Origin of the sequence: Amycolatopsis marina (genome assembly GCF_900111885.1) — a bacterium.
Classification (GTDB): domain Bacteria; phylum Actinomycetota; class Actinomycetes; order Mycobacteriales; family Pseudonocardiaceae; genus Amycolatopsis; species Amycolatopsis marina.
In genome coordinates this window covers 23,825-81,495 of record NZ_FOKG01000002.1, presented here as the reverse complement: position 1 = coordinate 81,495, position 57,671 = coordinate 23,825, and the positions used below count along the sequence as shown (strand labels likewise).

General features: G+C 68.7%; 45 protein-coding genes (1 of these 45 cut by a window edge). 32 read left to right on the top strand and 13 right to left on the bottom strand.

The genetic code is table 11. The annotated features are described in order from the left end of the window. Positions 1–562, bottom strand: partial view of a PadR family transcriptional regulator gene (locus BM199_RS04485; RefSeq protein ID WP_245788155.1) — the 5' portion only. The gene continues 50 nt to the left of window position 1, outside the view; only the first 562 of its 612 coding nucleotides appear in the window; its start codon is at positions 560–562; its stop codon lies beyond the left edge, outside the window. Positions 563–690: 128 nt separating this feature from the next. Here BM199_RS04485 and rlmN point away from each other — a divergent pair, with 128 nt between their 5' ends. From rlmN to BM199_RS04465, 5 genes are all read left to right on the top strand, one after another. Continuing rightward, positions 691–1,812 (top strand): dual-specificity RNA methyltransferase RlmN, encoded by a 1,122-nt coding sequence (rlmN, locus tag BM199_RS04480; RefSeq protein ID WP_091670005.1) that lies wholly within the window; start codon positions 691–693, stop codon positions 1,810–1,812. A gap of 144 nt (positions 1,813–1,956) precedes the next feature. Beyond that, the gene (locus BM199_RS33180; protein ID WP_143101764.1) at positions 1,957–2,304 is read left to right on the top strand and encodes a hypothetical protein; all 348 of its coding nucleotides are present in this window, start codon (positions 1,957–1,959) and stop codon (positions 2,302–2,304) included. Between the two features lie 266 nt (positions 2,305–2,570). Continuing rightward, positions 2,571–2,729 (top strand): hypothetical protein, encoded by a 159-nt coding sequence (locus BM199_RS33720; protein ID WP_177242468.1) that lies wholly within the window; start codon positions 2,571–2,573, stop codon positions 2,727–2,729. A 46-nt stretch (positions 2,730–2,775) separates the two neighbouring features. Then, on the top strand, positions 2,776–5,814 hold the full coding sequence (locus tag BM199_RS04470) for an AfsR/SARP family transcriptional regulator (RefSeq protein WP_091670000.1): 3,039 nt from the start codon (positions 2,776–2,778) through the stop codon (positions 5,812–5,814). 108 nt (positions 5,815–5,922) lie between these two features. Continuing rightward, on the top strand, positions 5,923–6,708 hold the full coding sequence (locus BM199_RS04465; protein ID WP_091669997.1) for a DeoR/GlpR family DNA-binding transcription regulator: 786 nt from the start codon (positions 5,923–5,925) through the stop codon (positions 6,706–6,708). Between the two features lie 18 nt (positions 6,709–6,726). Here the strand turns inward: BM199_RS04465 and BM199_RS04460 are convergent, their stop codons facing one another. Continuing rightward, positions 6,727–8,271: a beta-N-acetylhexosaminidase gene (locus tag BM199_RS04460; protein WP_245788154.1), complete on the bottom strand. Its 1,545-nt coding sequence runs from the start codon at positions 8,269–8,271 to the stop codon at positions 6,727–6,729. A 168-nt stretch (positions 8,272–8,439) separates the two neighbouring features. Here BM199_RS04460 and BM199_RS04455 point away from each other — a divergent pair, with 168 nt between their 5' ends. The 10 genes from BM199_RS04455 (at position 8,440) to metX (ending at position 22,115) form a co-directional block, all read left to right on the top strand. Then, complete coding sequence (locus BM199_RS04455) at positions 8,440–10,383, top strand: ABC transporter permease (protein ID WP_218160288.1); 1,944 nt, start codon at positions 8,440–8,442, stop codon at positions 10,381–10,383. Between the two features lie 46 nt (positions 10,384–10,429). Continuing rightward, on the top strand, positions 10,430–11,683 hold the full coding sequence (locus BM199_RS04450) for an extracellular solute-binding protein (protein ID WP_091669991.1): 1,254 nt from the start codon (positions 10,430–10,432) through the stop codon (positions 11,681–11,683). After that, positions 11,683–13,599, top strand: coding sequence for a discoidin domain-containing protein (locus BM199_RS04445; RefSeq protein ID WP_091669986.1), 1,917 nt, complete (start codon positions 11,683–11,685; stop codon positions 13,597–13,599). Before BM199_RS04450 ends, BM199_RS04445 begins: the two co-directional genes overlap by 1 nt. A 2-nt stretch (positions 13,600–13,601) precedes the next feature. Beyond that, complete coding sequence (locus tag BM199_RS04440; protein ID WP_091669982.1) at positions 13,602–15,860, top strand: FAD-dependent oxidoreductase; 2,259 nt, start codon at positions 13,602–13,604, stop codon at positions 15,858–15,860. Between the two features lie 23 nt (positions 15,861–15,883). Then, positions 15,884–16,789 carry an SIS domain-containing protein gene (locus BM199_RS04435; protein WP_245788153.1) on the top strand — a complete coding sequence of 302 codons (906 nt, stop codon included), beginning with the start codon at positions 15,884–15,886 and terminating at the stop codon, positions 16,787–16,789. Further along, positions 16,789–17,709, top strand: a complete 921-nt coding sequence (locus tag BM199_RS04430; RefSeq protein ID WP_091669972.1) for an ROK family protein — start codon at positions 16,789–16,791, stop codon at positions 17,707–17,709. Before BM199_RS04435 ends, BM199_RS04430 begins: the two co-directional genes overlap by 1 nt. Next, a complete protein-coding gene (locus BM199_RS04425; RefSeq protein ID WP_091669968.1) occupies positions 17,706–18,644 on the top strand; it encodes a 1-phosphofructokinase family hexose kinase in 939 nt (312 codons plus the stop codon). The genes BM199_RS04430 and BM199_RS04425 overlap by 4 nt, the downstream gene beginning before the upstream one ends. Further along, positions 18,641–19,507, top strand: coding sequence for a class II fructose-bisphosphate aldolase (locus BM199_RS04420; protein ID WP_091669963.1), 867 nt, complete (start codon positions 18,641–18,643; stop codon positions 19,505–19,507). The genes BM199_RS04425 and BM199_RS04420 overlap by 4 nt, the downstream gene beginning before the upstream one ends. A 158-nt stretch (positions 19,508–19,665) precedes the next feature. Continuing rightward, positions 19,666–20,976 (top strand): bifunctional o-acetylhomoserine/o-acetylserine sulfhydrylase, encoded by a 1,311-nt coding sequence (locus BM199_RS04415; protein WP_091669958.1) that lies wholly within the window; start codon positions 19,666–19,668, stop codon positions 20,974–20,976. 2 nt (positions 20,977–20,978) lie between these two features. Further along, positions 20,979–22,115 (top strand): homoserine O-acetyltransferase MetX, encoded by a 1,137-nt coding sequence (metX, locus tag BM199_RS04410; RefSeq protein ID WP_425425501.1) that lies wholly within the window; start codon positions 20,979–20,981, stop codon positions 22,113–22,115. 22 nt (positions 22,116–22,137) lie between these two features. Here the strand turns inward: metX and BM199_RS04405 are convergent, their stop codons facing one another. Beyond that, a complete protein-coding gene (locus tag BM199_RS04405) occupies positions 22,138–23,262 on the bottom strand; it encodes a hypothetical protein (RefSeq protein ID WP_143101763.1) in 1,125 nt (374 codons plus the stop codon). Between the two features lie 217 nt (positions 23,263–23,479). Between BM199_RS04405 and BM199_RS04400 the strand changes: the two genes are divergently transcribed. Next, on the top strand, positions 23,480–23,842 hold the full coding sequence (locus BM199_RS04400) for an arsenate reductase family protein (protein WP_091669943.1): 363 nt from the start codon (positions 23,480–23,482) through the stop codon (positions 23,840–23,842). A 37-nt stretch (positions 23,843–23,879) separates the two neighbouring features. Here the strand turns inward: BM199_RS04400 and BM199_RS04395 are convergent, their stop codons facing one another. Continuing rightward, positions 23,880–24,734: a class I SAM-dependent methyltransferase gene (locus BM199_RS04395; RefSeq protein WP_091669940.1), complete on the bottom strand. Its 855-nt coding sequence runs from the start codon at positions 24,732–24,734 to the stop codon at positions 23,880–23,882. Positions 24,735–24,949: 215 nt separating this feature from the next. Here BM199_RS04395 and BM199_RS04390 point away from each other — a divergent pair, with 215 nt between their 5' ends. Continuing rightward, the gene (locus BM199_RS04390; RefSeq protein ID WP_218160287.1) at positions 24,950–25,921 is read left to right on the top strand and encodes an LLM class flavin-dependent oxidoreductase; all 972 of its coding nucleotides are present in this window, start codon (positions 24,950–24,952) and stop codon (positions 25,919–25,921) included. A 275-nt stretch (positions 25,922–26,196) separates the two neighbouring features. Next, entirely contained in the window at positions 26,197–27,882 is a 1,686-nt protein-coding gene (locus tag BM199_RS04385) for an AMP-dependent synthetase/ligase (RefSeq protein ID WP_091669937.1), read from the top strand. Positions 27,883–28,216: 334 nt separating this feature from the next. Here the strand turns inward: BM199_RS04385 and BM199_RS04380 are convergent, their stop codons facing one another. Beyond that, positions 28,217–28,486 carry a DUF2631 domain-containing protein gene (locus BM199_RS04380; protein WP_091670821.1) on the bottom strand — a complete coding sequence of 90 codons (270 nt, stop codon included), beginning with the start codon at positions 28,484–28,486 and terminating at the stop codon, positions 28,217–28,219. A gap of 103 nt (positions 28,487–28,589) precedes the next feature. On the opposite strand from BM199_RS04380, the gene dxr reads away from it, so the two are divergent. From dxr to BM199_RS04335, 9 genes are all read left to right on the top strand, one after another. Then, a complete protein-coding gene (gene dxr, locus BM199_RS04375) occupies positions 28,590–29,822 on the top strand; it encodes a 1-deoxy-D-xylulose-5-phosphate reductoisomerase (RefSeq protein ID WP_091670818.1) in 1,233 nt (410 codons plus the stop codon). Between the two features lie 3 nt (positions 29,823–29,825). Continuing rightward, positions 29,826–31,052: a M50 family metallopeptidase gene (locus tag BM199_RS04370; protein WP_091669935.1), complete on the top strand. Its 1,227-nt coding sequence runs from the start codon at positions 29,826–29,828 to the stop codon at positions 31,050–31,052. A gap of 57 nt (positions 31,053–31,109) precedes the next feature. Further along, positions 31,110–32,258, top strand: coding sequence for a flavodoxin-dependent (E)-4-hydroxy-3-methylbut-2-enyl-diphosphate synthase (ispG, locus tag BM199_RS04365; RefSeq protein WP_091669932.1), 1,149 nt, complete (start codon positions 31,110–31,112; stop codon positions 32,256–32,258). A gap of 392 nt (positions 32,259–32,650) precedes the next feature. Next, on the top strand, positions 32,651–33,310 hold the full coding sequence (locus BM199_RS04360; protein ID WP_091669929.1) for an AraC family transcriptional regulator: 660 nt from the start codon (positions 32,651–32,653) through the stop codon (positions 33,308–33,310). A 99-nt stretch (positions 33,311–33,409) separates the two neighbouring features. Beyond that, positions 33,410–34,264 carry a GNAT family N-acetyltransferase gene (locus BM199_RS04355; protein WP_091669926.1) on the top strand — a complete coding sequence of 285 codons (855 nt, stop codon included), beginning with the start codon at positions 33,410–33,412 and terminating at the stop codon, positions 34,262–34,264. Between the two features lie 81 nt (positions 34,265–34,345). Continuing rightward, positions 34,346–35,203, top strand: coding sequence for a type I methionyl aminopeptidase (gene map / locus BM199_RS04350; RefSeq protein WP_091669923.1), 858 nt, complete (start codon positions 34,346–34,348; stop codon positions 35,201–35,203). Between the two features lie 86 nt (positions 35,204–35,289). Beyond that, positions 35,290–36,048: a 3-hydroxybutyrate dehydrogenase gene (locus tag BM199_RS04345; RefSeq protein ID WP_091669920.1), complete on the top strand. Its 759-nt coding sequence runs from the start codon at positions 35,290–35,292 to the stop codon at positions 36,046–36,048. A 101-nt stretch (positions 36,049–36,149) separates the two neighbouring features. Continuing rightward, entirely contained in the window at positions 36,150–37,451 is a 1,302-nt protein-coding gene (locus BM199_RS04340; protein ID WP_091670815.1) for an MFS transporter, read from the top strand. A gap of 4 nt (positions 37,452–37,455) precedes the next feature. Then, on the top strand, positions 37,456–39,306 hold the full coding sequence (locus BM199_RS04335) for a helix-turn-helix domain-containing protein (RefSeq protein ID WP_091669917.1): 1,851 nt from the start codon (positions 37,456–37,458) through the stop codon (positions 39,304–39,306). 189 nt (positions 39,307–39,495) lie between these two features. Here BM199_RS04335 and BM199_RS04330 read toward each other — a convergent pair whose 3' ends face one another. Continuing rightward, positions 39,496–40,257 (bottom strand): FadR/GntR family transcriptional regulator, encoded by a 762-nt coding sequence (locus tag BM199_RS04330; RefSeq protein WP_091669915.1) that lies wholly within the window; start codon positions 40,255–40,257, stop codon positions 39,496–39,498. Between the two features lie 68 nt (positions 40,258–40,325). On the opposite strand from BM199_RS04330, the gene BM199_RS04325 reads away from it, so the two are divergent. After that, positions 40,326–41,594: a CynX/NimT family MFS transporter gene (locus BM199_RS04325; protein ID WP_091669912.1), complete on the top strand. Its 1,269-nt coding sequence runs from the start codon at positions 40,326–40,328 to the stop codon at positions 41,592–41,594. Here BM199_RS04325 and BM199_RS04320 read toward each other — a convergent pair. The 3 genes from BM199_RS04320 to BM199_RS04310 are packed head-to-tail and all read right to left on the bottom strand — an operon-like array spanning position 41,585 to position 45,634. Next, a complete protein-coding gene (locus tag BM199_RS04320; protein WP_091669910.1) occupies positions 41,585–42,634 on the bottom strand; it encodes a zinc-dependent alcohol dehydrogenase family protein in 1,050 nt (349 codons plus the stop codon). The two genes, BM199_RS04325 and BM199_RS04320, sit on opposite strands and share 10 nt — an antisense overlap. Positions 42,635–42,647: 13 nt before the next feature. After that, positions 42,648–44,045 (bottom strand): mycothione reductase, encoded by a 1,398-nt coding sequence (locus BM199_RS04315; protein ID WP_091669907.1) that lies wholly within the window; start codon positions 44,043–44,045, stop codon positions 42,648–42,650. A gap of 38 nt (positions 44,046–44,083) precedes the next feature. Next, a complete protein-coding gene (locus tag BM199_RS04310; protein WP_091670812.1) occupies positions 44,084–45,634 on the bottom strand; it encodes a cobyric acid synthase in 1,551 nt (516 codons plus the stop codon). A 315-nt stretch (positions 45,635–45,949) separates the two neighbouring features. Here BM199_RS04310 and BM199_RS04305 point away from each other — a divergent pair, with 315 nt between their 5' ends. Continuing rightward, complete coding sequence (locus BM199_RS04305; RefSeq protein ID WP_091669904.1) at positions 45,950–46,744, top strand: S1 family peptidase; 795 nt, start codon at positions 45,950–45,952, stop codon at positions 46,742–46,744. Positions 46,745–46,787: 43 nt separating this feature from the next. Next, complete coding sequence (locus BM199_RS04300) at positions 46,788–47,234, top strand: GNAT family N-acetyltransferase (RefSeq protein WP_091669902.1); 447 nt, start codon at positions 46,788–46,790, stop codon at positions 47,232–47,234. A gap of 12 nt (positions 47,235–47,246) precedes the next feature. Here the strand turns inward: BM199_RS04300 and BM199_RS04295 are convergent, their stop codons facing one another. The 4 genes from BM199_RS04295 to BM199_RS04280 all read right to left on the bottom strand — a co-directional run bounded on the left by BM199_RS04295 (position 47,247) and on the right by BM199_RS04280 (position 54,263). Beyond that, positions 47,247–48,422 carry an 8-amino-7-oxononanoate synthase gene (locus BM199_RS04295; RefSeq protein WP_091669899.1) on the bottom strand — a complete coding sequence of 392 codons (1,176 nt, stop codon included), beginning with the start codon at positions 48,420–48,422 and terminating at the stop codon, positions 47,247–47,249. A 57-nt stretch (positions 48,423–48,479) separates the two neighbouring features. Continuing rightward, positions 48,480–49,931 (bottom strand): DEAD/DEAH box helicase, encoded by a 1,452-nt coding sequence (locus BM199_RS04290; protein WP_177242467.1) that lies wholly within the window; start codon positions 49,929–49,931, stop codon positions 48,480–48,482. A 238-nt stretch (positions 49,932–50,169) separates the two neighbouring features. Next, complete coding sequence (locus BM199_RS04285; RefSeq protein ID WP_245788152.1) at positions 50,170–51,150, bottom strand: serine protein kinase RIO; 981 nt, start codon at positions 51,148–51,150, stop codon at positions 50,170–50,172. Between the two features lie 209 nt (positions 51,151–51,359). Continuing rightward, positions 51,360–54,263 (bottom strand): ATP-binding protein, encoded by a 2,904-nt coding sequence (locus BM199_RS04280; protein WP_091669892.1) that lies wholly within the window; start codon positions 54,261–54,263, stop codon positions 51,360–51,362. 287 nt (positions 54,264–54,550) lie between these two features. Between BM199_RS04280 and BM199_RS04275 the strand changes: the two genes are divergently transcribed. Continuing rightward, on the top strand, positions 54,551–56,155 hold the full coding sequence (locus BM199_RS04275; RefSeq protein WP_091670807.1) for a S8 family peptidase: 1,605 nt from the start codon (positions 54,551–54,553) through the stop codon (positions 56,153–56,155). A 32-nt stretch (positions 56,156–56,187) separates the two neighbouring features. After that, a partial coding sequence (locus tag BM199_RS04270; RefSeq protein WP_143101777.1) for a S8 family peptidase occupies positions 56,188–57,671 on the top strand: 1,484 nt, incomplete at its 3' end.

Genomic DNA, 57,671 nt, shown 5'->3' with positions numbered 1-57,671 from the left:
CCCTGCGCGCCTCGTTGATCACGCTGACGGCCTTCGCCTTCTGTGCCGCCGATGCTGCCGTCGACACCTGGTGCATCGCACCCATGAGTGCGCCTGCCGCCTTGCGAAGTTCGACGTCGATCGGGTCGGCGTCCTGCGTCATGTGCTCCCACGGCGGCTTGCTCTCCTGCTTCGCGACGGCGGTCCTGCCCTCGTCGGTCAGTTCGAACAGGCGCTTGCCGCCCGCTTCGTTGCTGACGACGAGACCCTCGTCGGCCAATAGCTGCAGTGTCGGGTAGATCGAGCCTGGGCTCGGGCGCCAGAGCCCGTTGCTGCGCTCACCGATCTCGCTGATGATCTCGTACCCGTGCCGAGGCTGCTCGGCCAGCAGGGTCAGGATCGCCAGCCTGACGTCCCCGCGCCTGCCGCGCCGTCCGCCGGGGCCCCTGCCCCGGCCGCCATGCGGCCCACCCCAGCCGGGGGGAACCGGTGGCATCGGACCGAAGCCGCCGTGACGGTGTGGTGCATGGCGGTCGAATCCGTGGCCCGCGAACGGCGGGCGCATCCTTCTCTGTCCTCGCATGGTGCTGCTTCCTTTCGGTATTGCCGAGAGTATCTCGACATGTCAACGATATGTCGTTAACTATCGGATGTCAAGGAGGATGGTCGGGCCGCAGGTCATCGGCGGGGGCATGGGACAATGGAACGGTTATGACTGCCCTCCCCCTTGTTTTCGAAGCCCCCCGGCGCGGCATGCCGCCTCGGCACCTCGCGGACCTCACCGCCGCCGAGCGGGCCGAGGCTGTGGTCGCGCTCGGCGAGAAGCCGTTTCGCGCGAAGCAGCTGTCCAATCACTACTTCTCGCGGCTGACGGTCGATCCGGCCGAGATGACCGACATCCCGGCCGCGTCAAGGGAGCGGCTGGTCGGCGACCTGATGCCGCCGCTGCTCTCCGAGATCCGGGCGCTGGCCTGTGACGACGGCAGCACCCGGAAGATGCTCTGGCGCGCACACGACGGCACGCTGCTGGAGAGCGTCCTGATGCGCTATCCCGACCGCGCGACGCTGTGCATCTCCAGCCAGGCCGGCTGCGGCATGGCCTGTCCGTTCTGTGCTACCGGCCAGGGTGGACTCGAACGCAACCTCTCCACCGCCGAGATCGTCGACCAGGTTCGTTCGGCAGCTGCCGTGATGCGCGACGGCCTGATGCCGGGAGCGGACGGCAAGCCCAGTCCCGGCAGGTTGTCGAACATCGTCTTCATGGGCATGGGTGAGCCGCTGGCGAACTACAAGCGGGTGGTAGCGGCGGTGCGCCGGATCACCGAGCCCGCACCGGAGGGGCTGGGGATTTCGCAGCGGTCGGTGACGGTGTCGACGGTGGGCCTGGCTCCGGCGATCCGGAAGCTGGCTGACGAGAAGATGCAGGTGCGCCTGGCGTTGTCGCTGCATGCGCCGGATGACGAGTTGCGCGACGAGTTGGTGCCGGTGAACAACCGGTGGTCGATCGACGAGGTGCTGCAGGCGGCGCGCTACTACCTGGACGTGAGCGGGCGACGGGTCTCCATCGAGTACGCGCTGATCCGGGACATGAACGACCATCCCTGGCGGGCGGATCTGCTGGCGAAGGTGCTGCGGCAGCACCTGGGCCATCTGGTGCACGTGAACGTGATCCCGCTGAACCCGACGCCGGGCAGCAAGTGGGACGCCTCGCCGAAGCCCGTGGAGCGGGAGTTCGTGCGCAGGGTGAACGCCGGAGGAGTGGCGTGCACGGTGCGCGACACCCGCGGTCAGGAGATCGCCGCGGCCTGCGGCCAGCTCGCCGCCGAGGGTTGAGTTCTCGCTTCAGCGACGGAGATTTGCCCCCGCTGACCGTATTCTGTTCGTGTACCAGGCGTGTACTCACCGTGATTAGCCTCCAGTGCGAAATGCTGGCCTGATTGGCCGGAAACCGTTCGCGAAGAAAGGCTGGAGGATCACTTGATCAAAAAGAAGGCAGCCAGCGGTGTGCTGGCGTCAGTCATGATCGCCGGGTCAATTGCCACCGCCACTCCGGCGCAGGCGGCTCCGGTGCCTGCTCCGGCGCCCAGCGGGTGTTCAACCGGCATCGACGCCGGCACCAAAGGCTCCTATGTTCGAGCGAGATGCCTCTACGGCAAGGGCTGGTACTGGGTCAAGGCGAGTTGCCTTCGGCCAGATGGCTCCGGACTGCGCCACACGGTAACGGGCGATACGCAAGCCGTCGGGGGCGGCCTTATCTGGTCGACGTACTACCCCTGCCGCTACCCGCGTAACGTCTCGGTGCAAACGCTTTCGTTTGACAGTTGAGGTAATTCCCGAGGTCTCCTGGGGGCGTGCGTGCACGAGGACCAGGGACACGAGGCGCCCCCGCCAGCCGAGTACAGGCTGGCGGGGGCGCCTTTTTGCATGCGCGGGCGACATCCGGCGTGGCAGATCACGGGAAGCCGCCAAAGGACCTCATCTCGGTGCCTCCGACTAATTCTCCGGGCGTTATTGAACTGCCGGTGCGATTAGAGTTTGACCATATGCGTTTCGCGAACCTGTGCGATTCCAGGCACAATCTCCTCCAGAGAATGCCTGAGGCCGCGAACATATTCCGGCGAGCCCGGCACGACCTACCGAGCGCTGGTCCCGAGCGGCCCGCCGTCGTCACCGGCGGCGAGAACGGCGGCGAGAACGGCGGCACCTTCAGCGGGGGCATGAAACCGCCAGCTGGTGCGGTGGTGCGATAGCGCCTTCGCCGTCGACGTCTACAGTACTTCCAGCCGAGGGAGCACGATGAGGTTTGGCATACTGGGTCCGCTGACGGTGTGGCGAGAGGGCGAGCAGGTCGATCTCGGCACGCCCAAGGCGCGGGTGTTGGTGGCGGTGCTGCTGTGCCGAGCCGGTCACCCCGTTTCGGAAGATCAACTGGCCGTCGCGCTGTGGGGGAACACCCCGCCGAAGAGCGCCACAAAGAACGTGCAGACCTACGTCCACCGGCTTCGGCGGCAGCTGGGCGACCCGGCTCGCGTCGTGCGGCAGGGCGGCGGCTACCTGGTCCCGGTCGACCGGGACGAGCTCGACGCGGCGAGGTTCGAGCACCTGGCCGAGGCGGGGCGGGCGGCGGAGGCCGCCGGTCTGGTGGACGAGGCGTCCCGCCGCCTGCACGAGGCGCTGCGGCTCTGGCGCGGGCCGGCGTTCGCCGGGATGACCGATGTCCCGATGCTGGCCGCGGAGGCCATGCGGCTGGACGAGGTCCGCCTGTCGGTCCTGCAGTCGCGGATCGCCGTGGACCTGACGCTGGGACGCCACACCGAGCTGCTGGGCGAGCTGACCGCGCTCACCCGCGCGCACCCCCTGCGAGAGCGGCTTCGCGCACAGCTGATGCTGGCGTTGTACCGCTGTGGTCGCCGGGCGGACGCGCTCGCCGAGTACACGCGTGCCCGCACGACCCTGATCGAGGAGACCGGCCTGGACCCGGCCGACGAGCTGCACGACCTGCAGCAGCGAATCCTCGCCCAGGACCCTTCCCTCGACCTCGCTCCCCGCGTCGCGGCCACGCTCACGGGAGCGCCTGCGACTCCCGCCCCCGCCGAGTTGCCGCCGGGCATCGCCGACTTCACCGGCAGGGACGATGAGGTGGCCGGCCTCACCGAGGTCCTCACCGCGCCACGGCCGGGCACCGTCGCCATGGCCGGCATCGCGGGTCTGGGGGGCTTGGGTAAGACCACGCTTGCCGTGCACGTCGCGCACCGGATCGCGAGCCGTTTCCCCGACGGCCAGCTCTACGCGGACCTGCGCGGCGCCTCCGCCGACCCTGTCCGCCCGGCGGACGTGCTCAGCCGATTCCTGTTCGCCCTGGGCATCAGCAGTACCGGCATACCTGAATCCCTGGACGAACGCGTGGCGTTGTTCCGGAGCTGTCTGGCCGGCCGCAGAGTCCTCGTCCTGCTCGACAACGTGGCCGGAGAGGAGCAGGTGCGGCCGCTCCTGCCAGGGGGTTCCGGCACGGCCGTACTGCTCACCGGACGTGTGCGGTTGGTCGGCCTCGAGGGCGCCAGCATGCTGGAACTCGACGTCCTGCCGTCGGCCCAGGCCATGGGCCTGCTGAGCAACATCGTCGGTTACGAGCGCGTCCAGGACGAGCCGGAAGCTGCTCGGGAGATCGTCCGGCTGTGCGGCCGCGTCCCGCTGGCGGTGCGCATCTCGGCGGCCAGGCTCCTCAGCAGGAGGCAGTGGACTCTGTCCCACCTCGCCGACGTCCTCGTTGAGGAACGACATCGGCTGGACGAGCTCGTCGCGGGGGACCTCGACATCCGCGCGGGATTCGAGATGAGCTACCGGATGCTGCCCGCGGGTGCCCAGCGGGCCTTCCGGCTGGCCGGGCTGCTCGACGCGCCCGACTTCGCCTCCTGGGCGGTGGCGGCCCTCCTCGACGTGCCGGTGCGGCAGGCCGAACGCGAGATCGAGACGCTGGTCGACGCTCATCTGCTGAACCTCACCCGGACCGACGAGACGGGCAGCCTCAGGTATCGGTTCCACGATCTGATCCGGTTGTACGCGCGGGAGCGGGCGCGGCGCGAGGACGCCGAACCCGAGCGCAAGGCCGCCTTCGCACGGGCCCTGGGTGCGTGGCTGGCGCTGGCGGAGGCCGCGGCGGAGCATGTCCCGGGCCCCTGCTACGCACGTATTCACAGCGTCGCGCCGCGCTGGCGGCTGCCCGCGGAGGTCTCGGGACCGCTGCTGGCCTACCCGATGGCCTGGTTCGGCGCGGAGTACGCCGCGTTGATGGCCGGGGTCGCCCAGGCCTGCGAGGCGGGTCTCACTCAGCTCGCCTGGGATCTCGCGGGGTCCACCGAGGTCTATCTCAACGTGCGCGGCTTGTACGACGGCTGGCAGCACATGCACGAGCAGACGATCGCGCTCTGCCGGGAGACCGGTGACAAGCTCGGCGAGGCCGTGCTGATGCGCGGCCTGCTGGAGGTCACCACGTGGAGCTCACCGGCGGGTCCCGGGCCGGCGATGACACGGATGCGGGCGGACGCTTCGCAGCTCCTCGACCTGTTCACCATGCTGGACCATCCGGTCGGCATCGCCGATTCCCTGGCGACCCTGGCCTGGAGCATGACGGCCGACGGAAACGATGCGGAAGGGCTCGCCCTGGCGGAGCGCGCTCTGCGGACGGCCGCCGAAGCGGACTACCTCGGTGGCCAGGCGCGGGCGTATCATGTTATGGCGATCATCCACGGCGAGGATGACCCGCATGGGGCGCTCACGGTCCTGGAGCATGCGGCGAAGATCGCCGAGGCGCTCGGCAACGCCCACTACACCACGACGATCACCCAGTTCCTCGGCGCGGCGAAGTCGTTCTGCGGTGACACCATCGGCGGCCAGGAACTGCTGGAGAGCTCCCTGGAAATGGCACGGCGGTTGAACTACCGCTATCTGGAGACATTCTCGCTGCTCTATCTCTCGAAGCTGTTCGCCGCGATCGGGGACGAGCGGGCCAGGGCGACCGCCGAACTGACGCTGGCACACAGCGAGGACGGTAACTTCGGCCACTATCTCGCCGACGCGCTCGGCGTGCTCGGGCAGTTGGACCTCGCCGAAGGAGACCTGCCCGCCGCCATCGCCACCCTTGAACGCGCGGTCCGGGTATGGCGAACCCGCGGCTCGATCCCCTACCTGGCGCGGACGCTCCACGCCCTCGGCGACGCCCACGGTGTGGCCGGCGACCAGCGCGCGGCCACGACCGCCTGGGAAGAGGCCCGCGAACTGTTCCGCAAGATCTCGCACGAGGACGGCATGAGAACCCTGGACGCCCGGCTCGCGTGAAGGGCGTGCGTCGCGCCGCCGTGTAGTTCAGCGAGTACAGTGCGCGGAGTTGATTGGAACATCGCCAAAAGTACCATCGAACGCCATCGATCCTTCCGAGGGGACTTCATGGATCGTCACGAACGGCTGACCGCTGTGCTCGACATGCTGTCCGACCAGGATTCGATCACCGTTGACGACGTTGTCGAGAAGCTCGGTGCGTCGCCGGCGACGGTGCGCCGGGACCTCGACCATCTGGCCAAGCAGCAGTTGTTGACGCGGACCCGCGGCGGGGCGGTGGCAGCGAGCGTTTCCTACGACCTGCCCCTCCGGTACAAGGCGAGCAGGCAGGCGCCGGAGAAGGAGCGCATCGCGCAGGTCGTCGCGGGGCTGATCCGACCTGGCTCCACGATCGGGCTCAACGGAGGCACGACGACAACCAACATCGCCAGGGCGATCGCACTGCATGAAGCCTTTCAGACCGACGGGTCCCAGCCGGGGGTCACGGTCGTCACCAACGCGCTCAACATCGCCAGCGAACTGGCGGTCCGCCCGCAGGTGAAGGTGGTGGTCGTCGGCGGCGTTGTACGCACCCACTCCTACGAGATCATCGGTCCACTGGCCGAACGCATGTTGGAGGGCCTCTCGGTCGGCATGGCCGTCATCGGGGTCGACGCGATCAGCCCCGAGTTCGGCGCGATGGCATTCGACGAACGCGAAGCGGCCACCAACGCGCTCCTGGCCGCACACGCGGAGCGGGTGGTGGTGGCAGCGGACAGCAGTAAGCTCGACCAGCGCGCCTTCGCTCGTATCGTGCCTGTTTCCGCGCTCGACGTTCTGGTGACCGATGTGGACGCCGATGCACGGGTAGTCGAACGGTTCCGCGAAACGGGTGTCGAGGTCTTCCAGGCCTGAGCGGCCTGACGGGCAGACTCAATCCGGCTTCGCGTCGAGCGGCCGGTACCGCACGCCGAGGGCGTCCAGCCGGGACAGGTGCGGTCGCAAGCGCTCAAGAAACCGTGCGAAATCCGGTGCATCCGGCGAGGTTCCCTGTCGCCAGACCGCCTCGGCGAAGGCGCACAGCCTGGGAAAGAGCATGTACTCGGCGAGTTCGGGGGAATCGATGTACTCGGTCCACAACTGTGCCTGTGCGCCCAGTACGCGATCCCCGAACCGTCCGGGTGTGTAGGCGTGAACCATGGACAACGGCACGAATCCGCCGATCGCGAGGGGTTCGGCGTGAACATCGGTGCTCTGGTTGTAGTTGAGGTAGAGGTGCTGCGCGGGCGTCATGACGACATCGACTCCCGCATTCAGCGCGTTCCGGACCGCCGTGTCGCCCCGCCACGGCATCACAACACAGTTGGCCGGCAAGGGGCGGGCGTCCAGGACTTCGTCCCAGCCGACAAGTCGGCGGCCGTGCTCGTCGAGGAAAGCCGCGATCTGACGGGTGAACCAGCCCTGCAAGGCGGTCTCATCAGGCAGTCCGAGATCCTTGATCCGCTGTTGGACCTGCGGGCTCATCCTCCATTCGTCCGTCGGCACCTCGTCGCCGCCGCAGTGGATGAACTCGCTGGGGAAGATCCTCGTCACCTCGGTGAGTACATCCCGGCAAAAACGCATCGCGGGCTCGTTCAGCGAGAGAATCTGCGTGCTTATGTTCCAGCGCCGCCGGACTTCCGGTTCCGCGATGCCGTTGCCGAGGTCCGGGTACGCGGCGATGGCGGCCTGCATGTGTCCCGGCATGTCGACCTCAGGGATGATGGTGACGTGCCGCTCTTCGGCGTAGGCGACGAGGTCGCTGAGCTCGGCGGTGCTGTAGAAGCCACCGTGTGACCGCCCGTCGTAGCGGAGGTCCCAGGTCGGCACGGCCGAGTCGTGCCCGATGACCGTCTCCGTCCGCCATGCGCTCACCTCGGTGAGTCGCGGGTACCCCGGCACCTCGATCCGCCAGCCCTGGTCGTCAGTCAGGTGCAGGTGCAGGACGTCCAGTTTGTGCAGTGACAGGACGTCGATGACTCGGCGGAGAAAGTCCACGGGCATGAAGTGCCGTGCCACGTCGAGCATGAGGCCACGCCAGGCGAACCGCGGGAAATCCTCGATCTGGACACAGGGCACGGTCAGCGTTCGACCTGGTCTTTCAGGGGCCTCGCTGTCCGGCGGCAGCAGCTGGCGCAGTGTCTGCACGCCGTAGAAGGCGCCGGTGGCATCGGTGCCGAGGATATCGATGCGGTCGGTGGAGATGTCCAGCCGGTAGCCGTTCGTGCCCTGGCCCTCCGGAACGATCGAGATGCGAATATCGGCGTCCTGTGCGTTGCCGGGCAGGGATGGCCCGATCGCGCGTTCCAGCGCCCGGCCTGCGGTTTCAGCTCCCGGGGCGATGAAAACCGTGGTTTCACCGGCGATTCGGAACGAGGCCGCGCGCGGGGTGAGATGTGTGGGTTCGGGAATGAGCGCATACCTGGCGGGGTCTGTCAACGGATGCTCCTGACGGTGAAAACGTTCGGCGGCTGCTTGCGGAACATGCAAATCACTGAGCATTTGATGATCGTTCATGCTCGTTATCTCGATCGAACGCTTGACTTCGATCATACGAAGTCGGACTATTGCTGCGCAAGGACAGCCAGTCGGTGAGAGGAGTGCAGGGTGCCCGAAGCGGTGAGGTCCGCGGAGCGACCGGTCGCAACCGCTCATGCTTCCGAGTCGGGCCCCACGCGCGGGCAGCCTGGCGGCCGTGCGCACGGGACTACCTGGTGGCAGCGCACAGTTCCGGCGCGCTGGCTGACGCCGAGTACCGCACTGATCATTCTGGTTGTCGTTTTCCCGGCCGTGTACATGGTGTGGACGTCGTTCCTGCGCATCGATCGGATCGGCCAGGTTCGCGGTTTCGCGGGGCTGGAGAACTACCGCAAACTTCTCGCGGAACCGGTGCTGGGGCAGATTGTCCTCAACACCCTGCTCTGGCTGGTCGTTGTCGTTGGTGTCACGGTCCTGCTGTCCCTTGGGCTCGCCCAGTTCCTGGCCAAGCCGTTCGTCGGCAGACGGTTCGTCCGGCTCGCGCTGATCGTGCCTTGGGCCACCTCGCTCGTGATGACCGCGACCGTGTGGCGGTTCATCTACGAAGGCGGCAATGGTCTGCTCAACCGCCTGCTCATGGATCTGTCGATCATTGGCGCGCCGGTTGAGTGGTACAAGGACCCGGCGTTCGCCTTCTACTCGATCATGGCGGTTGGTGTCGTCACCTCGATCCCGTTCACCACATACGTGCTGTTGTCGGGCCTGCAGACCATTCCGGACGACGTACTGGAGGCGGCCAGGATCGACGGCGCCGGGGGCTGGACCACCTGGCGGCACATCACGTTGCCGTTGCTCCGGCCGTCGCTGTTGGTGGCGCTCGTGCTCAACATGCTGCACGTTTTCAACGCGTTCACCGTGATCTGGGTCATCGCGGGCAAGACAGCGGGTTACCACGCGGACACCACCGTGACCTGGATGTACAAGATCGCTTTCGTGGCCCAGTTGGACCCCGGTGAGGCATCGGCGCTGGCGGTGCTGAACGTCGCCTTCCTGATCGTTCTCGTCCTGGCCTACGTCCGGGTGCTGCGTCCGGACCGGGAGGCCGCGGCACCGACGAAAACCTCCGCGACAGGGCGGCCGAGCGGTCTGCGGCACGGGTTCGATGCCCTCGCGCTGAGCGTATGGAAGACCTCCAGGTCGGTGGCCGCGGTCTGCGGGCCCCTGACCTCTGCCGTCGGTAGATCGTGGCGTCGCGTTCGCCCCGTGGGACTGTCGCTCGCCGGTTTGGGCGTGGCCCTGTTCTTCCTCGCTCCCTACGTGGTGATGTTGCTGGGCTCGCTGAAGACCGATGCGGAACTGTTCGCGGTTCCCGCGTCGTATCTTCCACAGGAATGGGCGTGGTCGAACTACGTCGACGTGTGGAAGCAGATTCCGCTGGCCGAGTACTTCGGAGTGAGCCTCACGGTGGCGTTGGTTTCCACCGCGGTGGTGCTCGTTCTTGCCGCACCGGCGGCCTACATCCTGGCGCGCACGCGATTCCGGGGCAAGGTCGCCTTCCTGGGTGTCATTCTCGTGACGCAGATGTTCCCCGCGGTGGCCCTGTTGATCGGTCTGTACCGGGAGGCGCTGTTCCTCGACGGCGTGCACTCGTACTGGTTCATCATCGCCGTGAACTCCGCGTTCAACCTGGCTTTCGCGATCTGGATCCTGCATGCCCACGTGGGGGCGGTGTCGGTCGAGATCGACGAGGCCGCGATGCTCGATGGGTTGGGCCGGTTCCGGATCATGCTCCGGATGATCCTCCCGTTGACGGCCCCCGGGCTGATCACCGTCACGATCTTCACGTTCATCCAGGTATGGAACGAGTTCGTCATCGCGCTGACGCTCTTCAACGATCCGACGGCCGGACGAGTGCCGCTCACGGTCGGGGTGCAGCAGTTCGTCGGGCTCTACGAAACCAACTACCAGTACCTGTTCGCCGCCGCGTTGATCGCGATCATCCCGGCGGTGCTGCTGTTCTCGTTCATCGAGAAGCGGCTCATCAGCGGTTTGAGCATGGGCAGTAGCCGGTGACCGACGCAGAGTTTACTCCGAAACAACTGAACGAGGTGTGCATGCCATGAGAGTACGGAGATCGAAGCGGGTAGTCCTGACGGCACTGTTCGCCGGCACCGCCCTCGCCGTCGCGGGTTGCGGGACCGCAGGCGGCGGTGAAGACGGCGGGCAGAACCTCAAACTGGTGGTAGCGCAGTACACAGAGGACACCAAGCCCTACTGGGACGGCCTGATCGAGAAGTTCGAGAACGAGCACCCCGGGGCCTCGATCGACCTACAGGTGATCGACTGGGGCAACCTGCAGAGTCAGGTCAACACGATGATCCAGACACAGCAGATTCCGGACATCCTCAACATCAACCTGTTCGCCGACTACGCCGAGTCTGATCTGCTCTATCGCGCCGACGAGCTGATGTCGCCCGAACAGCTCGAGGACTTCCTCCCGACTTTCGCCGAGAACGCCTCGTACAACGGGGAGCAGTACGCCTTTCCCTTCGTCGGCACGGTAAACGGGTTGTACTACAACAAAACGATCTTCGCCGAGGCCGGAATCGAGAAGCCGCCTGCGACCTGGGAGGAGTTCCTGACCGCGGCGGAGAAGATCAAGGCCCTGCCCGGTGACTACGTCCCGTACGCACTCGCACTTGGCACCGAGGGCGGCCACTACGAGTTCGGTACCTGGGCGCGCTCCAACGGGGGCGGATGGATGACCGGTGAGGACTGGACGATCAACGATCCTCGCAACGTCGAGACACTCGAGTTCCTCAAGACGCTCACCAATCGCGGATTCACCCAGGCCAATCCGGGGCAGACCAACCGCGCCGATGGCACCTGGCCGTTGTTCGCCCAGGGCAAGGCGGCCATGGTGTACGGCTCTTTCGGTACTCGGGCGTTCATGGAGCCCGTACGCAAAGCCGGCATTGACTTCGGGATCTCCACTCACCCCACCCAGCACGGCGCCGAGCCGGCGACCCACGGGGTTCAGGACTACCTGATGGCTTTCCGAAAGGATGGCAACCAGCAACTCGTGTCCGACTTCCTGGCCTACTTCTACCAACCCGGGAACTACGTCGAGTACCTCCGTACCGAAGGGCTTCTGCCGACCACGAGTTCGGCTGCCGAGCAGTTCGCCCAGGATCCCGAGACGGCCGAGTTCGTCGACCTCATTCCACAGGCTCGGTTCGATCCCACATCCGAACCGGTCTGGGCGCAGCTCAGCGGGACGATGGGCAGCCAGCTGGGCACCGGAGTCAACTCCGATGCCCAGCCGCGGAAATTGCTGACCAGCTTCCAGGATATCGCCGAGGCGGCGAACTGATGCGCCCGCTGGTCAGGACCACGCTCGCGGTGGGTGGCGCACTGGTGCTTACGGCACTCGGTGCGATCCCCGGGGAGACCACCGGAAGGCATCCCGGCACGGATGAGGTGACCTTCACCCTGAGCGCACCGCCGGATCTGGCGGTCAAGCACGGTCGGGTCGGCGTGAAACTCGTGTGCGGTGACCGCGTTGCCGCCCGTGCTGTGTTCCGAGCACCGCACGTCGCGGCCCGTACCGTGCCCCGGCGAGTTCTCGAGGCACCGTGTGTCGTCGAGGTCGAGTCGGCCGCGCGGTCGGGAAGGACCGACGAGGGCATCGTTACCGTCTCCGCGTCCGACGGTGTCGTGGAGCGCCATACGGCATACACCGAAAGCGGCCGGCTCGAGACACGTGCTTTCCCGGTGCGGCCGGGCGCGCTCACCGTCGACGTCGCGATCGGCTCCATGCCGGCGGACGAGGTGGGCACAGCACTGAAGGTGATGGCCTTCAACATCTGGCAGGGCGGCAGGCTCGAGGGCAGGCACGAGCACGGCTTCGAGGACGAGAACATCGCGGAACTTCTGGAATTCGTTCGCGCCGAGGACCCGGACGTGCTGTTCGCCGTCGAGACCTACGGAACCGGAAAACAGATCGAACGGGCACTCAACCGTCAGCAGCCCGCCGACCGGGAATTCACCGGCGTGCAGATCACTCGCGAGCCGGGACAGGAGCCGGATCGCGACAACCTGTGGCTGTTCACCCGGCTGCCGGTGGAGGAGATCTACCCCGTGGTCGAGGACGACGTACTGACGTCGTTCAACTTCGGTGGCGCCCGGCTGGGCCTCCCCGGCGGGGGGCACATGCACGCGTTCACCACGTGGCTCTACCACGTGGGCAACACCTGGTCGCCGACGAACCGTTCGGCGATGGAGGTCGCGCTGGGGCTGGACCGTACGTCGACGAACGAGGAACTCGCAGCCACAGATCACGTACGCCGAACGGAAATGGCTCGGACGCTGCTCCACGAGCGGCTCGAGCACTACGTCGGCGACGACACCGCGCCCGTGATTCTTGGTGGCGACTTCAATACCCAGTCGCATGTGGACTGGTCCGGCCGCTTCGCAGATGCGGCCGGCCACGAGGGAATGGTGATCGATTGGCCGGTTCTTCGTGCCTTCGACCTCGCGGGTTTCACCGACACCTATCGGTACGCCAATCCGGACGCGGCTCGGTACCCGGGTAGGACGTGGTCGGCGGCGAACGCGTTCATGTATGCGCCAGCCCGCATCGACTACGTCATGACCCGGGGCGAGCGGGTCCGGGTCCTCGGTTCGTCCACGCGCTCCGTTCGACTGCCGGAGCAGCGCGGCGACGCGCTGGATGACCTCTACCCTTTCTACTCCGACCATTCTGCCGTTGTCACCGAGCTACTGATCCGGGGACCGGGGACCGGGCCGGAAGGACCACCCACATCGGACAAGCCGGAGTCCGGTGAGCCGATCACGTGGCCGCAACCGCCACCGGGAGAGCCGATACCCGCTGCCGAGCTGACGGCGACCGCCAGTACCGAGACCCCTGGCTCGACGGGCCGCGCAGTGGACGGCGATCCGCGAACCCACTGGCATTCCCGGACCATCCCGGACCCGCCGGAGCCACACCCGCACGTCCTCACCGTCGACCTGGGACGTGACCGCGTGCTGACAGGGCTGCGATACCAGCCCCGGATAGACGGCTACAACGGAATCATCACCCGTTTCGTCGTTCAGGTCAGTGCCGACGGGGAGAACTTCCAGGACGTGACGTCTGGGGAATGGGCGCGTGACTCGCTGCCGAAGGACCTCACCTTTGCCGATACCGACGCGCGGTACCTGCGACTGGTCTCCGTGGCCGGAGTGGGTGGGTACACCACGGTCGCCGAGCTGACACCTTACGAGTAACCATGCGCACAGAAGAAGTCCATTGTGCTGTCACCGTGGTGGGCGGTGGTCTTGCCGGCGTGTGTGCCGCCATCGCGGCGGCTCGGGCGGGAGCCGAGGTGGCACTGATCCAGAACCGGCCCGTGCTCGGCGGTAACTCCTCGAGTGAGGTCCGGGTCTGGGTCTGCGGAGCCACCGCTGCGGGCAGGCAGCGCTACGCCAGGGAGACCGGGATCATCGGCGAGCTCTACCTGGAGAATCAGCACCGCAACCCGGAGGGCAATCCGCTCTACTGGGACATGGTCGTGCTCGACGCGGTGCGGGCCGAGCCGAACATCGCCCTGTTTCTGAACACCGACGTCCGGCTGGTCGACGCCATTGGTCCCGAGGACGAGCGGGTTGTCCGGTCGGTCACGGGATGGACGATGGGGTCGGAGCGAGAGACTCGTTTTGTCTCTCCCGTCTTCCTGGACTGCACGGGCGACGGTCTCGTCGGTCATCTGGCCGGTGCCCGTTACCGGGTCGGCCGCGAGGCGAAGACCGAGCACGACGAGAGCTGGGCACCGGAGAAGGCCGACAACCTGACGCTCGGAAGCACGATTCTTTTTTACACCAAGGATCTCGGCCGCCCGGTTCGCTACATACCGCCGGATATCGCCAAGGACATCACGACAACGTCCATCCCGGAACGAAGGATCATTCGTTCCGGGGACAACGGCGCCGCCTACTGGTGGATCGAATGGGGTGGCGAGCTCGACACCGTTCACGACAACGAACGCATCCGGGACGAGCTGTGGTCGGTGATCTACGGAATCTGGGACTACATCAAGAATTCGGGAAGATTCGACGCGGAAACCCTCACCCTCGAATGGGTCGGCACCGTGCCGGGAAAGCGGGAGTATCGGCGTTTCGTGGGTGACCACGTCCTCACTCAGAACGATATTCTGAATCAGCGAGACTTTCCCGATGTGGTGGGGTACGGCGGTTGGTCGATCGATCTGCACCCGCCAGGGGGTATGTACGCCGAGGACGGCGGTGCGGCCCAGTGGTACCCGAACGGTACCTACGGCATCCCGTTCCGCTGTCTGTACTCGGTGAACACCGCCAACCTGCTGTTCGCCGGCCGCAACATTTCCGCTTCGCACATCGCCTTCGGCAGCACCAGGGTGATGGCCACGTGTGCGGTGCTGGGCGAGGCAGCGGGCACGGCGGCGGCGATGTGCGCGGACCGTGCGATCGGACCCCGTGAACTCGGTGCCACGGCGATCGGGGACCTCAAGCGTGCGCTGCTGCGCCAGGATGCCGCGGTCATCGGTGTCACCTACGACGATCCGGCTGATCTGGCCCGTGCCGCGACCGTGTCGGCGTCGAGCACTCTGACCCGATTGGCTGTCGAGGATTCCTCGGGAGCGCAACCGCTGACCGCCGATGTGGGGCTGCTGGTCCCGGCAGACCCGGAACTGGACGGCATCGAGCTGTTGCTCGACGTGGACGAGTCGGCTGCCGGAACGTCCCTGACCGTTGAGGCGTGGAGCACGGGTCGTCCGCAGAACTACGTTCCGCACACTGTGGAGGCGAGCGCCGAGGTAACCCTGACCGCCGGAGACAAGCAGTGGGTGGCGGCGCCGCTGCGGTGGCGGCCGACGACCCCACAGAATGCGTTCGTCGTCATTCGCGCACATCCGCAAGTGCGTCTGCACCTGGCCGAACACATGCAGACCGGGTCGGTGAGTCTCGTCCGCAGGCAGGTGAAGGAGGTCGACGACGGCGGCGTCGACGTCCTGGAACACGCGCAGCCGGTGGTGGAGTGGGTGGCGAGATCACGTGGACGGAGCAGCTGGTGCTTCCGACTCGCGGCACCGACCGCCGCGTTCGCATCCGACCGCGCGGTGGGCGGTTACGCCCGTCCGTACGGGGGTCCGCAGTCGTGGTGCTCCCGGCGCCTGTCCGGCGAGCCGGAGCACATCGAACTGGCCTGGGAGTCGCCAGTGGATGTCGGTCGGGTGGAGCTCGTCTTCGACGACGACGTCAACGAGTACATGAACAACCTGCACTACCACCGCAGCCCGTTCGAGATCATGCCCGAGCTCGTGCGGGACTACCGGGTCGAGGTGGCGACGGACGGCCGCTGGGCCGCCGTGGTGGACGTCGCCGGAAACCGGCGACGGCACCGCGTACATCGTCTCGAGCGACCCGTCACGACCGATCGGCTCCGCGTCGTGGTGATCGCGACCAACGGAGCGCCGCACGCTGCTGTCCCAGCGTTGCGCGTCTACCGATGAACCACACTCTTCCGGAGGTCTTCTTGACCAGCACGTCGAAGTCGCACGTCCACAACGAGATCGCCAGCCAGCCACAGTGCTGGAGGCGCGCCGTCGAGCTTTCGCGCTCGGCCGACGCGCTGCCGCGGGCGGGCGCACGAGTCGCGGTCATCGGTTGCGGCACCTCGTGGTTCGTGGCACAGGCATACGCTGCCCTACGGGAACAGCAGGGACTCGGTGAGACCGATGCGTTCGCCGCTTCGGAATTCCCGGCCGCACGCAGCTATGACCGACTCGTGGCGATAACCCGCTCCGGCACCACCAGTGAGGTGCTCGACCTGCTCCGGCTGGTTCGGGGGCGCATTCCCACCGTCGCGCTCACGGCGGACCCGGCCACCCCCGTCGCCGATCTCGCTGATGACCTCGTCGTTCTCGACTTCGCCGAGGAGAAGTCGGTCGTGCAGACCAGATTCGCGACGAGCGCGCTCGCGTTGCTGCGCGCCCATGTCGGCGACGACGTGGAACCGGCGTGGCAGGAGGCGGAGCGGCTACTCACCGAACCGGTCGATCCGAAGGTGGCCGAACGGCATCAGTTCGTCTTCCTCGGCCAGGGCTGGACGGTCGGTCTCGCGCATGAGGCGGCACTGAAGATGCGCGAGGCGTCCTTGTCCTGGGCAGAGTCCTACCCTGCGATGGACTACCGGCACGGTCCCATCAGCCTGGCCGACGAGAACAGTGTCGTGTGGTTCCTCGGTGGCGGCTCGCCGCCCCGGCTCGTGCAGGAGGTCGAGCGGACCGGCGCGCTGGTGGTCGCCGACCGCCTCGACCCGTTGGCCGACCTGGTGCGTGCGCAGCGGCTCGCCGTCGCGCTGGGTTCGGCGAAGGGGCTCGACCCGGATCGGCCCCGCAACCTCGACCGATCTGTGGTGCTCGACCCGGCTCGGCCGTGATGCGGGGAGATGTGATCGCGCTGGACGTAGGCGGGACCCGGCTGAAGGGCGCGGTCCTCGACGAACGCGGGCACGCCCTGACCACGCTCGAACGGCCAACCCGTGCAACGCGCACTCCGGCTGCCGTCGTGGAGTCGATTCTCGGCGCGCTGGCCGACCTGCGTCGCCGGCCGCAGGCGGAGCAAGCGGTCGCGTGTGGACTGGTGGTGCCCGGCATCGTCGACAGCGTCGGTGGCCGGGCGGTCTGGTCGGAAAACCTCGGCTGGCGCGACGTGCCGTTGCGGGAGTTGGCCGCCCGGCGTATCGGCTTGCCCGTGGTACTCGGTCACGACGTACGTGCGGGCGCCCTCGCCGAGTCTCGGCACGGGGCGGCGGCCGGGTACCGCAACACGATGTTCGTGCCCATCGGTACCGGAATCGCCGCCGGGATGGTCGTCGACGGCCGGCTGCTGGACGGTGACGGACTGGCCGGAGAACTCGGACATGTGTCCGTCGGGCACGAGGAGTTGTGTGCCTGCGGGGCGAAAGGCTGTTTGGAGGCGGTGGCGTCGGCTGCGGCGATCCTGCGGCGCTACCGGTCCCGCTCGGGGGCCGAGCTCGGTGGGACCCAGGAGGTGGTGTCGCTGGCAGCAGCCGGAGACACCGTCGCAGGTGCGGTGTGGACAGAGGCGATCGATGCATTGGCGGCGGCGTTGGCGATGGCATCGTCACTGGTCGCCCCCGAGGTCGTGGTGATCGGTGGCGGCCTGTCCTTGGCCGGAGCCACGTTGCTCGAGCCGCTGCAGTCGCGGCTGGACTCTCGGCTGACCTTCCAGCGCAGCCCCCGGCTGCTGACCGCCGCGCTCGGTGACCGCGCCGGCTGCCTGGGGGCAGGTCTGCTCGCCCGGAGCGCGATGGCCGAGACGGTTGGTGTCCGGTGACGGCAGTCGTCACGGTGACGCCGAACCCGGCGATCGACGTCACCTACGCCGTCGATGAACTCACTCCGGGAACCGTGCACCGGGTGACGGAGGTGACGAGCAAACCCGGTGGCAAGGGACTCAACGTCGCGCGCGTGCTGGGCAGTCTGGATGTGCCCGTGATAGCCACTGGATTGGTCGGCGGAACCGAGGGTGCCGAGGTGGCGGCTCTACTGGCCGGTGAAGGCGGCATCGTCGACTGTCTGGTCACCTTCGACGGGGCCACACGCCGCACCGTGACCGTCGTTGACGGGCGGACCGGCGCAGCCACGCTGTTGAGCGAGCCCGGCCCCGTGGTCCGCGCCGCGGACTGGGCTGTGCTGCTCGACAGGGTGGGCGTGCTTCTCCGGCAAGCGGATGTACTGGTTTGCTCGGGGAGTCTCCCGCCGGGAGCTCCACCAGGCGCGCCTGGCGACATCGTCCGGTTGGCGAGGGCGGCCAAGGTGGCGGCGATCGTCGATACGAGTGGGCCGGGGCTTCTGGAGGCGGTTGCCGCCGGGGCTTCCGTGGTGAAACCCAACGCCGACGAGTTGCGCCAGGTGACTGGGGTCACCGATCCGCTGGCCGCGGCCGTGGCTCTGCGTTCCATGGCGGGAGCGCCCGATCTCGCGGTGGTGGCCTCACTGGGTGCAGACGGTCTGATCGCGGTGACCGAGCACGGCGCCTGGCGCGCTCGGCTGCCGAGCCCGGTGACCGGAAACGCGACCGGTGCCGGCGACTCGGTTGTCGCCGCGCTGGCCCGCGGGCTGCGGCGGCGCGAAGCCTGGCCGACGGTCCTGCGCTCTGCCTGCGCGCTGTCGGCCGCCACCGTACGGGCCCCTGTGGCCGGAGATTTCGACGCCGACTCCTACAACAGCCTGCTGTCGGCCGTGACGATCCGGGAGATGGACGAATGACACTGACCACCACTCGTGAGTTGCTGGACACCGCCGTGCGACAACGGCACGGTGTAGCGGCGTTCAACGTCGTGCTCCTGGAACATGCCGAGGCGTTCGTGGCCGCTGCGGAGACAACTGAGCTTCCGGTGATTCTGCAGATCAGCGAGAACTGCGTTCGCTACCACGGTTCGCTGGCACCGTTGGGTGGCGCCGTGCTGCGGCTGGCCCAGGACGCGTCGGTCCCGGTCGCGGTGCACCTCGATCATGCCGAGAGCCTTGATCTTGTGCTGGAGGCGGTGGACCTCGGGTTCACCGGGGTGATGTACGACGGTTCCGGCCTGGACTACCCGGAGAATGTCCGGCGAACCGCGCAGGTCGTCGCTACCTGCCACGTACACCAGGTGCCGGTTGAGGCCGAACTCGGCGAGATCGGCGGAAAGGACGGCGTCCACCGGCCCGGAGTACGAACCGACCCGGAGGACGCCCATAGCTTTGTGGAGGCCACCGGCGTCGATGCGCTGGCCGTCGCGGTTGGTAGCTCGCATGCCATGACGAGCCGCGAGGCCGTCCTCGATGAGGTGTTGATCTCGGCGCTGGCGAACGCGGTCGCTGTCCCGCTGGTTCTTCACGGCTCCAGCGGCGTGCCCGATGAAGGTCTGGTCAGCGCGGTGCGAGCCGGGATCACCAAGGTGAACATCGCTACTCACCTCAACACCGTGTTCACTCAGAGTGTGCGGGAGCGGCTGGATGTCCGGGGCGCCGTGGATCCCCGAGACTACGTCCGGCACGGCCGGGCAGCGGTGGCGGCGGAGGCCGCACGGTTGTTACGGGTGCTCAACGAGCCTTCGGGCAAACCCGAACAGACACTGCCGCCGACGTAGCCCCGCGACGGCCTTCCCCCGGAAGAGTCGTTTTGCTCCCACCGGCTGGGATCTGGTTGGGCAGTGTTGTCAGTCTGGCCTAGCGTCGTGGGAGGCGCAGCGTACTGCGCCACAGCAGTGGACAGCGCCGCGAAGCTCAGCCGCAGGGAGATTTGCTGATGACCGAAGGAACCGACCCAGCCTGGTCGTTCGACACCAAACAGATTCACTCCGGTGCGCAACCGGATCCGGCGACCGGAGCCAGGGCAACGCCCATCTACCAGACGACCTCGTATGTGTTCCGGGACAGCCAGCACGGAGCTGACCTGTTCAGCCTCGCCGAGCCCGGCAACATCTACACCCGGATCATGAATCCCACGCAGGACGTCCTGGAACAGCGCGTCGCCGCACTGGAGGGTGGGGTCGCGGGACTGGCCTTCGCCTCCGGCTCCGCGGCGACCACGGCCGCCGTCCTGAACATCGCCAATGCCGGTGACCACTTCGTCTCCAGCCCGGCTCTCTACGGCGGAACCTACAACCTGTTCCACTACACACTGCCGAAGCTCGGTATCGAGGTCACCTTCGTCGAGGACCAGGACGACCTGGAAGCCTGGCGCGCGGCCGTGCGCCCGAACACCAAGCTGTTCTTCGCCGAGACGCTGGCGAACCCCGGCAGCAACGTGCTCGACGTGCGTGCCGTGGCCGACGTCGCGCACGACGTCGGTGTGCCACTGGTCGTGGACAACACCATCCCCACCCCGTACCTGCTCCGCCCGATCGAGCACGGCGCCGACGTCGTCATTCACTCGGCGACCAAGTACCTGGGTGGACACGGCACCACCGTCGCCGGCGTGCTCGTGGACGCTGGCACCTTCGACTTCGGTGCTTATCCGGAACGCTTCCCCGGGTTCTCCGAGCCGGACCCCAGTTACAACGGACTGAAGTACTGGGAGGCGCTCGGTCCTGGCGCTTTCGCGGCCAAGGCCAGGGTTCAGCTGCTGCGGGACACCGGCGCCGCGATCGCTCCGCTGAACAGTTTCCTGATCCTGCAAGGCATCGAGACGTTGTCGCTGCGGATGGAGCGGCACGTCGACAACGCCCGACAGCTCGCCGAGTGGCTGGACGAACGCGACGAGGTGGAGCAGGTCTACTACGCCAGTCTGCCCACCAGCCCCTACTACGAGAACGCGAAGAAGTACCTCCCGCGCGGAGCGGGCGCTGTCCTCTCCTTCGACCTGCGCGGTGGCGTGGACGCGGGCAGGGCGTTCGTCGACGGGACCGAACTGCACAGTCAGCTGGTGAACATCGGGGACGTCCGAAGCCTGATAGTGCACCCGGCCAGTACGACCCACAGCCAGCTCAGTCCCGAGGAGCAGCGGGGCAGCGGGGTCACCCCTGGGCTCGTGCGACTCGCTGTCGGACTCGAGGGCATCGAGGACCTCAAGGCGGATCTGGAGGCGGGGTTCAGGGCGGCGAAGGCCGCACGGTGAGTGTGGACCCGTACTCGGGGCTCCCGGACGCCAGTTCCGCCTGGCGTCCGGGAGCCCCGCCAGGGCGCAGGCAGTGGATACGACACGACTCCACATTCGCTCTGGAAACCGGTAGCAGTCTCCCGGGGTTCGAGCTGGCGTACGAAACCTGGGGCAGCCTGAACTCCGACCGTTCGAACGCCGTGCTCGTCGAGCACGCCCTGACCGGCGACAGCCATGTGGCGGGGCCCGTGGAGCCGGGGCATCCCAGCCCCGGTTGGTGGGACCCGATCGTCGGCCCGGGTTGTGCGCTCGACACCGACGAGTTCTTCGTCGTGGCGCCGAACGTCCTCGGGGGGTGCCAGGGTTCGACCGGTCCCGCCTCGACCGCGCCCGACGGCAGGGCGTGGGGCAGCAGGTTTCCGCTGCTGACCGTCCGCGACCAGGTCGCCGCCGAGGTGATCCTCGCCGACGCGCTGGGAATCGAGAGGTGGGCCGCGGTGCTGGGTGGCTCGATGGGCGGGATGCGCGCGCTGGAATGGGCGGTGGGACTGCCGGACCGTGTCGCGGCACTGTCGGTCCTCGCCGCACCAGCGGCCGCTTCGGCGGACCAGATCGCGTGGTCGTCCCCGCAGCTGCATGCCATAACAGGTGACCCCGGCTGGCGCGGGGGTGACTACTACGAAGCGGCACCCGGCGAAGGGCCGCATCACGGACTCGGGGTCGCCCGGCGGATCGCGCAGATCACGTATCGCAGTGAGCAGGAGCTGTCCGGCCGGTTCGGCCGGGTACCCCAGGGAACGGAAGATCCGCTGCACGGCGGGAGGTTCGCCGTTGAATCCTATATGGACTACCACGCGGGCAAGCTGGTCAGCCGGTTCGACGCGGGCAGTTACGTCGTACTCACCCGGTCCATGAACACCCATGACGTCGGCAGGGACCGTGGGGGAATCGCCGCCGCACTGGCACGGGTGACGGCGCGCACGGTGATCGCGGGTGTGGACAGTGACCGGCTGTACCCGCTGCACCAGTCACACGAGCTCGCCGCCGGTATCCCCGGTGCCGGCGAAGCCGCGGTGATCGCCTCGCCCTACGGGCATGACTCCTTTCTGATCGAGACCGACCAGGTGGCGGCGCTGATCAAGGATCTTCTTGGCTGACCCGCGGCTCGCGGCAGGTGGGCTACTCGGGCGGGTAGAGCCCGAGCAGTTCGCGCTCGGGCAACCTTTGCTCCGCTGAGTAGGTAAAGCTGTCGAACAGTGGTTTCGGCTCGGCCTCCGCCTTGATGTCGGTGCCGTAGTAGCCCTCTCGCGTCCGCAGAATCAGCCGGCTCCTGGTGGTGTCCAGGTGCACACTGGTGATTTTCCGGTCGTTGCTGTGGAAGACCGTCCGCTCGTTCGACACCGTTCCGTCGGGGGTGAGTTCGAACGCGATGAGATATGTGCCGTTGCCTTGGGCCGAGCCGTTCTCCTCATCGCTCAGCCGGAGGTAGGTCTCTTCGGTGTAAGGGATGAAGTTGACCGGAAAGAGGCGCGATCCGTCGGTGTAGTAGTCGAGTTCCCGCTCATCGTCGCGAACAGACCGGTTCACGATCTGGAGTTCGTTGTCAGCCGAAACCGCGAACCCCGCCTTTCCCCTGGCCAATCGCAGGCCGCTATGACCGATGCCCACGTGGGAGTCCTTGGGCGGTTGGGACTCCGCGGGTACCTCACCCCGTGGCTGTGGCGGGGTGGCCGAGGGATCGGCGGCATCGACCGAGAGAACCTGCCAGGTCGCGTCGTCTCTCCGCCAGTCCGAACTACTGGTGGTTCGCGACACGAACCAGACCTGCGACCCGTCCGGTGAGAACTGCGGCAGTGCGTATTCCAGCTCGCCGTCGTCGAAGCTGTTCTCCGGTGCGGGCACGCTTCCTGTCTTGGTGAAGGCGCGCACATCGTCGTTCAACTCCGCCACCCCGAGTCCGTCGTCCGCTATCCACGCCATCCGCCGGAAGTCGGACGTGAACGCGAACTCGGAGACGTCAGGTGCGGTGCCCCTTTCCTCCCTGGCGACGGAGAGGTCCAGTCGCAACTCCTCGGCCCCGGTCTCGGGGTCGTGGAAGGTCAGGTGGACACCCACGGGTTGACCTATCTTGGTTACCGACTGGGTGAACTGGACGAATCCAGACAGTTCGGCGTCCGACAGTCCGGCCGGGGCAGGCTCCCGCTCCCCGCCCGCCGCGTCGGTCGGTGCGGCGCCCTCACTGCCACACGCCGTGCTCGACGCGATCGCAAGAACGGACAGGACGGCTGCCACTCGCGTTCGCATAAAACCCATCTCTGGTTGTGTTCCTTCCCCTCGATCCCCGTCGATCATTGCGGTCCGCGCTGGCAACGCGAGCATTCGGCGAAGAGGACTCGTCGTGGCGAGAACACCTGCTCGCCCGAACTCCCACGGGCCGGGGTGCGGATGCGGTACGGGCTGGTCCGCTCGGCCGCCACGTATCCTGTCGCTGCTCAGACGAGTCACCGAGAGGTCGAGGTGGATGGAGATCTGGATCAACCCGGCGTGTTCGAAGTGCCGGACGGCACAGTCGATGCTGGACGAGGCGGGCGCCGGCTACACGGTTCGCCGGTACCTGGAGGACCCGCCCACCGCCGCCGAACTCGACGAGGTGTTACGCAGGCTGGGGTTGCAACCGTGGGACATCGCCCGCACCGGCGAACCGGCCGCCACCGAACTGGGGCTGGCGTCCTGGCCGAGGACACCAGCCGAGTGGGACCGCTGGGTCGAGGCTCTGGTCGCCCAGCCGATTCTCATCCAGCGGCCGATCATCACCGCGGACGATGGCACCACCGTCGTGGGCCGGACACCGGAGTCCGTCCGCTCCGTGCTGCCACCCGCCTAGGCGGTGCCGCAGAGCAAGCGCGCGCTCGGCGACCCGGCTACCGCGCTGCGGCGTCAGGAACGCCACCCGTGATGCGGACGGTGACCTGGTTGTCGTTGTAGGTGTACGCCTCGTACTCGTACTCGACACCGGTGCGCTCGACGTACTCCATCCAAGCCCGGTACTCGTGTCGTTTCCAGCCGGGATAGTTGAAGAACTCGTCGAAGTGCACGATGCTGCCCGGCCGTAGCCGTGGTCCGACCAGATCGAGCACCGTCTTCGCCGAGCTGTACAGATCGCTGTCGACGTGCAGAAAGTCGACGTGGCCGGGGTGCCGTTCGAGGAAGTCCGGCAGACTGTCGGCGAACAGGCCGACGACGAGTTCCGCTCCGGGTACGTCCGGCAGGTCGCCGCGGGCGAAGGCGCCTGCCGGGAGGCCGTTGAGCCAGGCCTCCGGCAACCCCTCGAACGAGTCGAAGCCGTAGACCTCGCCACCACCCCTCGCCTTGGCGATCGCCCGGAGCGTGTTTCCGCTCGCCACCCCGAATTCCAGGGCCATGCCGCCGGTGGGAGCGAGCGACAACGCATGGGCAAGCGTGTCGGGAGGGCTGCCGAAGTGCCGTGCTCCGATGAGGTTTTCCCTGGCGAAGACGTTGCTCTCCAGCGCGGCGTCCTGATCACCCGCGTAGACGATGTCGCGACGGGTGCGGATCTCGAACTCGACGACCCGGTCGAGGAGCCGGTCACCCTGCCTGATGATCTCCGCGCGCAGTGTCTCCGTCATCTTGTGCATCTCGTCCACGCAGGGATCGTGCAGCCGGGCCGCCACCCGGTTGAGGGCGTGACTTGCCCGGCGTCGCAGGGCAAGGCCAACAGTGCTGACGATCGATCGATCCTGGTGGGGAGTGTCCATTGCGAGACGGTACCCAACGCACCTGTTCGTCGCAGCGCTCCCGCGGGGCGCGCGGGTATCCGATGAGGACAGTCAGAGTGACGCAGGACGGCTGCGCTCTTTCGCAACTTCCCTGCGCCCGGATGTAACCCTGGGCGCCCTGTCCGGATCTACGGTCAGTGTGAGCTGTATGACACAACTTCTGACCTGCGCGAATACGGACAAGGGAGAAACCCGTGGCACTGACGATGTCCTGTGCGCTGAACACAGCGCTGGACAGTCCGGAACACGCTCGCATCGCCGAGGAGCTGGGCTACGAGCGCGCCTGGTTCTACGATTCGGCCGCGATCTGCGCGGACCTGTGGATGCAACTGGGGCGGGCGGCCGACCGCACCGAGCGGATCGGTCTGGGCCCGGGAGTGCTGGTGCCGGCGCTGCGCCACCCGATGGTGACCGCCACTGCCATCGCGAACCTGGTCTCGCTCGCGGGACCGGACCGGGTCGTGGTCGGCTTCGGCTCCGGTTTCACCGGCAGGCTCACCCTCGGGCAGCGGCCCAGCAAGTGGTCCGACGTGTCCCACTACGTCGACACGGTCAAGGGACTGCTGCGCGGGGAAACCGTGGAGTGGGAAGGCGCCCCGATCCGGATGATGCACTATCCCGGATTCGCCGCTGATCGCCCCATCGAGGTGCCCTTCGCCGCCGCCGCGTTGGGTCCGAAGGGCCTGAAGGTGGCTCGGGACAACGCCGACGGTGTGGTCACCGTGCCCGAGCCGGTGCCGGGCTTCGACTGGTGCGTGAATCTCACGCTGGGGACCGTGCTCGACGAGGGTGAGGACCCGGGCACCGAGCGCGCCATCGCGGCGGCGGGACACGCCGCGAGTCTCTGGCTGCACTTCGCGATGGAGTTCGGCAAGCTCGACATGATTCCCGGCGGTGAACAGTGGGCGGCCGCGTACGACGACATCCCCGTCGAGACTCGGCACCTCGACCTGCACGAGGGTCACCTGTGGGCGGTCACCGAGCGCGACCGCCCGTTCGTCAACGGCGAGGTGCTCGCGGCCAGTGGTGCGGCGCTGGGGCCGGACGGGTGGCGGGAGAAGCTGGCCCAGCTCGAGGAGGGCGGCGCCACCGAGATCGCCTACCAGCCCGCGGGTCCCGACGTCCCGCGCGAACTGGAGGCCTTCGCCAAGGTCATGCAGAACTAGTGTCGTGTGATCCTGCTCGTCTTGCGTCTGCTGGGGCTCAGGCGGCGCCTCGCGGCGTTGTCGTCGGCCCGGGATACAACAGCGGTATCCGGGCCTCCTCCGCCTTGCGAAGCATCCACCTGATTCCCCAGCAGCCGGCAAGGAAGCAGGACCACACGACACTAGTGCCCACCGAATGAAGGGAGCGACATGCGCAGGGTTGCACTGGGGCACAACGAATCGGGCAAGGGCGTGGTGTTCCCGTTCGTTGACGGCCACGTCACCGGCGGCGCACGATGACGACCGCCCGGCATCCTCGAACGGACGAGCAGGTGCACGCGGCGGTCGCGGGGCAGACGCTCCCGATGCTGTTCGCCCGCACAGTGGCGAGGAGGAAGGACGAGGTCGCACTGCGGTGGCGTCACGAAGGGCGCTCCTCGGCCTGGACCTGGCAGGAGTATGCCGACCGGGCGACCAGGGTGGCCGCCCTGCTGGCGCGTCACGCCATCGGCAAAGGGGACACGGTCGCCCTGATGCTGCGCAACCAATCCGGATTCCATGCCTGGGACATGGGTGCGCAGCTGGCGGGGGCCACGCCGTTCTCGGTGTACAACACTTCCTCGCCCGAGCAGATCGCGTATCTGCTCGGGCACGCCGAGGCGCGCATCGTGGTCGCCGACGCGGACCTGGCTCCCCGGGTCCGCGACGTTCGGGACCAGCTGCCCGACCTGACCGAGGTCATCGCTGTGGGCGGGGAAAGCGATGCGGCGGCGGTGCCGCGTCTGGACGATCTCCTCGGCGACGTCGAACCCGTTGACCTGGCCCGGGCGTCCACGATCGTCCAACCCGGTGATCTGGCCACACTCATCTACACCTCGGGCACCACCGGTCCCCCCAAGGCCGTGATGCTCACCCAGCGCAATGTGTGCTGGGTGCTGGAGTCGTTCGCCGAGGTTGTGGGAGAGGCCCCGCCGGGCAGCCGGATGGTGTCGTACCTGCCCATGGCGCACCTGCTGGAGCGGTTGCTGACCCATTACCTGCCGTTGCGTAACGGCGCGCAGGTCCATCCGTGTCCGGACGCGAGCGAACTCGGGCGGTACCTGCTGTCGGTCCGCCCGGAGATCTTCGTCGCGCCACCGAGAATCTGGGAGAAGCTGCGCGCCACGCTTCGTGCCGGCGATATCGGCTCCGACCGGGCCGCGGCCGCGGTCGGCCTGGACGACTGTGCGGTGGCGCTGGTCGGTGCGGCACCCTCGCCTGCCGGGTTGATCGACTTCTTCCGCTCGGCCGGGCTGCCGCTGTCGGAGGCATACGGGTTGTCCGAGACGAGCGGCTTGCTCACCGCACAGACATCGCGTCCCCGCACGGGATCCGTGGGCCTGCCCGCGCCCGGGTGCGCCGTCAGAGTGCTCGACGACGGCGAGATCTGCTGTCGCGGTGGGAACGTGTTCGCCGGTTACTACAAGGACCCGGACGCGACGGCCGCGGTGCTCGACGAGCAAGGCTGGTTCCGGACCGGGGACGTCGGTGTCCTGGACGACGACGGCTACCTGACACTCGTCGACCGGAAGAAGGAACTGATCATCACGGCGGGCGGCAAGAACATCTCCCCGGCCAATCTCGAGGCGGCGCTGAAGGAGATTCCGCTCGTTGGGCAGGCCTGCGTGATCGGGGACAACCGTCCCTGCCTGGTTGCGCTCCTGGTGCTGGACGTCCCGGCGGCCGAGGCGTGGGCGCGCCGCAACGGGCTGGCCGAGCTGTCCCCGCAGGCCCTGGCCGAACATCCGGGTGTACTGGCCGAAGTGCGTGCCGGACTGGCCGAGGTCAACGGCCGTTTGTCCCAGGTGGAGCGGATCAAGGGATTCCGGCTGCTCGGCGAGGAGTGGCTACCGGACTCCGACTGCCTGACACCCACGATGAAGCTCAAACGCAGGGGAGTGCACGCCCGCTACGCCGACGAGATCGACGCCCTGTATCACTGACCGGTCGGAGCGGCACGGCCCGTAGCGCAGCAGTAGGCGGCGATCGCCTGCCCGAGCAACCGCGACTGACCAGCGGTTAACAGTGCGGGACCGGCCGATCGGTCGCACGTGGTCGGTCAACTCCGTCCGCCACACTGAGAATCCGGACGAGGCCGGGAAACCGGCAATGCGCTATGCGAACGCGGGTGTGGGGACCTGTCCCCTCGAACGCCTCGTCCGGCAGTGGTCATCCGGAACCGGCGCGCCCTGCGTCCGGGGGCCACTCAGGTGCTCCGTGTCCTCGGCGGCCCCCGGCTGACGGCACGGAGCACCGCCGCGCGTGCCGCCGCCGCGGCTACCTGCGCCAGGCGGTGCGCTGCTTGCGCATGTCCAGCAGCAGCGCGGCGATCAGGCCGACGCCGAGGCTGATCAGCCAGACGTTCTCGGTGTTGGTCTCGTGGTTGCCGATCAGCATGACGAACATGGCGAACGCGGTGAACCACCCCGCTGCCCGCGCCGCCTTCGGGAAGCCGCCGTGCCAGCCCCACTCGGCCGACGGCTCGTCGTGCGGGTCGACCTTGCTCACGCCCGCCTGCTGCCGCTTCTCGACCGCCTTGCCCGCCACGATCACTCCTCGCCACCACAGACACCGATATCGCGATGATGATTTCACACGACTTGGGTGGCTCGGCGACGGCCTGGCCATGTCGTTCGCGACAATGGACCGGATGAACTCACACAGCACCCCGGCCCGCAGCGTGCTCGTCCTTGGTTCCACCGGCTCGATCGGCACCCAGGCGCTGGATGTGGCCGCCCGCAACCCGGACCTGTTCCGGATCGCCGGAATCGCGGCCGGGGGCTCCGATCCCGGGGCGCTCGCCGCCCAGGCGATCGCCCACTCGGTGGACGCCGTGGCCGTGACCAGGCCCACGGTGGTGGAAGACCTGCAACTCGCGCTGTACGCCGAGGCGCAGCGGAGGGGGTACTCCCGCGGCGAGTTCCGCCTCCCGCGCATCTTCGCCGGGACCGATTCGGTCACCGAGCTGATCAACGCCGTGCCGGTGGACACCGTGCTCAACGCCCTGCCCGGCTCGCAGGGGCTCGCTCCGACACTGCAGGCGCTGGGCACCGGCGCCACGCTCGCGCTGGCCAACAAGGAGTCGCTGATCGCCGGGGGACCGCTCGTGCTGGCGGCGGCCGGACCGGGGCAGCTCGTGCCGGTGGACTCCGAACACTCGGCGATGGCGCAGGCGCTCCGCGGCGGTCGCGCCGAGGAGGTCGACCGCCTCGTGCTGACCGCCTCCGGCGGGCCGTTCCGCGGGCGCAGCCGCGAACAACTGGCCGGGGTGACGATCGCCGACGCGCTGGCCCACCCGACCTGGGCGATGGGCCGCTTGATCACCATCAACTCGGCCACGCTGGTGAACAAAGGTCTCGAACTGATCGAGGCCCGGTTGCTGTTCGACATCCCGTGCGACCGGATCGACGTGGTCGTGCACCCGCAGTCGATCGTGCACTCGATGGCGACCTTCGTCGACGGCTCCACCATCGCCCAGGCCAGCCCGCCGGACATGCGCCTGCCCATCGCCCTCGCGCTGAACTGGCCGGACCGGGTGCCCGGCGCCGCGGCTCCCTGCCGCTGGGACACACCGGCCGCCTGGACTTTCGAGCCGCTGGACGACGTGGCCTTCCCCGCTGTGGAGCTCGCCAGGCACGTCGGTACCGTCGGCGGATGCCTACCGGCTGTGTTCAATGCCGCGAACGAGGAGATGGTGGGGGCCTTCCTCGCACAGAACGCCAGCTTCACGTCCATCGTGGACACTATTTCCCAGGTGGTCGCAGCCGCGGACCAATGGCGTCACGAGCCACGTGACGTGGCGGACGTCTTCGCAGCGGAGCGGTGGGCGAGGGCGCACACGGCGGAGATCGCCGGTATCGAGATCGACACGGAGGGGAAGTAGCGGGTGGCCGCGTACATATTCGGAGTGGCGCTGTTCGCGCTGGGCATCTGCGTGTCGGTCGCGCTGCACGAGGCGGGCCACATGGTCACGGCGAAGATGTTCGGCATGAAGGTCCGCCGCTACTTCGTGGGCTTCGGGCCGACGGTCTTCTCCTTCCGTCGAGGCGAGACCGAGTACGGGCTGAAGTGGATCCCGCTCGGCGGCTTCTGCGACATCGCGGGCATGACGGCGCTGGACGAGGTCACGCCGGACGAGGCCCCCCGCGCGATGTGGCGGTTCAAGACCTGGAAGCGGACGGTGGTGCTGGCGGCGGGCTCGGCCACGCACTTCATCCTCGGCTTCATCGTGCTCTATCTGATGGCCACCACGATGGGGCTGCCGAACTTCCTCGCCACCCCGCAGATCGCCTCGGTCTCGCAGTGCGTGCAGGACTCGACGTCGAACCAGGACTACCAGAACCCCGACTGCGCACCGGGTGCTCCAGCGCCCGCCCTGGCCGCCGGAATGCAGCCGGGCGACGTGATCGTCTCGGTGAACGGCGCCGCCACCCCGACGTTCTCCGATGTGGTCGACAAGGTCCGGCCGCTGTCCGGTCCCACGGAGATCGAGGTGCGCCGGGACGGCGACGTCGTCCCGTTGCAGGTGGACGTGACCCAGGTCGAGCGCCCCGTGCGTGATCCGCAGAACCCGGACGCGCCGCCGCGGATCGTCGAGGTCGGTTCGATCGGGGTGACGTTCCCGAGCGTCTTCCAGTACGGGCCGGTCGAAGCGATCGGTGGCGCCGTCACCTTCACCGGCGACATGTTCGTCCAGACCTGGCAGCGCCTGCTGGAGTTCCCCGAGCGGATCCCGGCCGTCGTGGAGTCCATCTTCGGCGCGGAGCGGGACCCGAACACCCCGGTGAGCGTCGTCGGGGCCAGCCGGATCGGTGGTGAGGCCGTGGAGCAGGGCCTCTGGATCCTGTTCCTGTTCCTGCTGGCCAGCCTGAACTTCTTCGTGGGCGTGTTCAACCTGCTGCCGCTGCTGCCCCTCGACGGCGGACACATCGCCGTGACCTGGTACGAGCGGGTGCGCGATGCGCTGCGCAGGGTGCGGGGCAAGGCCGCGGGCGGCCCGGTGGACTACACGAAGCTCTCCGCCGTGACGATGGTGCTGGTGCTCGTCGGCGGGGCGGTGGTCCTGCTCACTGTGACCGCGGACATCGTCAACCCCATCAGGATCTCGCCATAGGCCGGTCGGCGGTATCGTGGGGTTGGACTCTTTCGCCCATCGGTTGCAGAGGACTCGATGACTGTCGGACTTGGTTTGCCCGCAATGCCTCCTCCGGTGCTGGCCCCGCGGCGTGCGACACGTCAGTTGCAGGTGGGTTCGGTCGGCGTGGGGAGTGACTCCCCGATCTCCGTGCAGTCCATGACCACGACGGTGACCTCGGACGTGAACGCCACGCTGCAGCAGATCGCCGAGCTGACGGCGGCTGGGTGCGACATCGTGCGGGTGGCCTGCCCGAGCGCGGACGACGCGGAGGCCCTGCCGGCCATCGCGCGGAAGTCGCAGATCCCGGTGATCGCGGACATCCACTTCCAGCCCAGGTACGTGTTCGCCGCGATCGAGGCCGGGTGCGCCGCGGTGCGGGTGAATCCGGGCAACATCCGCAAGTTCGACGACCAGGTCAAGGAGATCGCGCGGGCGGCCAAGGACCACGGCACCCCGATCCGGATCGGGGTCAACGCGGGCTCGCTGGACAAGCGGCTGATGGAGAAGTACGGCAAGGCGACACCGGAGGCGCTGGCCGAGTCCGCGCTGTGGGAGGCGAGCCTGTTCGCCGAGCACGACTTCTACGACGTGAAGATCTCGGTCAAGCACAACGACCCGGTCGTGATGGTGCGGGCGTACGAGCTGCTCGCCGAGCAGTGTGACTATCCGCTGCATCTCGGCGTGACCGAGGCAGGTCCGGCGTTCCAGGGCACGATCAAGTCGGCGGTCGCGTTCGGCGCGCTGCTGCGGCAGGGCATCGGGGACACGATCCGGGTTTCCCTGTCGGCGCCGCCGGTCGAGGAGGTCAAGGTCGGCACGCAGATCCTGCAGTCGCTGAACCTGCGGCCCCGCAAGCTGGAGATCGTCTCCTGCCCGTCCTGCGGCCGTGCGCAGGTGGACGTGTACAAGCTGGCCGACGAGGTCACCGCGGGGCTGGAGGGCATGGAGGTGCCGCTGCGGGTCGCGGTGATGGGCTGCGTGGTCAACGGACCGGGCGAGGCCCGTGAGGCCGACCTCGGCGTCGCCTCCGGCAACGGCAAGGGGCAGATCTTCGTCAAGGGCGAGGTTATCAAGACCGTTCCCGAGCACCAGATCGTGGAAACCCTCATCGAAGAGGCCATGCGCATCGCCGACGAGAGCGAGGACTCCGCGACGGGGGAACCACAGGTCACCGTCGGCTGATCCGCGGTCGACCGGCCGTCTACGCTGGAACGATGGCCGACGAGTGGGCCGTCCGGCAACCGCATCCGGCGCTGCGGCAGCTCATCACCCGATACATCGGATATCGTCAGCGAGACCTGTCGCTGCGCGTGCACCGAGGGCTGCCGTCGCGGCACGCGACGCTGATCATCAGTCTCGAGCAGCCGGTTCGAACGGCCTGGACGTCGGGGGAGAGCCTGTCGGGCTCTGCCTGTCATCTCCTGTCTGAGAACTCGGGTCCGCGATCGAGTCGCCAGGGCTTTGACTCCCAGCAGCTGTCCGGTTCCGTTGCTCGACGCCCTGCCGCCTCGACAGCGGGACTTCGTCGGCCGAGTTCCACAGCTCACGATGATCTCGAAAGCCACGATTCCCCCATGGCCTGTCAGGCGCTGGTCGGTGGCATGCACGTCGCCCCGGTGCTGATCGCCCAGGACAGGTCGCAGACCGGCCTGCATCTCGAACTGAACCCGTTCGGCATCCGCGCGCTGCTCGGGCTGCCCGCCGCGGAGCTGAGTGGGCGGGTGGTCGATCTCGCCGAGTTCGGGTCGCGGCGCCTGGTCTCCCTGCCGGACCGGCTGGCCGCGACCGGGAGCTGGGAGCGCCGGTTCGCCATCCTCGACGACGTGTTCCTGGCCCATCTCGCTGAGGTCGCGCCTGCTGCGGCACCGGCTCCCGAGATCGGCGAGGCTTGGCGCAGGCTGATCGTGGCCGGGGGCGGGATCAGGGTCGGCGCACTCGCCGGAGAGGTGGGTTGGAGCAGGCGGCACCTCGCCGACCGGTTCGGCCGGGAGCTGGGGCTCACGCCCAAACAGGTCGCCAGGGTGCTGCGGTTCGAGCGTGCGGGAGCTCTGCTGCGGCAGCACGGACCGATGGATCTGGCCGGAGTCGCCGTCGCCTGTGGCTATTACGACCAGGCACACCTGAGCAACGAGTGGCAGGCGATGGCAGGCTGCTCGCCGGGCACGTGGATCGCCGAGGAACTCCCGAATCTCCAGGATCTCGCCGGAGCGACGGAACCGGACTCGCCGGTATGAGCGAAACGAAGCCGGACAACGGCGGTGTAACCGGAAAGGACCCAGCGTGTCTGGCTGAAACTTTTCCGTTACCGCCGATTATCTGGCAGTCTTAGTGGCGTGTTGCGGCTAGCTGGTGCGCGGCTGCTCGATGAGCGGGACTACCCGGCGGTTCGTGCTGCGCTGGCGGCAGACCCGGTCGGTAGCTGCATGGTGTCCGCCCGGGTGGAGGTGGCCGGGCTCGATCCGTGGCGCCTCGGTGGCGAGGTGTGGGCCGCGGATTCCCGCGCGGGCCGTTCCGGGCGGCTGCACGGACTGTGCTTCTCCGGTCCGAACCTCATTCCGTTGCGCGGCAACGCCGCCGCCTTGCGGTCGTTCGCCGACCGGGCGTTGCGGCGCCAGCGCACGTGTTCCTCACTGGTCGGTCCTGCCGAGCAGGTACTCGGTCTCTGGGACGAGCTTGCGGGGGAGTGGGGGCCGGCGAGGGAGATCCGTCAGGATCAGCCGCTGATGGCGCTGGACGGCGTGCCCACGCTGCCTGCCGACCCACTGGTGCGCCCTGTCCGCCCCGACGAGCTCGACCGGTACCTGCCCGCCGCGATCGACATGTTCATCGAGGAGGTGGGGGTCGATCCGCGCAGTGGCGACGGCGGAGCCAGCTACCGCGCGAGGGTCGCGGAACTGATCGGGAGTGGCCGGGCGTTCGCCAGGTTCGAGGGTGGTGACGTCGTCTTCAAGGCCGAGATCGGGGCCCTGTCCAGCACCGTGGGACAGATCCAGGGTGTCTGGGTCCACCCGGACCGACGCGGGCACGGCATCGGCACCGCGGGCACGGCGGCCGTGGTCAACCGGCTGGTACGCGGGATGGGACGGACGGCGAGCCTGTACGTCAACTCCTTCAACGCCCCCGCGCTCGCGGCCTACCGCAGGATCGGCTTCCGGCAGGTCGGCCGCTACGCGACCGTGCTGTTCTGAGTGCACTCGACGCGCGTTCGCGAACAGATGCTGAGCACGGGCGGCGAGATGGGCCCACACGGATCGTCGTAGGGTGGAGGTATGCCCGTTCGTGCCCCGTTGAAGCCTGGTGTGCAGACGCCGCGCCGCGCCGTACCAGCCAGCATCACCCGCCCCGAGTACGTGGACCGGCCCGCGCCGAAGCCGGACACCGGCAACGGTGTCCGGGCCCCCGAGGTCATCGAGGCCATGCGGGTGGCGGGCCGGATCGCCGCGCAGGCGCTCGAGGAGGGCGGCAAGGCCGTCAAACCGGGCAACACCACCGATGATGTCGACAAGGTGATCCACGAGTTCCTGCTCGACCACAACGCCTACCCGTCGACGCTCGGCTACCGGCACTTTCCGAAGTCCTGCTGCACCTCGCTCAACGAGGTGATCTGCCATGGCATCCCGGACTCGACGGTGATCGAGGACGGCGACATCTGCAACATCGACGTCACGGCCTACGTCGGCGGGGTGCACGGCGACACCAATGCCACCTTCCTCGCCGGGGATGTGGACGAGGAGGCGCGGCTGCTCGTCGAGCGCACCCGCGAGGCGACGGCCCGTGCGATCAAGGCCGTGCGGCCCGGCCGTCAGCTCAACGTCATCGGCAGGGTCATCGAGTCCTACGCGAAACGGTTCGGCTACGGCGTCGTGCGGGACTTCACCGGCCACGGTGTCGGCCCTGCGTTCCACACCGCTCCCACCGTGCTGCACTACGAGGAGCCCTCGGTGACCACCCTCATCGAGGAGGGTATGACCTTCACGATCGAACCGATGATCACCCTCGGGACGATCGAATACGACGTCTGGGACGACGACTGGACCGTCACCACCAAGGACAAGAAGTGGACCGCGCAGTTCGAGCACACGCTGCTGGTCACCGACTCCGGCGCGGAGATTCTCACGCTGCCTTGAGTGGGTGAGCCACACACGGATCCACGCTGAGTTGTAGCCGTCGGCCACATGGTCGTGACGCCGCTGTACTTCTACCGTCGGCAGCCATGACCAGCAGTTCGCTTCATGGCCGCACCGCTCTCGTCACCGGGGGCGCGAGCGGGATCGGCAGGGCCTGCGTGGCCGCGCTCGCAACCGAGGGCGTCAAGGTGCATCTCGCCGACGTGGATCGCGCAGGGGCACACGCGGCCGCCCGGGAAACCGGCGCTGTCGCACATGTCGTCGATCTGGCGGATCCGGCGGACACCTGGCTCACCGAACTGCCCGACGACGTCGACATCCTGGTCAACAACGCGGGCGTGCAGCACGTCGCGGCACTGCACGAGTTCCCGCCGGAGCGGTTCGCGGTGATGCAGCGGCTGATGGTGCATGTCCCGTTCCTGCTCATGCGCCGGTGTCTGCCCGCGATGTACCGCAGAGGCTGGGGCAGGCTGATCAACATCTCCAGCGTGCACGGTGTGCGGGCGAGCCCGTTCAAGTCCGCCTATGTCGCCGCGAAGCACGGCTTGGAAGGGCTGAGCAAGGTCGCCGCGCTCGAAGGTGCCCCCCACGGCGTGACCAGCAACTGTGTCGATCCCGGGTATGTCCGTACGGCGTTGGTCGAAAGCCAGGTCCGGGCACAGGCGGACAGCAGGAGCATTTCCGAGAGCGAGGTGCTCGACGACGTGTTCCTCGCCCGCACGGCGGTGAAGCGCCTGATCGAGCCGGAGGAGGTCGCCGCCGTCGTGCACTGGCTGTGCGGCGACCAGACCGCGTACCTGACCGGCGCCTCGATCCCCCTCGACGGTGGCTGGACCGCCGCCTGATTTCCCGTTTTCGCCCCATCCGCACAACGAAGTGGTGATGAGCCTTGTCCGATATCGATTCCCCACCGCCCCGGTCGATCATCAAGGTCGTGGGTGCCAGCATGATCGGCACCACCATCGAGTGGTACGACTACTTCCTGTTCGGTCTCGCCGCGTCGCTGGTGTTCAACAAGCTGTTCTTCCCCGACTTCGATCCACTGGTCGGCACCATCCTGTCCCTTGGCACGTTCGCGATCGGCTTTCTCGCCCGACCGCTCGGCGGGCTCGTCTTCGGTCACTTCGGGGACAAGGTGGGCAGGAAGAAACTGCTCGTGCTGAGCCTGTTGATGATGGGCGGTGCCACCTTCGCGATGGGGCTGCTGCCCACCTACGGCGCCATCGGGGTCGCCGCGCCGTTGTTGCTGATTGTGCTTCGGCTGTTGCAGGGTTTCGCCCTCGGAGGCGAGTGGGGCGGCGCGGTGCTCATGGTCTCCGAGCACGGCGACGACCGGCGGCGCGGGTTCTGGGCGTCCTGGCCACAGGCAGGCGCCCCCGGCGGAAACCTGCTGGCCACGGGAGTGCTGGCGATCCTCGCCTCGGTGCAGTCGGACGCGGCGTTCGAGGCGTGGGGCTGGCGGATTCCGTTCCTGCTCTCCGGTCTGCTCGTGCTGATCGGTCTCTGGATCCGGCTCTCCGTCGCGGAGTCTCCGGTGTTCCTCGAGGCGGCCCGCAAGGCGCGGGAGCAGACCGCTCCGGAGAAGGCGCCGATCGTGCGGGTGCTGCGCGAGGGGTGGCGGCAGATTCTCATCGCCTCGGGCGCGAGGTTCGCCGAGAACGTGTCCTACTACGTCATCACCGCCTTCATTCTGGTCTACATCACCACCGAACTGGACCTGCCGCGGGCGGCCGGGCTCAATGCCGTGCTGATCGGCTCGGCGATTCATTTCGCCAGCATCCCGGTGTGGGGATGGCTTTCGGACGTACTGGGGCGCAGGACCGTCTACATCTTCGGGGCGAGCGGCATGCTGGTGTGGTCGTTCGTGCTCTTCGCGCTGCTGGACACCGCATCGCAGGGCGCGATGGTGCTCGCGGTGTCCGTCGGACTGGTGCTGCACGGCGCGATGTACGCACCACAGGCGGCGTTCTTCGCGGAACTGTTCGGCACGCGGGTGCGCTACACCGGTGCTTCCATCGGTTACCAGCTCGCGTCCATCGTCGCGGGCGGGCTCGCCCCGCTGGTCGCGACCGCATTGCTCGCCGCCACCGGCAGCAGCCTTGCCATCTCCTTCTACGTGGCCGCGACCTGCGTGCTGACCATCGTGGCCGTGTACCTGGCCAAGGAAACGCGCGGGAGCTCGCTGGGTGAGGACGACTCCGGATCGACGTCCGAGCAGGTCGCGGAGCAGCGGTCGATGACACCATAATCGGATGAGCGATCCCGGCCACCGGCTGTTGGACCTGCTGGCCGCGGGTGCGGGCGCAGAGGAACTGGCGCGCGTGCCCGCGGCCGACGGTCTCGTGCAACTCGCGATGCGGATTCGCCGGACCCTCGACGCGCACAGCAGGCGGGAGGCGGAGCTGGCCGCCCTGTTCGACACGGCCAGTGACCTGGCCCGGCTCCGGGACCTGGATGCGGTTCTCCGCTCGATCGTGCACCGGGCGCGCATGCTGCTCCGGGTCGACGTGTCCTATCTCAGCCTCAACGACGCGGCGGACGGCGGGACCTACATGCGGGTCACCGACGGGTCCGCGTCCGCGCGTTTCCAGCAACTACGCCTCGGCATGGGCGAGGGGCTGGGCGGGCTGGTGGCGCAGACCGCCCGGCCGTACGCGACCGCGGACTATCCGTCCGACGACCGCTTCGACCACACCGGCCCGATCGACCGCGCGGTCGGCGACGAGGGGCTGGTCGCGATCCTCGGGGTGCCGCTGGCGCTGGGGGAGACCGTGATCGGCGTGCTCTACGCCTCCGACCGTCGCACCCGCACGTTCTCGCCGGACGAGGTGGCTTTGCTGTCCTCCTTCGCCGACCACGCGGCGATCGCGATCGACAACGCCAGACTGCTGCAGGAGAGCGACGCGGCGCTGGCGGAGGTGGCGGCGGCCAACCGCACGATCAGTGCGCATCACGAGGCGATCGCCCGGGCTCAGGAAGCGCACGACAGGCTGACCGCATTGGTGCTGGGTGGTGGCGACGTGCCGGACGTGGCCGCCGCGGTGGCCGAGGTGCTCGGCGGCGGGATCGTCGTGCACGACGCGGACGGGACCGAACTCGGCCGTTCAGGCCCGGGCAGGGCCCAGCGGTCGGAGCGGGCGGTGAACGCCTCGCGTTCGTCGGGGCGCGCCGTGACCGACGGTGCGGGCTGGCTGTGCGCCGTGCTGGCCGGGCCGGAACTGCTGGGCAGCATCAGTCTCATCGGCCGCGCGGACCTCGACGATGCCGACCGCAGGCTGTTCGAGCGGGCGAGCGTCGTGACCGCACTGCTGCTGTTGCTGCGCCGTTCGGCCGCGGAGGCCGAGGACAGGGTGCGCGGTGAACTGGTGGCCGATCTGCTGACGTTGCCCGCACGCGATCCGGTGTCGCTGCTCGACAGGGGGCGCAGACTCGGTGTGGATCTCGGGAAGGCGCACGTCGTGCTGGCATTGCGGGCGGACGAGGTGCCCCGGGCCAGGCTGGCTTCGATGGCGGCGCGCTCGGCCACGCTCGCCGGCGTGCACGCCGAAGGAGTCGTCGCGCTCGTCGAGGTGGGCGGGGACGCCGATCCGGCGGTACGACCGGGCCAGGAGGCGGCCGCCATGGCGGCACGGCTCGGCACGCTGCTCGGGCTCAGGGTGACCGTCGGTGCCGCCGGTCCGGTGTCCGGTCCGGCCGCGATCGCCGCCGCCCACCGCGAGGCGCGGGACTGCCTGCGGGCTCTCGTCGCGTTGGGCCGCAGTGGCCAAGGGGCCGCCGCCGAGGACCTGGGCTTCGTCGGAGTCCTGCTCGGCGACCGTGCCGACGTCGCCGGATTCGTCCGGGCGACGCTGGGGCCGGTGCTCGACTACGACCACCGCAGAGGCACTCGGCTCGAGCACACCCTCCGGGTCTACTTCGCGAACGCGGGCAATCTGACCAGAGCCAAGGATGAGTTGCACGTCCACGTCAACACGGTGGCCCAGCGGTTGGAACGGATCGCGGCGCTGCTCGGGCCGAACTGGCAGGAACCGGACCGCGCACTCGAACTGCAACTGGCCCTCCGCCTCCACCACCTGGCTCGTCCCCCCGCACCTCCGGAGTAACCCGCACCTCGCCACCGCCCCGAGTTGGTGCGTCTGCAAGTACGCCCAAGCAAGATCGACACCGGCCTTTTCCGCAGCCAAGCAGCCAAGCCGAGCCGTCGAGCTGGTGCCTTGGGGGCAGTTACGGCACAAGTCGATCTTGCTTGGTGGTACTTGCAGACACTCCAAGCTGTGGAGGTGAGGGGTGGGTCAGGAGTGGTGGGGAGGGTTGGGGGTGACGTCCAGGTCGGCCAGGAGTTCGTCCAGGAAGCCTGCCGCCTCTGCGGCCGCGCGGTCGGAGTCCTGGTCCGCGATCGCGTGCAGCAGGCCGCGGTGGCCGATCTCGTTGCCTGCGTTCACCTTGGCCAGCACACCTCGCTCCGCTCCGCGGGCTTCGCCGTCGCGCGGTTCGTCCGGTGTGCGCGCCAGCCGCGCCGTGCTGGCCACGCTCTGCTCGACGACCTCCGTCAGTCCCCGGTAGAGCTCGCTGAGCAGCGAGTTGTGGCCGCACTGCACCACGGTCACATGGAACTCCGCGTCGGTGCGGGCGAAGCCGTTGAGGTTTCCGTCGGCCAGTGCCCTGTCGCGCTCGTCGAGCAGCGCGCCGAGTGCGGCCAGCTCCTCCTCGGTGCGGAAGACGGCGGCGAGCCGGGCCCCTTCGACCTCCAGCGTGCGGCGGACCTGGAGCACCTCACGCAGTTCGGAGCCGCACAGTCTGCGGATCGCCCCGGACACCTCGCTGGTGGCGAGCACGTACGTCCCGTCGCCCTGCCGGACCTCCAGCAGGCCGCTGTGTGCGAGCGCACGCACCGCTTCGCGAACGGTGTTGCGTCCCACACCCAACGCGGCGGCCAGCGCGGCTTCCGTGGGTACCCGTTGTCCGACCGGCCACTCGCCTCCGGCGACGAGTTCGCGCAGCTGGCCGATCACCTGCTCGACGAGTCCGGTGCGGCGGGTCGTGGCCAGAGGCACAGGCGTATCCCTTCGATCTGGGTGAGGTGGACCAGGATAGTGTGAAACGTCATTCATCCAGTCATCCCATGTCTTGTCATACTGGCCGGGTGCCCGTCGACTCCAGTACCTCGCGTCAGCAAGACCTTCCTGTCCACGACTCGACGGCGGGGCTGACCGGCGACAGGCAGGCCCGGGTCGTCGGCGGGGTACTGCTCGGCGCCGCGGTGGTACTCGTGGCCCTGAACCTGCGTCCCGCGATCACCAGCGTCGGCCCGCTGCTCGGCGAGGCCCGGACCGACCTCGGCGCGTCGGCCACCTGGGCGGGCGTACTCACCACGCTGCCCGGACTGAGTTTCGCCGCGGCTGGACTCGCCGCGCCGTGGCTCGCCAGGCGGGTCGGGATGGCCGCCGCGATCGGCCTCGCGCTCGTCGTCCTCGCGTGCGGGCTCGTGCTGCGAGTGCTGGACGGCCCGCTGGTCGTACTCGGCGGAACCCTGGTCGCGACCGCAGGCATCGCGTTCGCCAACGTGCTCATTCCGGTGGTCGTCAAGTCCTCTTTCCCGGCCCGGATCGGGCTGATGACCGGGGTTTACACCGCCTCGCTGCAGGCAGGCGGTGCGCTCGGGTCAGCGGCGACGCCGCCCCTGGACAGCGCGTTCGGCGGCTGGCGGCCCGCCCTCGCCGGCTGGGCGGCGCTGGCGCTGATCGCGCTGGTGGTCTGGGCGGTCGCGACCAGGGGCGGCGCGGTGCGCTCGGCAGGTGCTCCGCGGGCGGGCGACGGTCCCCGCCGCTCGTTGCTGCGCAGCCCGCTGGCCTGGACGGTCACGCTCTTCTTCGGCCTGCAGGCGTTTCTCGCCTATGTGGTGATGGGCTGGCTGCCCGAGGTGTTGATGGACGCCGGGGTGAGCAAGGGCAACGCGGGCCTGCTGCTCGGCCTGCTCTCACTCATCGCGGTGCCGATCAGCCTGACCGTCCCCGCGCTCGCCGCACGACAGGGCAGTCAGAGCGGCTGGATCGTCGGGCTCGGCGTGTTCGGCCTGGCCGGGTTGTTCGGCCTGTTGCTCGCCCCCGGCGCCGCGCCGCTGCTGTGGACACTGTTGCTCGGGCTCGGGATGAGCGTGTTCTCCCTCGCGCTGACCACGATCGCGCTACGGGCCAGGAACAGCGCGGAGACCGCGCAGTTGTCCGGTATGGCGCAGGGCTTCGGCTACCTGCTCGCCGCGCTCGGGCCGTTCCTGTTCGGCTTGCTGCACGACCTCACCGGTGGCTGGACGCTGCCCTTCGTGATGCTGATCGTGGCGCTGAGCATCCAGCTGGTCGCGGGCTGGATCGCGGGCCGGCCGCGTTACGTCTGACCCGGTTCCGCGACGGTGATACCGCCGTCCCCGGCAGGCCCGTTCATCGCCATGAGCGCCTCCGGTATGCCACTGAGCGAGATCGTGCCGCCGACGAGGCGGCCGAGATCGATCCCGGACCGCTCGATCAGCTCCAGCATGCGGGGGTACTCGTGGGCCGCCAGTCCGTGGCTGCCCACGATCCGCAGCTCGTCCGCGATCACCCGGTGCATCGGAATCGGCGGGACGCCCTGCTCCGGCGGCAGCAGGCCGACCTGGACGTGCGTGCCGCGCTTGCACAGGGACGCCACCGACGCCGCGCAGGTCGAAGGCAGACCCACGCAGTCCAGCGAGACATGCGCCCCGCCACCGGTGATCTCCCGGACCGCCCGCGCAGTGTCGGCGACCTTGCCGGCGTCGACGGTCGCGACGGCGCCGAAGGCCGTGGCGAGGTCCAGCGCGGACGCCGAGACGTCCACCGCCACCACACGGGCGCCCGCGGCCACGGCGAGCAGGACGGCCGACAGCCCGGCTCCGCCGCAGCCGTGCACGGCGACCCAGTCGCCGGGGCCGACCCCGCCCTGCCGGTACACCGCCCGGAACGCCGTCGCGAAGCGGCAGCCGAGCGCGGCCGCGGTACTCGAGAGCATGCCGTCCGGCACTCGGATCAGGTTGATGTCCGCACGGTCGATCGCGACGAACTCCGCGAACGAACCCCAGTGCGTCGCACCGGGCTGGAACTGCCGATCACAGATCTGTTGGTGTCCGGCAGCACATTGTGGACACCGGCCGCACGCGCAGACGAAGGGAGCGGTCACCCGGTCGCCGACCCGCCACTGGTGCACGTCCGAGCCCACCGCGGTCACGACTCCCGCGAACTCGTGGCCCGCCACGTGCGGCAGCGTCACGTCCGGGTCGTGGCCCAGCAGGGTGTGCCAGTCGCTGCGACAGATCCCGGTCGCCTCGACCTCGATCACCACCCCGTCCGGTGCTGGGTCCGGATCGGGCACGGTGCGCACGGTGGGGGTGGCGGCGAACTCCTCGATGACGACAGCGCGCACGGCCGGCTCCCGGTCAGTTGTCCAGTGGCAGGTTGAGCAGCGCGTTCTCGACCAGTTCCGGCATCGCAGGATGGATCCAGTACTGGCCGCGGGCCATCGTGTGCGCGTCGAGGCCGAAGCTCATCGCCTGGATGAGCGGCTGGATCACCGTCGGTGCCTGCGGACCGATGATGTGCGCACCGAGCAGCTGTCCCGTCGCCGGGTCGGCGAGCACCTTCGCGAAACCGGTGGTGTCCTCGAGTGCCCAGCCGTAGGCGATCCCGGCGTACTCCTGGGTGGCGGTGACGTATCGCACGCCCCTCTCCTCGGCCTCCCGTTCGGTCAGGCCGACCGACGCGACCTGCGGCGAACCGAACACCGCGTGCGGCACGAACCGGTGGTCAGCCGCCACCGGCTCGTCCGGATGCAACAGGTTGTGCTGCACCACCCGGGACTCGTGATTGGCCACGTGCTTGAGCTCATAGGTGGAACTGAGGTCTCCCAGTGCGTAGACACCGTCCACTTCGGTCTGCTGATACTCGTCCACCACCACATGGCCGCTGTCCGTGGTGGCGACTCCGGTGGCCGCGACGTCGAGCAGGTCCGAGTTCGGCCTGCGCCCGGTTGCCACCAGCAGCAGTCCGGCCTCGACCGTCTCCTCGCCGTCCGGCCCCCGGAGGTCGAGGGCGACACCGGACGCAGTTTTCCTGGCCCGCAGGGTGTCGCGGTGCAGCCGCACGTCGAACCGGTCGAGGGCGATCTCGGTGAACCGCGTGCTGATGTCCTCGTCCTCGGCGCGCAGCAGTGCGCCGGAACGCGCGACGACGGTAACGTGCACGCCGAGTGCGTCCAGGATGTGCGCGAACTCCGCGGCGATGAAACCACCGCCGAGAATAATGGCCCGCTCCGGCAGTTCGTCGACGCGCATCACGGTGTCCGACGTGTGATAGTCCACTTCGGAGAGTCCAGGGACATCGGGCAGCAGCGGCCGCCCGCCTGCCGCGAGGACGAACCGGTCGGCGGTGATCGTCTCCGCAGGACGTTCGTCGTCGAAGGTGACCTGCATCTCCTTCTTCCCGGTGAAGCGCCCTGCGCCCTCGTAGACCGTGACCGCCGCGTTGTCCTCATGCGACGTCCGGTAGTCCCGGCCACCGGCGGCGATCGGGTCGATCCGGCCGAAGATCCGGTCCCGGATGTCGCGCCAGCGCACCCCGCGCAGTTCCGCGTCCACTCCCAGCCGGACGGCTGCCGCCGGGCTCGCCGCCAGATCGGCGGTGTGCACGAACATCTTCGTCGGGATGCAGCCGACGTTGAGGCAGGTGCCGCCGAACACGCCCTTCTCCACGATGGCCGTCTTCCAGTCGGCGAACCGGTGGTCGAGGATGGAGTTCCCCGATCCGGTCCCGACGATCACCAGGTCGTAGTGCGGCACGGTGTCACCCTTCGCTGTTCTTGTCCGTCGACACTTGCTCAACCCGCGGGCGCCTGCCGTTGTTCCCGGTAAACGCGCTCCAGCCGGACCCACGGTAGCCCGGCAGGGGCGCCGGATTCGATCAGCTCCAGCAGCGCGGCGGTGTCGGCATGCTCATCGATGGCGTCGGCGATCCGGTCGAGCATGGCCTCCCGCCGCGCCCCGAACCCCGGCGTGGCCGAAGGCCGCCAGTCCACGCCCGCCTGCCCGGCGACCTCGCTCAGCCAGGCCCGCCGGAAGTCATCGTTCTCGAACACCCCGTGCCAGATGGTGCCCCACACCGCCGACCGGCGGATGCCGTCGAGGAACGGTTCGACGTCGTCCCGCGCCGCGCCGCTGGGGTGGACGACGCCGTGGTGGATCTCGTAGCCGCGTACCGGATGCTCGCGCCACGCACCGCTGGGTCGGCCCAGTGACTTGTCCTCCTCGAACCGCACCACCAGCGGCAGCAGGCCGAGTCCGGGAACCGAGCCCGCGCCCGACTCGACCGGATCGTCGATCGTCTCGGCCAGCATCTGGTAACCGCCGCAGATCCCGAGGACCGGCTTGCCGTCCGCGGCTCGCGCTCGCAGCGCCCGTTCGATGCCGCGTTCCCGTAACCAAGCGAGATCATCCACTGTGGACCTCGTGCCGGGGAGCACCGCGAGATCCGCCGCGGCGACCACGTCCGGGTCCGCGGTGACCTCCACGGACACGCCCGGCTCGGCCGCGAGCGGGTCGAGGTCGGTGGCGTTGGAGACCCGGGGAAAGCGCACCGCCGCGACCCGCAGCGTCGCACCGCTCCCCGGCTGGTGCCCGCGCCAGCCCGCCATCGCGAGCGCGTCCTCGGAATCCAGCCATGCCTCGGCCAGCCAGGGCAGCACACCCAGCACGGGCCTTCCGGTCACCTGTTCCAGCGAGTCCAGTCCGGGGCGCAGCAGCTCGGGGTCGCCGCGAAACTTGTTCACCAGGAAGCCGGACACGAGCGCCTGGTCGGCCGGTTCCAGCAGCGCGAGCGTGCCGGACATCGCGGCGAGCACTCCGCCGCGATCGATGTCGCCGATCACCAGAACCGGCAGGTCCGCGTGCCGGGCCAGCCCCATGTTGACGTAGTCGCCGGAGCGCAGGTTGATCTCGGCAGGGCTGCCTGCCCCCTCGCAGATCACCACGTCGAACCGGTCGCGCAGTTCGGCGAGCGCGGAGTAGGCCGCCTCCGCCAGCGCGGCTCGCCCGGTGGCCCAGTCGCCGGCGAGGAGCTCGCCCCACGGTTTGCCCCGGAGCACTACGTGACTTCGCCGGTCTCCGCCGGGTTTGAGCAGCACGGGGTTCATCGCCGACTCGGGTTCGGCACCGGCCGCGACCGCCTGCAGCCACTGAGCTCTGCCGATCTCGGCCCCGTCGGCGCACACCATCGAGTTGTTCGACATGTTCTGCGACTTGAACGGCGCCACCCGCACCCCCTGGCGGGCCAGCCAGCGGCACAGACCGGCGGTGACGGTCGACTTTCCCGCGTCGGAGGTGGTGCCGGCCACCACCAGCCCGCCCCTGCTGGGACCCCTTGCCGTTCGCACGGTGCCAGCTTCGCAGAGCCACGGTTGCGCCGGAGAGACCACCCGGTTCAGCGACACCGGATTGGGCTTCAGCCGATTAGGGTGTATCGCTGAAGCAGGTCCAGCCGGTATGGCGCTCCTGCTCAGAATGCCCGAGAGTCTGTTGGTGAAGTGAGTCGTGGCGATGGTGGACCCGCAGAACGCGCGCGGCGAAGCCCAGGAGCGACGAGGCGGGGCGTGCTACTCGTGGTGGTGAGCAGCGTGCATGAGTCTGAGCCCCGCCGAGTCGATCGTGGCGCGCGCTGGCCAGCAGACACCGACCGGAGGGATGAGTTCATGCCGCTGAGGTTCCGGCGCGCCGCGCTAGCGGGGGCACTGGCCCTGGTCGCCGGCGCGACCTTCGTCCCTTCCGCCGGCGCGGACGCCGCGACGCCGAGGGCGGCCGCCCAGCCGTTCATCGTCGGTGGCGAGGAGGCTTCCCTCGCGGACCACCCCTACGCCGTCTTCCTTGCCGACGGCGGGGGTAACCAGTACTGCGGCGGGGTGTTGGTCGGCTCCCGGTCGGTGGCCACAGCCGCGCACTGCGCACTGGCTGTGCGGCGAACCGACCTGAAGGTGGTCGCGGGTCGCGAGGACAAGCGATCCAGGGACGGCTGGGTAGTGGGTGTCCGGGACGTCTGGATCGCACCCGGGTACAAGGAGCCGTCGGGCGGGAACGACCTCGCTGTACTCACTTTGCGTGACCGAGTCCCGTACCGGTCCGCGAAGGTCGCCGACGCCGGCGACGCCGGGCTCTACGCGGCGGGGACGAAGGCGACCGTCATCGGCTGGGGCCGCACGTCGGCCGGGGGAGCGCGCTCGAACACTGTGCGGAGGGCTCAGGTGCCGGTCGTCAGCGACAGCGACTGTGGCAAGGCCTTCCGTAGCTACGACGCGAAGACCATGTTGTGCGCTGGTTATCCCGAGGGCGGTGTCGACGCGTGCCAGGGCGACTCCGGCGGCCCGCTGATGGTCGGCAACACGGTCATCGGCATTGTCTCCTGGGGCGAAGGCTGTGCCGAGGCAGGAAAGCCCGGGGTGTACACCAGGGTGTCCTCATACGCCGAGCAGATCCGGGAGCAGATCGGCTGACCAGCCGGAATGATGCTCATGCTTTCGTGGTAGACATGCCCGGATGAGCGATATCCAGGTGGCCAACGGGGACGAACTGAACACGGCTGACGCCTACGCCATTCTCCGGCTTCGTGTCGACGTCTTCGTGGTCGAACAGGAGTGCCCCTATTCCGAGCTCGACGGCCGCGACCTGCTGGTGAGCACCCGGCACTTCTGGGTCGCGGCCGAAGAAGCGGGAGAGCCGGTACTGGGCTGCCTGCGAGTGCTGGAGGAACCGGACGGCGGATACCGCATCGGACGCGTCTGCACATCCGTGAAGGCTCGCGGCACCGGGCTCGCCGCGCGGCTGATGCGCGCGGCACTGGAGTCCATCGGTGACGCCGAGAGCGTGCTCGATGCGCAGACCTACGCCACCGGGTTCTACGCGAAGTTCGGCTATCGGCCGGAAGGCGCGGAATACCTCGAGGACGGGATTCCGCACGTCGTCATGCGCAGGCCCGCGGGCTGAAGGGCCAGCCGGTCAGTTCGGGGCGTTGTCCACTATGACCTGGACCGCCCGGTCTACATCGGACTCGGTCAGATCCGCCCTCGCGGTGAGCCGTAGCCGGGAGACGCCATCTGGCACCGATGGCGGGCGGAAACAGCCGACCCTGATGCCGTGCTCGGCACAGCGGGCTGCCCACGCGACCGCGTCGTCGGGGCTCGGCGCGCGCACCGAAACGACAGCCGCCGCCGGTGTGCTCACGGACAGTCCGGCGGCGGTGAGACGGGTGGCGAGCTCCTGGGCCGTGGTGCGGACCCTGGTCGCGAGTTCTGGTTCGCCGCGCAGCACACCCAGCGCTGCCAGTGCCGCTGCCGCGCTGCCTGGTGCCAGCGCGGTGTCGAAGATGAAACTGCGCGCGGTGTCCACGAGATGGCGGATCACCCTGCGGGGTCCGAGAACGGCTCCGCCCTGTGCGCCGAGCGACTTGGAGAGCGTGATGGTGGTGACGACGTCCGGCTGACCGGCGAGACCCGCTTCATGGACGGCGCCACGGCCACCCTCGCCGAGTACACCGAGCCCGTGCGCGTCGTCCACCAGCAGTGCGGCGCCGTGTTCCCGGCAGACCGCCGAGAGCTCGGGCAGTGGTGCCAGGTCACCGTCCACGGAGAACACCGAGTCGGTGATGACCAGCGCGCGTTGTTTGCGGCGGGTCCGCAGTGCGTGCGCCACGGCGTCGGGGTCGCTGTGGGCGACGACGGCGACGTCCGCGCGGGAGAGCCTGCAGCCCTCGATCAGTGAGGCGTGGATGTACTTGTCCGTCACGATCGCGGATTCGGCGCCGGACAGCGCCGTGACCACGCCGAGGTTCGCGGCGAAGCCGGAGGAGAACACCAGCGCGGCCTGCGTGCCGCAGAACCGGGCGAGTTCGTGCTCCAGTTCGGCGTGCAGTTCCGTGGAACCGGTGACCAGGCGAGAGCCGGTGGAGCCCGCGCCCCACCGCAGGGACGCCGCTGCCGCGGCACCCGCGACCCGCTTCTCCCTGGCCAGGCCGAGGTAGTCGTTCCCGGCGAGATCGAGCTCACCGGTGTCCGGCGTGCGGGCCCGCAGACGACGCACAAGACCCGCCTCCGCACGTCGCTGCGCCTCGGTCTCGAGCCAGTCGAAGACCTGTTCGGGCGGAGCGGCGGCGATGGCGGGTCCTGGTGCGTTCACGTCAGGCAGTCTCGCATCGCCCGGGGAGCGGCAGGGCCGCACCCCAGGGTTCCGGTATCAGCCCTCGGTGCGGCGGCGGGCGGGCCCGCGGCCGCTCTGCGGCCTGCCGAACTGGGAGCGGCCACGGCCGCCACCGCTGCCACCCTGCTCGCGGCGACCGCCGAAGGGCGGCCTTCCGCGACCGGTGGGAGCACCGGTACGGCGCCCACCCGAGGAGGGCCGCGGCGCGCGGAACTTGGGCTCGGGGACCGGCTCGCCGCTCGGTGTGCGAGCGCCGGTGATCCGGGTCAGCTCGTGCTCGCCGGGGCGAACGACGGTCTGCTCGGCCTTGACCCCGGCCCGGTCGATCATCCTGCGGACCATCCTGCGCTGGTCGTTGGTGACCATCGTCACCACGACGCCCGAGGCGCCGGCCCGCGCCGTGCGACCCGCACGGTGCAGGTAGTCCTTGTGGTCGGCGGCCGGGTCCACGTGCACGACCAGGCTGATGTCGTCCACGTGGATGCCACGAGCCGCGACGTCGGTGGCGACCAGGACCGGGGTCCTGCCTTCCTTGAAGTCCGACAGCACGCGGTTGCGCTGGCCCTGGGTCTTGCCACCGTGCAGCGCGGCCGCATGCACGCCGCTGGCCCTGAGGCGCTCGGCGAGGCGGTCCACGTGGTGCTTGGTGCGGACGAACATGATCGTGCGGCCCTCGCGGGCGCCGATCTCGGTCAGCACGGCCTGCTTGTCCTGGTGCGACACCTGCAACAGGTGGTGCTCCATGGTGGTGACGCTGGCGGTCATCGGTGCGATCGAGTGCGTGACCGGGTCGGTCAGGTACGCCTTGACCAGCTTCTCCACGTCACCGTCGAGCGTGGCGGAGAACAGCAGTCGCTGTCCGCGAGCCGGGGTGAGGTCGAGGATCTCCCGCACCTGGGGCAGGAAGCCCATGTCGGCCATCTGGTCAGCCTCGTCGAGCGTGACGAAGTTGACGTCGGAGAGCACGCAGGTGCCCTGCCGGACGTGGTCCGAGAGCCGGCCGGGGGTGGCGATCAGCAGGTCGACGCCCCGGTTGAGTGCCTCGGCCTGCCGGTTGAAGGCCATCCCGCCGACGGCGGTGCGGCACCACATGTTCATCGACTTCGCCAGCGGGGTCAGCGCGTCGGCGACCTGCATGGCGAGTTCCCGGGTCGGGACCAGCACCAGCGCCCTGGGGCGCTTGGCGCGGGCCTTGCCGCCGTCGAGCCGCGCCAGCAGGGCGAGGCCGAAGGCGAGGGTCTTGCCCGAACCGGTCTGCGCCCTGCCGAGCACATCGCGGCCCGCGAGCGCGTCGGGCAGGGTTGCCGCCTGGATGGCGAAGGGGGTGTCCATTCCCGCCTCCTGCAGCGTGCGTAGCAGCGGAGCGGGCAGGTTCAATTCGGCGAACGACTTCACCGGAGCGCCGCTGGCGGTGCGCGAGAGCGCCTCCGCGCCGGCGTGCTGCCTCGGCTTACGGGTCGAACGGTCGGAATCGAGCGTGACTGTCACAGAAATGCCTCGTGCCTCTCGGACGTGGAACGTCGCAAGGAGGCCCGTTGCCCGCACGCAGGCGGGCCGACATGAAAATCAAGTGGGCGTTCACAGGGACGAACCCGGCGGCGATTCCGCGGAGGAACCACGACGCCGTTGGGGTGGAGCACCGCGCGCCTGTCTGCCGGCTTGACGGCGCGGAAGCGCGCCACCAGTTGCGGTGCGTCACCTACTGTACCCCAGCGCGCGGACGAACTCAGGTGAGCCCCATCGCCCTGTGGAGATCAACCGTGAGCGCCGTCACGTCCAGCACGTCATCGGGCAGACCCCGCGCGGCGAACCAGGCGGCGACGTTCCGCACGTCCCGGGCGAGGAAATCGGACCCGGACGGGTTGGCCACCACGTCCACCACCTGCGGCAGGTCGATCAGTACGATCTGTCCGTTGTGGACCAGTATGTTGTAGGCGGAGAGATCGCCGTGGGTAAGGCCGCGCACGGCGAGTGACTCGAGTGCCGTGGTGATCTGGTGCCACAGATCACGGAGGTCGGCGCCGCGAGGACGCAGTTCGGCCAACCGGGGAGCGGCGGTGCCGTCGGCTTCCCCGATGAACTCCAGCAGCAGTTCGGTCCCGTCCCGCTGCACCGGATACGGCACGGGAGCTCCGTCGGACCAGAGGGTGCCGAGCGTGGCGAACTCGGCCACCGCCCACTGCTCGGCCACCAGGTTCCGGCCGAAGGACGTGCGGTGCCGCATGGCCCGCATCTCCCTGGATCGGCGCATCCGCCTGCCCTCCAGATAGCCCGCGTCGCGACGGAACAGCCGGTGCTCGTCGCCGCGGTAGCGCTTCGCGGCGAGCAGGCAGCCCGGCTCCGCGCCGGGCAGGCCACGGCGGAGCAGGTGGACATCGGCTTCTTTGCCGGTCTTGAGCACACCCAGCTCGGTGTCGACGGCGCCGAGTTCGGTCACCACCCACGCGGGTGGCGGGTGTGGACCCTGGACGCAGTCGCCCCAGGTGGACCAGCGGTCACCGTCACCGGGCACCTCGGTTTCGGTGGCCGCATCAGCGCGCAGCGCGCTCAGGCGCTGCTTGGCGGCTTCGGTGAGCCGGCCGGAACGGGTTGGTTGTGCCTCGTCGTCGAACCGGGGCCTGCGCCGTCGGCGGGGGACGTCAGCGCCGAAGTCGGCGTCGTCGGCGAAGTCGTCGTGGGAATGGTGCTGGAAGTCGTGCTGTCGCACTGGTGGGACTCCTTGGCAGAAGTGGACGCCCCACCGGCACGGCGGACTACCGGGGCGGGACGTGCGGAAGGGCGCGGACGGCATCCGCTGCGAAGTCGGCCATCGGGCCACCTCCTCTCGTCCCACGCAGACCCGGCGACGTGCCGGACGAACTCACCATGCCGGTCGCAGGTGCGCGGCGCAACGGGTTTTCGGGCGTCCCGTCGCGCTCAGTGGGTCCGCAGCTCGGTGCGCGAGCTGAGCTTGAGCTTGCGCAGGATCCCGGCGACATGCTGCTCGACGGTTCTGCGGGACAGGAACAGCGCGTCCGCGATCTCCCTGTTCGTCCGTCCGTCGGCCACCAGCCGTGCCACGTCCCGTTCCCGGGGAGAGAGCTCGTCACCGTAGCCGCGGCGACCCCGCCGCGATGGCTGGCCCGCGCCTCCCGCGCGCAGCAGATGGCGGCATCTGGCGGCGTCGCGTGCCGCGCCGAGCGTGTCGAAGGTGGCGGCCAGCCGCGCGAGCGTCGCCTCGGTTCCGTCGTCGAGGCCGCGTTCGACGAGCAGGCGCATCCGCCGCTCGGTCGCCAGCGCGGCGAGATAGGGCGCGGGGAGTTCGCCGTACGCCTCCGCTGCCTCGCCCATGAGCTCGGCGGCGCGGTCGGGCCTGCCGTCCTCTGCCATCAGCAACCCCTGGCAGAGCAGGAGTGCGGCGTCCGCCACGGGTGCGTCGTGACCGGTGATGCCCGACTCCAGTTCCTCGACCAGCGCGCGGGCCTCGGACACCCGCCCCGACCGGAAGAGCGCCTCGACGGCGCAGGGAGCCAGCGGGCCCGCCCAGACCCACACCCCTTTTCGTCGCAGCAGCCGCAGTCCGCGGTCGGCCTGGTCCGAAGCGTCGGGCAGGTTTCCCTTGGCCAGTTGCAGCCGGATCATCTCCGCGTGAGCGGCGATGACCACCGGGGTGATGGCGTTCTCCGGATCGTCGATGCCCGTGTGCTCGAGATGACCGGCCGCGCGATCCCACTCGCCCGCCGCGACCGCCAGCGAGCCGAGCACGAGAGAGAGCTCGCCGGTCACCGGCAGTAGATCGTGATACTCGTCGATGAGCCGCTGCGCCCGTTCCCCGAGTCCGTCCCACGAGCCGGTGAGCCAGTCGACGTGCGCCTGCGTGGCGCGGGCCGTGCTCACGACGAAGGGTGCCCCGCAGTCGGCGGCGAGACGGATGCCGCTGCGGATGTAGTCGTTGGCGCTGCGGTGGTATCCGATCCAGGAGCACGAGTCCGCCACGTTGCAGTGTGCCCTGGCAAGGAATCGTTGCTCTTCGGCAGTCGCGACACGGGCGGGTAGCCGCTCGGCCGACCGCCACGCGGCGGGGTCGCCCAGCAGCAGCCGGGAAGCCACACTGTTCGCCAGCAGACTGGTCGACGTCGGACCGGAGCCGGTCTGGTCCACCACCCTGTCGACCTCGTCGAGCCAGCGCAGATGCTCCGCGACGGGCGTGCTGCCGATGTACGGCTGTGCGAGTACGGACATGGCCTTCGCCCGCAGTTCCGGCCGGTGCTGGAGTTCGTCGATCGCCTGTGCGATCTCGAACCTCCCCGCGGCCAGGCCGCCTGCCTGCCGGATGAGCAACAGCCCGAGGCTGAGCCGGACCTCTCCCCGTACCGCCGCGGAGAGCCGCGGATCGGTGAGCAGTCGCTCCAGGGCGGCGGTGACCTCGTACTGGGCGAGACCGTTGAAGGCCACCCCGCTGAGCTTCCCGGCCAGTCTGTCCACATCGGATGGTGCCATGTCCGGGCTGTCGAGCAGCGACCGCAGGCACGCGGTCGCGGTTCCCGCGTCGCCCGCCACCGCTGCGGTGTCGGCGGCGGATTCCGCGTACCGCATCCAGTCCTTTCGTGCGCCGCCTTTGCGGCAGTGCTCCGCGAGCTGCACCAGTGGCAGCGGGTCCCGCAGGCTCAGTGCTTCTGCGGCCCGCAGGTGCAGGCGTTCGCGGTCGGGCCCCGGCAGGGTGCGGTAGACGGCCTGCTGTGCCAGTGCGTGGCGGAAGCCGTAGCTGCAGTCCGCGCGTTCCAGCAGCACGTTGGCGTGCAGGGCCTGCGCCAGTGCGGCCCTCCCCCGCTCCGGTGTCAGTCCGGACACGGTGGTTATCAGTTCGGCGGGGGCGGGAACACTGAGCACGGAGGCGGCTTGCGTGACACGGCGTGCGGGCACCGAAAGGCCGGCGAGTCGCTCCAGCATCGCCTCGCGCAGTAGTGCGGGTACCTCGACATTGTCCAGCAGCCGGCGTGCGGCCGAGCCACTCGCGCGCACCGCCCCCTCGGGATTGCGCAGCGCGCGCAGGGTCTCCTCGACCACGAACGGGATACCGGCGGTGCGTTCGTGCAGCCGGGCCGCGAAACCGGCGGAGACCAGGTGGATTCCGAGAATCGCGGAGGTGAGCGTGCGGACGTCGTCGGCGTCGAGCGGCTGCAGATCCACGGTGGCGCTGACGCCGCCAGGAGCGGGCCGGTACGCGGTACCGAGCGCGATACCGCCGGGGATGTCCTCACGCCGGTAGGTCACCAGCTGGCTCAGCCGGGCAGGGGGCTTGGACATGAGAAACCGCAGCAGCTGGCGGGACCCGTCGTCGGCCCAGTGCAGGTCCTCGATCACCAGCAGCGCGGGGCCGAGTGCGTCGAGCAGTTCCCGCACGGCCCGGAACAGCCGGTGCCGCTCCGCCCGCGAGTCGCCCAGGGGTTCCGGCCGTTCCGGCAGGACGCAGGCCAGTTCCGGGAGGTAGGGATGCAGGGCGCCGGCGACGGGGCTCAGCGCCGACAGCGCGATGTGCCGCGCGTCGAGGCCCCGCAGTGCGTCGAGCACGACTCCGTAGGGGAATGGTTCGCGCAGTGGCTGGCAGTGGCCGAGCAGTACTCGCTGGGCGGCCATTTCGGGTCGCTCGAGCAGTTCGGTGACCAGCCGGGTCTTTCCGACTCCGGCCTCGCCCTCGACGAACACGACGGCGCCGGGGCGGGACGCGACGGAGACCAGCGTGCGCAGTTCCGCCGAACGGCCCACCAGAACCGGGGAACTCGTACGCACCGTCGTTCCCGTGCCCGTCGCTGACTCCCTGCGCTGGATCGAGCGTGTCATGGTCGGCTCCCACCTCGCCGAATGTGGATGTGGCCTGGGACACACCCCTTCGAGTTGACCGACTGTAGAGGTTCGTGTCCGATTCGACTACCTGCTTTCGCAGCTCAATGCGCTGACAGCGGCCTTCGATCGGTGATTTAGATACGTACTCATACCTAGCCAGCCCTCGGTTGTTCACTCGGTCGAGGCCGCCGACAGTGAGCCGAGCGTGGCTGTGAGTCATCACCAACACCCCTGTCGATGCCGCGCCGTGGCTGTCGGCCACGAGTCAGCGAATGGAGTATCTGATGCGTCAACATCATCGGTCCCGGCGAAGGGTTGCGGGGGCCTGCGTCCTGGCGGGCGTGACCGCGCTGGCGGCTTTCGCGGTCGCGGGCAACGCCGCGGCCACGCCGGAAGGGGAGATCCGTGGCGCGGGCGCGGAGGGCGCCGTGGACGGTAGCTACATCGTCGTGTTCGAGGACAGCGACGTGCGGGCGCAGGCCGTTCCGGCCGAGGCGCGCGCGCTCGCCTCGAAGTACAAGGGGCAGCTCCGGTTCACCTATGACACCGCCCTGCGCGGGTTCTCCGCCACCATGAGCGAGCGCCAGGCCCGCAGGCTCGCCGCCGAGCCGAATGTGGCATACGTCGAGCAGGACAAGTTCGCGAAGGTGGTCGGCACGCAGACCAACCCGCCATGGGGTCTGGACCGGATCGACGAGGCGGACCTGCCGATGGACGGCAAGTTCACCTATCCGGACACCGCGGGTGGCGGGGTGACCGCCTACGTCCTTGACACCGGCGTCCGCACGACGCACAACGAGTTCGAGAGCAGGGCGGCGAACGGATACGACTTCATCGACAACGACCCGGTGGCCAACGACTGCAACGGGCACGGGACACACGTCGCGGGCACCATCGGCAGCAAGACCTACGGGGTCGCCAAGAAGGTCGACCTCGTCGGTGTCCGGGTGTTGAACTGCCAGGGCAGCGGTCAGTACTCACAGATCATCGCCGGGATGGACTGGGTATCGGACAACGCGCAGCTGCCCGCCGTCGCGAACATGAGTCTCGGTGGAGGTGCCAGCAGCGCGGTCGATGACGCGGCGCGGGGCATCATCGCGTCCGGTGTGACCCTCGCGGTCGCCGCGGGCAATTCCGGTGTGGACGCGTGCCAGACCAGCCCGGCCCGTACGGGCGAAGCCATCACCGTCGGCGCCTCGGACCAGCAGGACCGTCGCTCGATCTGGCGCGGCGAGTCGGTGTCCTCCAACTGGGGACGTTGCCTGGACATCTGGGCGCCGGGTACGGAGATCAAGTCCACCTGGAGCACGGGCGACTCGGCGACGAACACCATCGGCGGGACCTCGATGGCCACTCCGCACGTCGCAGGCGCCGCGGCGCTGCATCTCGCGGCGAAGCAGGACGACAGTCCGCGGCAGGTGCGGGACGCGTTGGTGAACAACGCCACCAGCGGAGTGCTGACAGACATCAAGACAGGGTCGCCGAACGAGTTGCTCAACATGTCCTATTTGAACGACGGCGGTGGCGACCCGGGGGATCCGACCTGCGCGGGTGGCACCAACGGTGACGACGTGTCCATTCCGGACTCGGGCGCTGCTGTCACCAGCGAGCTGACGTTCACCGGCTGCGAGGGCAAGGGCACGACGGACACCTCGGTCGCGGTCGCGATCAAGCACACCTACACCGGTGACCTGAAGATCGAGCTGGTCGGCCCCAGCGGAAAGGTCTACGGACTCAAGACAGCGGGCGGGGAGAGCACGATCGACCTGACCAAGACGTACGCGGTCGACACGTCGTCGGAGAACCGGGCAGGCACCTGGAAGCTGCGCGTTCAGGATGTCTACGACTACGACGAGGGAACCATCGACAGCTTCGGCGTGACTTTCTGATGCTCACCGGCTTCGAAGGGAAATCGCAGACGATGAGAAGAACGAGCAGAGCGGTCGGTGTGCTGGCCCTGTTCTCCGCGGCGCTGGCCACCGGAATCGGTACCTCCGCGACGGTCGCCACGGCCGCGGAAGGAGCGGTTGTGCAGGCCGAACGGCATGTGCCCGGTGGGTATGTGGTGTCGCTGAAGGACGGTGTCCAGGCCTCGTCGAGTCCAGCGGCGATTGAGCGTGCGGCGGCGTCACTGGCGCAGAAGTACGATGCGGCACTGAAGTCGACGTTCACCGCGTCGATGCGGGGATTCGCGGTCCGCGGGATGAGCGAGGCCGCGGCGAGCAGGCTGGCGGCGGAACCGTCGGTGCGAGCGGTGTTCGAGGACGGCACGGCCCAGATCGCCGACACCCAGACCGGTGCGACGTACGGCATCGACCGGGTGGACCAGCGCAATCTCCCGCTGGACAAGGAATACACGTACAACAACACGGCAGACGACGTCACCGCCTACATCATCGACACCGGAATCCGCTACTCCCACAACGATTTCGAGGGCAGGGCGAAGAGCGGTTACGACCATGTGGACGAGGACCCCGACGCGAACGACTGCAACGGTCACGGTACGCACGTGGCGGGCACGGTCGGCGGAAAGACGTGGGGGCTGGCCAAGAAGGTCGACCTGGTCGGCGTGAAGGTGCTGGGGTGCGGGGGATCGGCACCGGACTCCGACTCCATCGAGGGCATCGAGTGGGTCACGAAGAACGCGGCACTGCCCGCGGTGGCCAACATGAGTCTGACCTTCGACACCCCGAACATCGGTGACGAGGCGATGGCCGGGATGGTTCGCGCCGGTGTCCCGACGGCGGTCGCGGCAGGCAACTCGAGTGCCGATGCCTGCAACACCGGGCCGGCAAAGCTGCCCGAGGTCATCACTGTCGGCTCGACCGATGCCTCGGACAATCGGTCGAGCTTCTCCAACTACGGCAGCTGCGTCGATATCTTTGCGCCGGGCAGCAACATCACGTCGGCGTCGAACAGCAGTGACAGCGGAAGCACCAACATGTCCGGCACGTCGATGGCGAGTCCGCACGTTGCCGGTGCTGTCGCGTTGTATCTGCAGGCGAACCAGAGTGCGACGCCCGCGCAGGTCGGTCAGACGCTGAATTCCAATGCCACCACAAGTGTCGTCAAGAACCCAGGCAGTGGATCGCCGAACCGGCTGCTCTACACCGGATTCATCGGTGGGGAAGATCCTGGCGATCCGCCGGGTGAGGGTGAGTTTTCGTTGTCGGTGGTGCCGGGTTCGGTGGAGGTGGTGCCGGGTGGGTATGTGTCGGCGACGGTGTCCACGACCGCGGGGGAGGCCGGTGCCGAGGACATCGCGCTGACCGCGTCGGGACTGCCCAGTGGCGCCGAAGCGGTGTTGCAGCCGGCCACGGTGACCGCGGGGAAGACCGCGAAACTCACGCTGAAAACCAGCAGCAGCACCCCCGCCGGGACGAGCACGGTCACGGTGACCGGCAC

Excerpts from the sequence above, each read along its gene's own strand:
- rlmN (WP_091670005.1), top strand. The coding sequence starts at position 691 with ATGACTGCCCTCCCCCTTGTTTTCGAAGCCCCCCGGCGCGGCATGCCG.
- BM199_RS33720 (WP_177242468.1), top strand. The coding sequence starts at position 2,571 with ATGCCTGAGGCCGCGAACATATTCCGGCGAGCCCGGCACGACCTACCG.
- BM199_RS04470 (WP_091670000.1), top strand. The coding sequence starts at position 2,776 with ATGAGGTTTGGCATACTGGGTCCGCTGACGGTGTGGCGAGAGGGCGAG.
- BM199_RS04465 (WP_091669997.1), top strand. The coding sequence starts at position 5,923 with ATGGATCGTCACGAACGGCTGACCGCTGTGCTCGACATGCTGTCCGAC.
- BM199_RS04450 (WP_091669991.1), top strand. The coding sequence starts at position 10,430 with ATGAGAGTACGGAGATCGAAGCGGGTAGTCCTGACGGCACTGTTCGCC.
- BM199_RS04445 (WP_091669986.1), top strand. The coding sequence starts at position 11,683 with ATGCGCCCGCTGGTCAGGACCACGCTCGCGGTGGGTGGCGCACTGGTG.
- BM199_RS04440 (WP_091669982.1), top strand. The coding sequence starts at position 13,602 with ATGCGCACAGAAGAAGTCCATTGTGCTGTCACCGTGGTGGGCGGTGGT.
- BM199_RS04430 (WP_091669972.1), top strand. The coding sequence starts at position 16,789 with ATGCGGGGAGATGTGATCGCGCTGGACGTAGGCGGGACCCGGCTGAAG.
- BM199_RS04420 (WP_091669963.1), top strand. The coding sequence starts at position 18,641 with ATGACACTGACCACCACTCGTGAGTTGCTGGACACCGCCGTGCGACAA.
- BM199_RS04415 (WP_091669958.1), top strand. The coding sequence starts at position 19,666 with ATGACCGAAGGAACCGACCCAGCCTGGTCGTTCGACACCAAACAGATT.
- BM199_RS04405 (WP_143101763.1), bottom strand. The coding sequence starts at position 23,262 with ATGCGAACGCGAGTGGCAGCCGTCCTGTCCGTTCTTGCGATCGCGTCG.
- BM199_RS04400 (WP_091669943.1), top strand. The coding sequence starts at position 23,480 with ATGGAGATCTGGATCAACCCGGCGTGTTCGAAGTGCCGGACGGCACAG.
- BM199_RS04395 (WP_091669940.1), bottom strand. The coding sequence starts at position 24,734 with ATGGACACTCCCCACCAGGATCGATCGATCGTCAGCACTGTTGGCCTT.
- BM199_RS04385 (WP_091669937.1), top strand. The coding sequence starts at position 26,197 with ATGACGACCGCCCGGCATCCTCGAACGGACGAGCAGGTGCACGCGGCG.
- dxr (WP_091670818.1), top strand. The coding sequence starts at position 28,590 with ATGAACTCACACAGCACCCCGGCCCGCAGCGTGCTCGTCCTTGGTTCC.
- ispG (WP_091669932.1), top strand. The coding sequence starts at position 31,110 with ATGACTGTCGGACTTGGTTTGCCCGCAATGCCTCCTCCGGTGCTGGCC.
- BM199_RS04360 (WP_091669929.1), top strand. The coding sequence starts at position 32,651 with ATGGCCTGTCAGGCGCTGGTCGGTGGCATGCACGTCGCCCCGGTGCTG.
- map (WP_091669923.1), top strand. The coding sequence starts at position 34,346 with ATGCCCGTTCGTGCCCCGTTGAAGCCTGGTGTGCAGACGCCGCGCCGC.
- BM199_RS04345 (WP_091669920.1), top strand. The coding sequence starts at position 35,290 with ATGACCAGCAGTTCGCTTCATGGCCGCACCGCTCTCGTCACCGGGGGC.
- BM199_RS04340 (WP_091670815.1), top strand. The coding sequence starts at position 36,150 with ATGATCGGCACCACCATCGAGTGGTACGACTACTTCCTGTTCGGTCTC.
- BM199_RS04335 (WP_091669917.1), top strand. The coding sequence starts at position 37,456 with ATGAGCGATCCCGGCCACCGGCTGTTGGACCTGCTGGCCGCGGGTGCG.
- BM199_RS04325 (WP_091669912.1), top strand. The coding sequence starts at position 40,326 with ATGTCTTGTCATACTGGCCGGGTGCCCGTCGACTCCAGTACCTCGCGT.
- BM199_RS04305 (WP_091669904.1), top strand. The coding sequence starts at position 45,950 with ATGCCGCTGAGGTTCCGGCGCGCCGCGCTAGCGGGGGCACTGGCCCTG.
- BM199_RS04300 (WP_091669902.1), top strand. The coding sequence starts at position 46,788 with ATGAGCGATATCCAGGTGGCCAACGGGGACGAACTGAACACGGCTGAC.
- BM199_RS04280 (WP_091669892.1), bottom strand. The coding sequence starts at position 54,263 with ATGACACGCTCGATCCAGCGCAGGGAGTCAGCGACGGGCACGGGAACG.
- BM199_RS04275 (WP_091670807.1), top strand. The coding sequence starts at position 54,551 with ATGCGTCAACATCATCGGTCCCGGCGAAGGGTTGCGGGGGCCTGCGTC.